This is a genomic window from Brassicibacter thermophilus, from assembly GCF_055378355.1.
The window spans coordinates 922,742-980,412 of sequence record NZ_AP042446.1 but is presented as its reverse complement, the minus strand read 5'-3'; the positions used below and the strand labels follow the sequence as shown (position 1 = coordinate 980,412).

The window sequence follows — 57,671 nt, the reverse complement described above, 5'->3', positions numbered from 1 at the left end:
ACTAAATGAAGTGATAGTATTTATGTCTAATGAGTTAAGAAAATCATATGGTTTCTCGATAAATCCTAAAAAATATACTTTTTCTGAAATGCCAAGATCATTTGCTAGCTCAATAAGATTATCCTTCTCTATGCCATCTCCTCCTATGAGAAATATAACATCGTCGCGTTGTTCGAGTACTTTCTTTGCGCCTCTTAAAAAAACATCCACTCCTTTTACTGGGTGTAGTCTTGCCAATATTCCAACTACAACTGTATTTTCATCAGTTTCTATACCATATTTTTTCAAAAAATCTTCTTTCTTTATAGTTTTAGGAACATTTTTTACATCTATACCATTATAAATAGTAAATACCTTATCTGATTGAAATCCTCTTTCTACCATCATATCATGAAACTTTTTAGATACTCCGATATAGTAATCAATAGATTTAAGAGAAAGTAAATTTATATTTTTATAAACAATATTTTTGTAAAAATTTCCTTTAAAGTCTAACAAATAGTCACTATGTATTGTTGTAACCGTTGGTATATTATAAAACCTTGTTAACATAAAAGTTATAAAATTAGCCCTTGCACCGTGACTATGAATTAAATCATATTGCCCCTCTTTTAACTCATTTATAAGTCTCCTTATAACAGAAAAATCATACCTCTTTTTCTGTTCAAAAACTTCTATGTTCACACCCTTTTCCTTTAATTCATAATAAAAATCCTCTTTTAGAAAACATATAAGCTTAACATCTATTTTATTTTGAAGCTCTGTCAGCAGGTTTATCACATGAGTCTTTGCTCCTCCTGTGTCGCCTCCACTTATTAAATGTAATATTTTCATATAATAGACCTATCTAATAAATAGATAGGTTCAGCCCTCCTTCAAATAATATGCTAGCTATAAATCTTATATTTTTATATAATTTTTTTATTTATTAATCACATTAGTATAGAGTTCATAAGTCATATTAACCATATTATCTGATGAAAAATGATTAATTATTATATCTCTAACATTTTGTTGAATTTCATAATACTTCACTTTATTATTATACAAATCATAAATAGACTCAGCAAATCTTTTTGCTTCACCATAAGGTACCAAAATTCCGCATTTACCCTTATTAAATATTTCTGGAACTCCACCAACTTCAGTAGCTACAACAGGTACCTTGCAAGATAATGCTTCCAAAATAGAAAAAGATATTGCTTCACTCTTAGAAGGTGACAAATATATATCCGATGCAGTCAATATTAGAGGTATATCTTCTCTATATCCAGTAAATATAATATTATCATCAAGGCCAAGTCGCTTAGATTTTTCCTTTATCCTTATTAAGTCACTTCCATCTCCTACAAGTATAGCCTTAAAATTAAAATTAAATTTCTTCAATTCTTTTAAAGCTTCTAATAAAAAATCGTATCCCTTAACTTCATAAAACCTTGCAACTGTAGTAAGAACTATTTCATTTTTATTAATTCCTAATTCAGCTTTAATATCCTTAGTATAGGTAGGTTTAAATAGATCAGTATCTACACCATTATATATTACTACAGTTTTTTCAGGTGAAATTCCTTCATCTATGGTAGCCTTTTTAACAGCCTCAGATACACATATTATTTTGCTCACATATTTTGAAAACTTTCTATTTATCCATTTTAATAATCTGCTTTTTTCGTAAATCAAATGGTTTGTCCAAATTACTTTTACATTAGGATTAAATAATTTTGATATTACTGCTATTATGTTTTCTCTCAAAAAATGGGTATGTATAATTTTAATATTGTTTTTTCTACAAAACCTAGCTATTTTATATGCAGCTATTATATCAAAAATATTTCTCATTTTAATTAATTGGACATCGTTACATATTTTTTCAGCTTTTTCATGATTATTACCTTTATGATCACAAATTATATGAAAGTTAACATTCCTCTTTTTTAACTTTTCAACAATATTAATTATATATTTTTCAGCACCGCCTTTTTCAAATCCAATAAATAGTTGCAATACATCCATTGTTACTCTCCTTTCAGATTTACTTTATACTATCTTACTTCATACTCACCCCTCACCAAAAATATTCCGTATTCTTCTACATAAACACCTCTTCCATCATCTCTCGGAATAATAAGTAAGTGGTTAGCTGGAATATCTTGCCCCATGCCTATATCTTGTCCACTTGTTACGTCACATATACCTCCTAATTCACTTGCAATTGCTTTAGCTTTTCCACCTCTTAAAATTATTTCTGTCCCATTCTTACATATTAAGCTTTGTCCACTCGTTAATTCTACAACCTCCAAATTTGATGTTGTTGAAACACTATTAATATTTTCTTTTCCAGTAATTTTTGAAATCTGCTCTATATCTTCTTTATTCTGCTCTACTGAATCAGTTAAAGATTTAATTTTTTCATCTATATAATATATAATTTGGTTAACTCTATTCTCAACATAGCTTAAAGTAACCAACGGATCATCTTGTGAACCTGGATCACTAAAAACCGGTTTTGCCATTATAAGAGAAACTGTAATAATACCTACTAAAGCTGTTGAAATAATATACTTTTTATTCTCCTTTATCATTTTCAATATCAGTATCCTCCTTCTATACATAATTAAGCATAAAAAGCACGGATTTCTCCATGCCTTATTATAAATCTGCCAACCCAACACTTATCTTTAAACAGTCATTAACTTTGTGCATCATTTCTTCACTAAAATGACCAATTTTTTCTCTCAATCTTTTTTTATCTATAGTACGAATTTGTTCTAACAGTACAACAGAATCTTTTGTAAATCCATAATCTGGAGCACTTATTTCGACATGAGTAGGTAACTTGGCTTTATTAATTTGAGATGTAACTGCTGCAATAATAATTGTTGGGCTATATTTATTGCCTATATCATTTTGAATAACCAATACTGGCCTAACACCTCCCTGTTCTGAGCCTATAACAGGGCTTAAATCAGCATAAAAAATATCTCCTCTTTTTACTACCACAGTTATTCACACCTCGTCAATTTAACTTCATATTTATCTAATTCTTTCATATCTTCCTCTAGTCCCATCTCTGCTAAAGTTAAATTGATTTGGCTCATTTCTTCATAACCTTTCTTCATCCTCTCGCCCATTTGTATCTTTTTTCTCTCCCTTATATAGAGTTTCATAGCTTCTCTAATAAATTCGCTCCTATTTTTATTTTCAACAGATAATAGTCCATCAACTTCTTCAAGTAAACTATTAGGCAGGCTTATCATTATCCTTTTTGTTTCAGCCATTGCCCCACCTCCAGGCTTAATAATTATTTATTAAATATATATTAGTACAGTCTAAAATATATAACCTTTAAATATATAGTATATTCCATGCAGCTGAATTTACAGCATTTCTTAATAATAATTGTGTCAATATAATTATAAAAATATGCAGTATTATATAATATTACCTAAAATATAATCCTCAGCTGCAATTACTTTTCCATCCATTATATAAACCCTAGGAACCCTTCTACCTACCATACACACTATTTCATAATTGATGGTTCCCAATGCTTGTGCTACCTCGTCTATATGAGGGATATTGTTTTCTCCATTCCCAAATATACCAACTTCGTCATTAATTTTAACATTATCTACGCCTGTTAAGTTTATCATAGATTGATCCATGCATATCTTTCCTATGACTGGTACCCGCTTTCCATTTATTGATACTGTAGCTTTATTTGTAAGCAATCTTGTAAATCCATCAGCATATCCTATTGGTATTGTTCCAATTTTCTCTTCTCCCTTTGTAGTATAAATTTGTCCATAGCTTACACCTGTACCTTTTGGTACAGTCTTAACATTCGAAATTCTACATTTCAAAGTCATTGCAGGTTTTAAATCAATTTTATCTTTGTTTACTTCATTTGATGGATATAATCCGTATATCATAATTCCTGCCCTTACCATATCCAAATTATATTCTGGTAAATCAATAATAGCAGCACTATTAGATACATGTTTTACAGGTATATTTATTCCTCTTTTACTAAGCTGATTATTAACCCACAAAAATCTATTAAATTGAGTTCTTGTAAATGATTTATCCTTTTTATCAGCAACAGCAAAATGAGTAAAAATACCTTCAATTTTTAAGTTAGGCAATTCATTAATTTTAGTAATTTCTTCAATAGAATTTTCATTTGGCAAAAACCCTATCCTGCTCATTCCAGTATCAATCTTTAGATGAATTATCGCTTTTTTATTTTGTTTTTTTGCTTCATTAGATATTTTAAATCCTTGTTCATAATTGTATATAGTTTGAATTATATCATATCTTACAACTTCATCCATTTGATAATTAGGAGTATACCCCAAAATAATAATTGGAGCTTTTATACCTGATCTTCTCAATTCAATGGCTTCAGACAATGTTGCTACAGCTAACACATCAGCACCATTTTTCAAAAAAACTTTAGACGCCATAACTGCTCCATGACCATAAGCATTAGCTTTAACTACTGCAGCAATTAACGTATTGTCTTTTACTATTTTTTTTACCTCTTTCATGTTATGGGCTAAAGCGTTTAAATTGATTTCAACCCATACAGGTCTAACGCTTTTTATGCCCTTCATGTATTTTTTCCCCTTCTTTCTTAAAATTATCTAACATATTTATAACTTGTTAAAGAAAACAAAAATCATCGTCACTTAAATTAATATCATATTTAAAATCATAATACAATACTTCACAGCTTTTTTCTTTGTCATTGTCGTAAATTACCAATTTTTTAGGTTGAAAATTCTCTTTACTAACCCATAGTTTCTTATATCTCCTGTATATATTGTTTCCTGGTATCTCTACTTCAATAGTTAAATATTCTTCTTCATTAATAATATCTTCTCCGAGTATAGCATGTTCAGAGGTATTAAGAGTTTGTAAAAAAAATCCTATGAATAAATCTTCATTTTCATATTTACCATCATCTAATAAAAAAAATTGATCTATATTGGGATGATAAATACATGTTTTTTTTCCATTAAAGATAGTTTTAAATCCTCTACTTTCTTCTGGCTCGATAACTTCTATTATATATTTATCTGGCACTTTGAACATTTGCTTCATCTCATATTTCTGCGTACTAATATTTCCTACAATTTCTACTTTAACCTTACAGCTATATGAGTCAATATTATTTAACTTCTTCTGTGCTTCATGGAAGAATTCTTCATTAGTTGGTTTACTACAATGAGTCATTAATAACAAAACAGCCAATAACAAACCAACTAATACTTTTTTCATAAAATAATATCATCCTCCATTAATATAAGATAAAAACACACATATTTTCAATACTCTATATAACTAAAAAATATAACTTAAAAAAGTTTATCTTTTGTACACCTATAATTATGCAAATTTTTTACTTAAATAATTCTTGTATTGCATAAGGTATATGTTCCAATATATCAGAAGCTATTATTCCATATTGTCCTTTCTTAGAAGCAGCTAAATCACCTGCTAATCCATGAATATAAACTCCTGCAGCAGCTGCTTCTAAAGGTTTAATGCCTTGACCCATAAAGCTTGTTATAATGCCAGTTAACAAATCACCACTGCCTGCAGTAGCCATACCCGGATTCCCAGTAGTATTAACAAAAACCTCTCCTTTTGGACTACAAACTACAGTATTTGCTCCTTTTAGAACAGTTATAACTCCAAATTTTTGAGAAGTAATTTTAGCATATTTTATCCTATTATTTTGTATTTCATCTACACTTTTTCCTATAAGTCTAGAAAGTTCTCCAGGGTGAGGTGTTATAATTGTTACAATTCCTCTATTTGATAATATCTCTGTATTTTCAACACAACAATTTAATCCATCTCCATCAAGCACTATAGGTTTATGAATATTATTTAGCATCTCTTTAATAAATCTAACTCTCTCTAAATCTACTCCCAAGCCAGGCCCTATAGCAAAGTACTGGATATTTTCTATTTCTTTCAAAACATCGGTTACAGACTCTTCGGTAAAATGCCCTTTTCCTAAATCTTCAACTGGCTTTGTAATAACTTCAGTTAACTTAATCTCAAAAATATTATTCAAAGATCTAGGTACAAAGCTATAAACCAATCCACTACCACTTCTTAATGCTGCAGAAGCAGTCAAGCAAGCAGCCCCTGTCATCCCTATACTACCTGCAATTATTCCTACTCTCCCATAGGTTCCTTTGTGGCTTTCTTTTTTCCTAACTGGAATAATATCCTTTACTAATTGTCTATCAATTATTTGATAATCTGCAGAACTACGTTTTATCTTTATGTTATTATCAACTATTTTATTGCTCATTCCACCTTCTCCAATCGCAAAAGCTATAGTTATACCAGAATCATGGCTTATAGAAATATGAATATTGTCTATTCTTTTTCTTATAGCAATATCTCTTGCCACACCTGTTAAATTAACATATGGTTTGTTAAGCTCATCATGCAAAATCTCTATATTTTTCCATTTAAAATTGCTAATTCCAGTTCCCAATACCTTACTTACAGCTTCTTTTGCTGCAAACATGCCTGCTACAGTATTTTTATTTTCGTTTTTACTATATATATATTTTAATTCATTCTTTGAAAAAAGTCTCTCTAAAAATCTACTATTTTCTTCTATAGCTTTTTTTATTCTGTCTACCTTTACTATATCTATTCCATTACCCTGAATCATTATTACACCTCTTCTTATCTAAAAATATCAAATATATTTTTGTCTAAAGGTATACCAAACCAAGCAGATATAACTTTAACAACTATAATCAAAAAATAAATTACACCTACAAAAAATAATATTACAAATATCAATTTTATAGCAGTTTTTATGTTTTCACTTATTGTATAATTTTTTTTGAAAAGTGAAATAATTTTTGCGAATATAATTGTAAATACATTAAAAAATATTTCTGCTCCACTAAATAATAATAACAAAACCATCCATATCTTAAGCGGCATTAATATCATCCCTTCAAGAAAAATAAACTTTAAATATATAATACATATTTTTACATCATATTTTCATCAAGTTTCTCCATTTCTTTACTTCCTAAAATTTTGTGCAAGAAACTATAACTTTTACTTATCTTTTCCTCGTAATCATATTTTTCATTTAAAAGATTTTTTAACCGTTCTTTTAATGTTTCAATTTCATCATTTATCTCATTTAATCTAGTTTCACTAGGTTTTAACTCTTTATAAAAATACTTTATGGTAGCTTTTAGTAACTTAAAATTTATTTCTCTTATTGTGTTAGGCATAGTTTCAAGCTCAAATGTAAGTTTATCTATTTCATTATTTATATCATACATTTGTTTTTCATAATCGTCCATTAACTTAATGTTTTCATCACAATCTCCATTATTAATCTTATCAGAGAGGCTCCATATTTTACTTATGACATGTTTTTTTTCAGATTTTAATCTTATCAACATTCTCTCTTTTTCATTTTTTTCTTTTATAGTATTTTTAAGTTCTTTAGAAAAATTTTGTATGTTTTTATCATCAACATCGCCAAAAATTTCAATCCAATTTTTATCGTTTACCAATAATGGAATTTTATTCCTTAAAATGATATTATAATCAATATCTATATCTTTAGAAAACATCCGATTCACCTCTAATTTAATTATACTATAATAGAAAATTTAAATAAATAGTTTAATCATACTATAAATGAACAATTTTAAGCTTATTAATTATTATGCTTTAAAAACATAACCTTAATTTTTATATTTACTCTCATATAAAAACACTTAAGCAACCATTATATTATAATGGTTGCTTAAGTGTTTTCTAATACGCCCTCAAATATTTATTTAATTCATACTGATGTACTTGCATTCTATATTCTTCCCACTCTTTAATCTTAGCTGATATATACTTTTTAGTTACATGTTCTCCCAGTGCCTCTTTTACTAATTCGTCCTTTTCTAATTGTTTTATAGCTAAAAATAAGTCCTTTGGAAGACAATCTATTTCTCCATTTAGCCTTTCTTCTAAATTCATTGAATAAATATTCTTATTGACAGGTGCAGGGGGCATTATCTTTTTTTCCAATCCTTCTAATCCAGCGGTAAGTGTAACAGCTAAAGCAAGATAAGGATTACAAGATGGGTCAGGATTTCTCAGTTCTAGTCTAGTAGATAAACCTCTCTTTGCAGGTATTCTAATTAAAGGGCTTCGATTTTTTTCCGACCAAGCAATATATACAGGTGCTTCAAATCCTGGAACTAATCTTTTATATGAGTTTATTAGTGGGTTGGTAATAGACGTAAAACCTTTAGCATGATTTATTAAGCCTCCAATGAAAAATAACGCTTCATCACTAAGTCCATTAGTCTTATTAGAATCAAAGAAAATATTTTTATCTCCTTTAAACAGTGACATATTTAAATGCATCCCAGATCCTGCAATACCAGCTACAGGTTTTGGCATAAAGGTAGCAAATAATCCTAAATCGTCGGCAATTTTTCTCACTACATATCTAAATGTTATGATATTATCTGCTGTAGTTAACGCATCAGCATACTTGAAATCAATCTCATGTTGTCCCGGCCCAACTTCGTGGTGTGATGCTTCAACCTCAAAGCCTAATCCTTCTAAAGCCATGACAATTGTTTCTCTAACTTCTTCTCCCTTATCCATAGGAGACATATCAAAGTATCCTGCTTTATCATTGCTCTCTAAAACTGGTTCACCATTTTCATCAACATTAAAAATGTAAAACTCTGGTTCTGGACCAACATTAAAAGTATATCCCTTTTCCTCCGCCTTAGCTATAGCTCTCTTAAGAACATATCTTGGACAACCTTCAAAAGGCTTCCCATCGGGGGTATATACATCACAGATAATTCTTGCTGCATTAAAACCATTATGAGTTTTCCACGGAAGTACGATAAAAGTTGATAAATCTGGATAAAGATACATATCTGATTCTTCTATACGAGCAAAACCGTCTATAGATGAACCATCAAACATAACTTCATTTTGAAATATCTTATCCAACTGACTAATAGGAAGTGTAACTTTTTTAACCGCTCCAAAGATATCAGTTATTTGTAAAATTATAAACTTAATATCATTCTTTCGTACTACTTCCATAATAAAATCCATCTGACTCTTTCTATCCATATCTCGCAATTTCATCAGCATCCCTCCTTAAATATCTTTTATTTTACTACTATTTTTTAACAAAATCAAGTGAATATTTTTGCATTTTTTTGTATAAACGTTTTCATCTTGTTATATTCAAATTTATTTTTCTACTAATGAAACGTAAAATTCTTTATCCATAAATATTTAATTTATATAGGTCTAATTTCAATGTTATAATTTTATTTTTTATATGCATATTATTTCAAAATCTTATACATTATTATTGTTCAATCTCTCACTTATTAGTCATATAATGTTATTAGATTAGATAATTGCATAATTACTTTAAAGTTAAAATTTTTCAAATTATAAATTTTTATACGTTGGGGGAATTTTTGTGAAAAACATGGCTTCAGAAATAATCCAAATTTTATCTACTAGTACTTTTAAAAAAATTATGGATAATGACATATTAACAATAAAACAAATAAATGCTGCTACAACCTTACTAATGAAATCATGTATACCATTTGACCTTTCATTTTCCCCTGGAACAAGAAGAGAAGCAACAGCTGCTGAATTAACCATATATATAACCCCAACTACAACCTTGTGCTTTACTATTTCTTTTGAAAGCGGAGGAAGTATTTTTAGCGGAAGCGGATAACAAATAAAAGGCTAGAGAATTTATTTTGATAATCTCTAGCTTTTTTATTTAAAACTATAATATAAATGATAAATAATTAATTTTTATCTTTCTTTCAATTTTAAGATATTTTCTTTAAAAGGTGCTCTAACAATCCCTTTCTCTGTAATTATTCCTGCAATATTTTCATGAGGTGTTACATCAAATGCTGGATTATAAACGTCAATTCCTTCAGGTGCAATTCTTATACCGCCTATATGAGTAACCTCATCAATACTTCTCTCTTCTATTTTTATTTCTTTGCCAGTTTCTATATCAAAATCAATAGTTGAAACTGGAGCTGCAATATATAATGGTACTCCGTAAGCTTTAGCAACAACTGAAAGCATAAATGTACCTATTTTATTAGCTGTATCTCCATTTAAAGCAATCCTATCAGCTCCAACAATAATCAAATCTATTTTTCTATCTCTAATAAGTGTAGCTGCTACACTGTCAGATATTAATTTTGCAGGTATCTTTTCTTGAACAAGTTCCCATGCTGTAAGCCTTGCTCCTTGTAATCTTGGCCGTGTTTCGTCAGCATATACAAAAATATTTTTACCACTATAATGTGCTTCTCTTATAACTCCAAGAGCTGTCCCATATCCTGCAGTAGCCAATGCTCCTGCATTGCAATGAGTCAGTATAGTAGCATTATGAGGAACTATCTCATTACCATACTTAGCCATTTTTTTATTGGTTTCAATATCCTCATAATATACTTTATCCGCTTCTTCTTTTAACTTTTCATATATTTCTTTAACACTTAAACTTTTATTCTCTTCTAAAACCTTTCTCATTCTCTTAACAGCCCACATCAAGTTTACAGCAGTTGGCCTGGCTTTATTTAATATACTACATGCCTCGTCCATTTTTTTCATAAACTCATTCTTATCTAAATTTACAAATTCCTTAGCAGCAATGACTACACCATAGGCTGCAGTTGCCCCAATAGCAGGTGCACCTCTTACAACCATATCTTTTATTGCAAATTCCACATCCTTATATGTATTACAAACAAAATCTTCACAAGTATTTGGAAGCTTCCTTTGATCAATTAAGTGAAGTACTTCATCTTTATATTCCAATGTTTTTATGGAATCCATTTAGCATACCTCCTTTACATCTAGGCTATTGTATTAATTTTCTTACTCGTTTTTTAACATTAAACATAACCTTATGGATATCAACCGTTTTCATCTCATAATTTTCCATAATTATTTTACCATTTATAATCACAGTTTCAACATCTGACGCTTGAGCTGAGTAAGCCAAGGAAGAAATAATATTATGTTTTGGACAAAGATGAGGTTTATTCATATCTATGATGATAATGTCAGCTTTTTTACCTGTTTCTATAGTTCCAACTTTATCATATAAGTTTAATGCTTTCGCTCCATTAACAGTAGCCATTTTAATTGCAGTATATGCAGGTATAGAAGTAGCACTTTGATTTACACTTTTATTTATAATAGAAGCTAAATGAATCTCTTCAAACATATTAAGATTGTTATTACTTGAAGAGCCATCTGTCCCAAGAGCCACATTTATTCCTTTATTAATCATATCTTCTATTGGTGCAAATCCATTTGCTAGTTTAAGATTACTAGTAGGATTGTTTACTACGCTTACATTATTTTCAGCTAATATATCAATATCCTTATCCGATACATGAACGCAATGTGCCGCTAGAGTAGGAAGTTTAAATAGCCCTATATCCTTCACATGTTCTATTGGCGACTTCCCATACTTATCAAAACTTTCCTCTACTTCTTTTTTGCTCTCAGATAAATGTATATGTATCCCTATATTCAATTCTTCTGCAAGTTTAACCACTTTCGATAAATACTTTGGACTACAAGTGTATATTGCATGTGGTCCAGCCATTATGGTTATCCTTCCATCATCATAATTATTCCATTTATAGTATAATTCCTTAACCTCATTAAGCCTAGTATCATCTTCATTATCTCCACCCGCTAATCCTCGTGCTAAGCTAGCCCTTATTCCTGTTTCTTTTACAGCTTTTGCAGTTTCATCCGTAAAGAAATACATGTCTGCAAAAGAAGTAACTCCTGATCTTATCATCTCTACTATACTAAGCATAGTCCCCCAATAAATATCTTCTTCACTTAATTTTTCCTCTAATGGCCATATTTTATCGTTGAGCCACTCCCATAAAGGCAAATCATCTGCATAATTTCTAAATAATGACATTGCTACATGTGTATGTCCATTTATAATTCCTGGCATCACAAGCTTTCCTGAAGCATCTATAATATGATTAGGTATAAAATCATTTGGAATATCCCCTATATATCTTATTGTATCTCCTTCAATTGCTATGTCTACACCATTTTGAATATTCTCTCCATCTTTCATAGATAGTAAATCAGCATTTTTAATCAATATGTTCAAAACGATCCCTCCCAAACTAGCAAGTAGGGACGGTTCCTCACTTGCTACAATTAAATTAACATTATACTAAAAATAAAATTGCTCTTAATACATCATAATAATCAGTAGTTTGCATTAAAGTTTGTTTAGGTGATACTAATTTCATTCCAGGATAAAAGGAAGCTCTATACGCCTTAGTATGTTGATTAAAGGTTAATTCAAGCTCAAATTTTTCTGGAAGCTTTATTTTACATTTTTCTAAATCTCCCATTAAAGCATTTTTTACTTCTTGTTTTATTAATTTAATAGATAAATTAGGGCTAATGCTTATAGTTGATCCTCCGACTCCCTTATTCACTGCCACAACTTTAATATTACTATTGAGAGCTTTTGCTTCATCACAAAGACCTTTATCACCACTTAAAAAAACAACAGGTACTCCTAACATGGCTGCAATATATGAATGAAGTCTAAACTCGCTTAGAAGTTCTCCATTTAGCTTTATATAATTAACTGTTGAAGTACTCATAGTATGCGATAGTGGATTGCTATTTGAACCTCCTGGTGAATGGTATCCAGTAAACAAAAGAGCATCAAAAGTTTCATCTAATTCCTGAACCATAGAAAATGGATGTCCACTCCATCCTCTTATCAAATTAATTTCTTCTGGAAGTTTTGAAGCATCAATATTTCTCCCAGAATCATGGGCATCCTTTATCCATATTTCTTTAGCTCCTGCTTCTAACGCTCCTTCACATGCAGCATTTACTTCTCTAGTCATCTGCTCTGCAAATTTTTGATAATCCCCTTTTGTTTTCTCAGTTTCATCCCAATTTGCTATACCTGTAGTACCTTCTATATCAGCACTAATATAAATTTTCATACTAATCCCTCCCCAAAATTTAATCATTTAATCTAATTATATTATTTATTTGAAAAAATTTCATTATAAACTTTTTTTAAAGGGAGGCTGTTTAATAACTTATAAATATACTATATTATTTTCTTCTAGAACCTTTTTTATATTTTTCTCAGGTTCTTTGTCGACTATTATAGCATCTACATCAAATATATCCGCAAATTTATAAACTCCATCAAAGTAGAATTTATTAGTTTCCATTACTAAATAAACTTTTTTGCCAGAGTTAATAATAGCTTTTTTGGTATAACCGTCTTCAACATCAACAGTTGTTACACTTTTTTCAAATAAGTTAACTCCACAACTTCCAATAAATGCTTTGTTAAATTTGTATTTATTTATACTCTCAATAGAACTAGAACCCACAAAACCGTTTAAATCAGCGTTATAAAATCCTCCTATGCAAATAACTTCTTGCCTTAACGAATTTGAAAAAGCTCTAATTACATCAATCATATTAGTTACTACTTTTATCCTCTTATTACTTTTTGCTATCATCTCAGCCAATAAAATATTCGTTGTAGAAATATCTAAAAATATTGTATCTCCATCTTCAATAATATCAAATGCTTTTTTAGCAATCTTACGTTTAGCTTCAATATTAACATTCTTCCTATTCACAACAGATTTATTACTAGCAACTTGTCTTGCTAAAACTGCCCCTCCATATGTCCTTTTTATAATTCCCTGTTTTTCTAAAGTCTTTAAATCTTTTCTTATACAATCCTCTGTAACTTTAAATTTAGTGCTCAATTCTTTTACGACTACTTTACCTTTATGATTTAAAATTTTAACTATTTCTTCTATTCTTTCTTCTGCAAACACCTTATCACCTCTCTATAGGCATCCAGTTTCAAAATTTTAATTATCTCGTTTGTATTACAAAATGAACTTCTCAATTACATGAGCAACTCCATGTTCTTCATTTGTAAGTGTTACATAATCTGCAATTTCTTTAATCTCTGGGAAAGCATTCCCCATTGCTACACCTAATCCTGCATACTCAATCATATGTCTGTCATTGCCTGAATCTCCTATACATATTGTCTCTTCACGTTTTATTCCAAGTTTCTCTGCTACAATTTCAACTCCCGTTCCCTTATTACAACCTCTGCTTAATATTTCAAGGGTAAAAGGTGTAGTTTTTACTACCGTATATTTTTTTAATAATTCCTTAGGGATTCTAGAATCATCCTTAAATAAATTTACATCATAGTCTTTTCTGCTTTCCAAATCTATATCTCCTATTTTAATACTAGGAACGATATTCCTAATTTCTTCTTCCACACTTCCGTCCTCATTTATAAGGGTCATTTTAATTGCACTAAATTCGTCACTAATTTCATTAAAACTTATCAACTTTAAATTAAGATTATTTGCTAAAGCGTCTATTTTACTAAACAACCCTATTTTACGAGTATATATATTTTCATAATCTATAAAATTCACATTGACATTTAATTTTTCTGCTACATTATATACAAATCTTATGTCCTCAGTACTTAAATAAGTATTTCTAACTATTTCTTTTTTAGTATTATTAATAATATATGACCCTGTACAAGTTACAGAATAACAGTCATCATTATCTATTTCTAACTCTTCTATATATTTCTGTATACCTTGAATTGTTCTTCCGGTACATAATACTACATGCACTCCTTTTTCCATAGCTTTTTTTATTGCAACTTTATTTATTTGTGAAATTTCTTTATTATCATTAAGTAATGTTCCATCCATATCTAAAGCTAACAATTTGTACATATCTATCACTCCTACCTAGTCTAAGTCTAAATATTTCATTCAAAATTAATTTTTTCCAAAAGCTTGATAATTACCTAATTTAATTATACAATAATATTAAACAATAAACAATAATACAAAACAATAATATAATGAGAAATTTTCATAATTACTACAAGGTATAAAGGCTATGAAAATTTTAAAATCAAAGGGGATAAAAAGTAACTGCTACAGCTATTTTTACTGCTCAGCAAGCCCTTATGGCTGCAGCAGCTGGAGCCCAATTTGTAGCCCCATAATAAATAGAATTGACAATATAAGTGGAAATGGTGTAAATACTGTATCTGAAATAGTACAATTATTTAAAATTAAACTTTATTTTTCACATACTTATTTTAATTATTATACTTGACACCCTTATAAGAATCCAACTATAATCACTTTACTTCACTTAAAATTTCATCTCGTACTCTTTCAACATCTGGAACATAACTTTTAAGCAATTTCATTTCACCTTTCAAAGTATACTTCCCTAATGAAGCTGGTATTAGAATACTATCTCCTTTATTGATTTTTTCTTCTGCTTCATCGCTAACTATTGTTCCTTCTCCATCAACACAAGTAAAAATAAAAAATCTTTCTTTATCGCTGCATTCTACTGCTTTTTCTTTTATATCATATAATTCTAAAGAAAATTCTTCACAAAGGCATAGGTAAATCTTATCATATCCTTTTCTGCTAACCTTTAATCCTTTTCTTTTTTTTGAACTTAGTTCTAGGTTTATTACATCTAAAGCTTTTTTTACATGAATTTCTCGTCCTCTATCATAATCATAAACTCTGTAAGTTGTATCACTATTTTGCTGAATCTCAGCTATAACAACTCCGCCACCAATTGCATGTATAAGTCCGCTTTTTACAAAATATACATCACCTTTTTTTACTTCTACTTTATTTAAATATTTTTCTATATCTCCATTTTTGAGACCTTTTTTTATATCTTCTTTTGTGACTCCTTCTTTGGCTCCTATAATTAGATTTGCTCCTTCAAATGCTTCTACAACATACCACGCTTCAGTTTTCCCTAAATCTCCTTCTACTCTTTTTGCGTAATCATTTTCTGGATGAACCTGAATAGATAAAGGCTCTCTAGCATTAATAAGCTTAACTAAAAGAGGAAACCTATCTTTATTTATTTTTGTTCCTAATAAATCATCCTTATATTCTTTTATTAAATTCTTTAAAGATTTACCCTTTAATTCTCCATTAGAAACTATACTCATACCATTCTTATGGCATGCTACATCCCATGTTTCACCAATATTTCCTTCTGGTAAATTATCTCTAAACAATTCTAAATCTCTTCCACCCCAAATTTTTTCGTAATATAAATTTATAAACTTTAGCGGATACATATTAGTCCTCCTAATTTTTTATTTGTTGTGTAAATATTAATACCTGTAAGACAAAATTTAATCACTATTACATAAAAAACCCTATCTTTATTATTTTTAAGATAGGGTCTTTTTACACAATTTACCGACAATTAATTTACTTCTCAATTATTACTTCTGTAGAAAGTACCGCTGAGTTTTTAATAGTATCTGCAACTGGACAAGTATTTTCAACAAATTCAACAAATTCTTTTATTTCTTCTTCAGTATTATCAGCTTTGACATGTGCTTTGCACCTTATTGCTTGAATACCAGGTCTTACATCTTTTTGTCCTTTAAATCCTCGAGTGTCTAAATCCCCCTCTACTTCTACCCAGTATTCTTTAAGATTGATTCCCTTTGCCTTTGCAAAACAGCCAGCTACAATTGATTGACAAGCACCTAAAGCACATAAGGTTGCTTCAACTGGATTCATGCCCTTATCTGCTCCTCCTAAAGAAGCTGGCTCGTCCAAAATAAACTTATGTCCTCTTGCTTCACATTCAATAGTAATACCATTAATAAGCTTTGCCGTACCTTTAAATACTGTTAATGCCATTGCCCATACCTCCTTAAAATTTGTTAAATTTATAACATTTTTAGTTAAATTATTATTTTGTTTTGATATTATTATATCATAAATTAGTGAAAAATTTAATAATATTTTGTTAATAATGTTAAAATTTTAATGTACTTCCACTTTTGGCACTAATTATCATGTTGTAATTTTAATTTCATTTTATTAAAATATAATTTAAAAAGTCGGTAACAATTATTATTTGAAGAAATTGTATAGTTACCCTGAACCCAAAATTTTGCAAATTATAAATTAAAGGAGATATAGAATGTTTGAGAATTTTAATGCAATAAAAAACTGTATTTTATTTAAGAATTTTGAGACTAAAGAAATTAGAAATAAATTAACAGAAGTAGGTTTTGATATAAAATATTTTGATAAAAACGAAATAATAGCAATTGAAGATGATGATTGTAAAAGTATTGGTATTGTATTAAAAGGTAATGTAGAAATTCAAAAAATATATGCCTCTGGAAAAGTTATGACAATAGAAAAACTTCATGCAGGAGATATATTTGGTGAAGTTATTATTTTTTCTAATCACCATAAATACCCAGCTACTATTTTATCATCAAATAAAAGTCAAATTATGTTTATCTCAAAAGAAAGTATATTAAATCTGTGCAGTTCTAGCAACATTTTTTTAAATAACTTTATGGAACTTTTATCAAGCAAAATATTAAAATTAAATAAGAAGTTAAAAATCATGTCATACAAAACCATAAAACAAAAAATAGTCCATTATTTATTGGATGAATATAAAAAGCAAAAAAAGGCGAAAATACGCCTTAATTGTACTAAAAAAGAGCTTGCAGAACGTTTAGGAATACCTAGACCTTCATTGTCACGTGAATTAATTCAAATGAAAAACGATAAAATTATAGATTTCGATAAAGAATATATAACTATATTGAATTTTGAAAAACTTGAAGATGTATTGCTTGATTAATCTTTTTTTAGTTTATATTTATTCCTAGGTCTTCCGACTTTCCCATACTCTAATTCGAGTTCAACAATATTATTTATTTCTAAATGTTCTAAATATCTTCTAGCAGTAATCCTTGAAACTCCTATGTATTTTGCTACCTCTTTAGCAGTAAAGCTTTTCCCTTCCATAGATTTAATAAAATCTAAAATTCTGTCATAAGTATATTGATTGAGCCCTTTAGTACCAGGTATATTATTTTTTTCGTTAATAGCAGCCCCGTCTTGTAGTACATACTTGTCTATAGTTTCTTGTCTAGCACAATCATTTTGTTCCATATGCTCCTTTCTTTTCTTAAATTGTAGCAAAGATTCTTTAAACCGTTCAAAATCAAAAGGTTTTATCAAATAATCTACTGCACCATATCTAAAAGTCTCTTTTACTGTTTCCATACTTCTATCAGCAGTTATTAATATAGCATCACATTTAATATTCTCATTTCTTATCCACTTTAACAAGTCTACACCTTTACCTTTTGGGAAAAAAACATCTAATAATATTAAGTCTGGAGTTTCATTTATTAAAAATGACTTGGCTTCATCTATAGAACCAACACTTCCAACAAGTTGATATCCTTCTACTTTTGCTAGAAATTTTTCATTAATCTCCCTCACCATTGGGTCATCTTCTACAATTAATACTTTAATCATTATATTTTCCTCCTCAAGCAGGTATAAATATATTCCATATCGTTCCGCTATCATTTAAAATCTCTATGCTTCCATTTGCATTGTCTATTATTTTTTTTACAATACTAAGTCCAATGCCTCTACTACCATTTTTAGTAGTAATCCCTTTTTGGAAAATTTTATCTTTTATTTTCTCATCAATACCATAACCATTATCTTTAACTTCTATCCTTAATCCCTCTCTACTAGAATTTATTCTTATAAAAATTTTTCCATCACTTCTTCCCTGCAATTCTTCAATAGCATTTTCTATTAAGTTTCCAAGAATTGAACAGATATCATCAGCAGTAATAGTGCTTGGGATTTCCCCTAAATATGAATTTGGGTCTATAATCAATTCAACTTTTGATTCTACAGCTTTATTATATTTACCTAAAAGTATACCAGCAACATGAGCATCTTTTATCCTATAACTAAGTATACTTAAAATATTATTTCTCTTATGTGAAATCTCAGAAATATATCTCAATGCTTCATCATACTCTTTAAGCTGTATCATACCAGAAATGGTATGAAGCTTATTCAAAAATTCATGATTTTGAGCTCTCAAATCATCTGTCAGTTTTTTTATACCAGTTAACTCCTCTGCCATTCTTTTAACATCAGACATATCTTGAAAACTTGATACAACACCTATTATATCATCATTGTAATTTTTAAGTAATGTATGACTACATAAAAGTGTTTTAGTAGCACTAATCTTAACTTCTTGATCATAAATAGATTTCTTTGTCTTTAACACCTTAAAAACATGATCTCCATATTCTTTATTAATCTCTTGAATATTCTTGCCTAAATCATCTTCCTTAAACTTAAGAACATGCCGTGCAGTTTTATTAAAAAGTATTATTTCTCCATGATTATTTATAGCTATAACACCATATTTTAAACTTTGTATTATATTATCTCTTTCTCCTAATAACAATGCAATTTCTTTAGGTTCTAACCCAAAAGTTGACTTCTTAATATTATGAGAAAGAATATACGCACCTATTACACCAATTATAAGTCCAAATAGTAAAGAAAACCAAAACATTAAAATATGAGGCTTAATTTCACTATATACTTTGCTATTCAAAAGACCTACCACTACAGCACCTACTTGTTTATCATTATAATATATAGGTACAAAAGCCCTAATAGCTGATATTAAAACATTTTTATCTTCTGAAACATAGGCCTCACCTTTTTTTAATACCCTTTCTTCTCCACCGCTAATATATTTTTTACCTAAATCATACTCAATTGGATAAGAATATTTTATTCCATCCATATCCATCACTATTATATATTGAAATCTAGTTTTTTTTCTTATATTTTCTATTACTTTTTGAATAACTTGATAATCCTTAGTTGTGGCAAGGTTTTCCCTAATAACATCCATAGATGCTATAGTTACTGCTAAATCCATAGCATTATTGCCCATCTGCGTTTCAATGGTATTTTTTATCTGATTATATGATAAAAACCCTATGCTACCTATAACTATTAAAAGTATTATTGTTATAAATAAGGTTATTTTATATTGTAATTTCAAACTAATTCACCTTCTGACTATTCTCAATCTTTGCCTTATTTAATGCATTAGTTATTGCTTCTAAAAGTCCTTTGCTCGTATATGAAGCTCCAGAAACTACATCTACATCAACACTATTACGTGATATCACTTTTTTGGGAAGTTTTTCATATACTATCTCAGCTAACTCAGGCATCTCATATTCTTCAATAATTTCAATATCTTTTATATTGTACTCATCAGTAGTAACTACGACTCTTATAGGTCCATGATGTCCTTTTCCAGTACCTTCAAACTTTCCTTCTTTGTACAAAATTTCCTTAGAACCACATCCACAAAAAAGTAAAATAATAACTAACCCAAGTAAAAGAGTTTTTCTCATATTATACACTCCCTTTTAGTACATATACAATAATTAGCATAACAAGAGTTTATATAATTTCTATTCTAAGTATACCATTTGAATGAGCAAATTGCACATTAAGATATCCTATAAAATTTTGACTCTGAAATAATTATGTAATATTGTTATAAAAAATATGTAAAAAACATGCTCTTTTAAATTATAACTTAAAAGAGCATGTTTTAATTAGTCTACATATAGATACCATTTCTTTACAAATCCTAAGTTCTTCCACTTTTCCTTAAGAAATGGTAAAACATAGTAATCTAACCCAAATGTACTACCTGAGCCACCTATTAGTGCTATCCCTCCAGCAAGATACCAAAGCATTTCAAGAGGTGCCATACCAGATGACCAAATCATTAATCCCATTGCAATAGATACTAATGATGAAAGACAAGTAAATAATCCAACTATCAATAATATTCCTATAACTATTTCTGCAATAACCATCCCTGTTTGAAAAACTGTTGCTAGCCAAGTAAATCCACCATCAGCTGTATAGAAAAATGTATCCATAGAAGATTTAACAATCTTGTCGATAAAATCAGGTACTGGTAAAGCTTCTCCCCACTGCGATACTGTATCCGCAGCTGATTGCACAGCTCCAGATGCTGCACTAGTTGCATCTGCTACTGTTTCAGCAACACTGGAAGCTGCGCTAGTTGCATCTGCTGAAACAGGTGGAGCTGGTATTAGAAATATATTTGAAGGATTTTCTAATATCTTAGGTAGCTTATTAAGACCTTCTTCAAGCCACTTATAACCGATAAAAATCCTTAAAGGTAACAGCCAGAAATTAGGAGACGCCTTAGAAAAATATCCTCCTACAAAACTTCTGTTATCTTTTACCTGGAAAAATTCATGCATAATATAAGACCAAAATTTATTAAATCCTGCTACTTCAAAGAAATATATAAAATTAATAAAGTGCTTTACAAACATCGCAAAAAATCCACTAAGACTTATGAATTTCCCAGGAGTACCAATATGAGCAACACCATATCTTCCTCCTATACATACCATTGCTCCGTGGAATACTGGTTTATACGTTTTTTGTTCTTGACCTGTAATAGCAGCATACACATTATGTGAAACCAAATCAGCAGAGTGCTCTGCATTTTCAACCATCTGAGGTACTGGTCTTTTTTCACCTTCTGGAATATAAAATATATTATCTCCAACTACATAAACATTTTCGTAGTCAATTGATTGAAGTTTATCATTTGTTACAATTCTTTTTCTACCTTCTTGCTTAATGTCCATATCCCCTATTAAGTCTGAACCTTCAATACCTGCTGCCCAAATTACTGTATCTGTTAGTATGCTTCCCTTTTCTCCCATCGTAACAGAATCCTTTGATACTTCAGTAATACCAGCACCAGTTATAATTTCAACTCCTAATTTTTCTAATCTCTTTTCTGCTTTCTTTATAAGCTTATCTGGAAAAATTGTAAGAATTTTAGGAAGAGCGTCTACAACATATATTTTCACTTCTCTTTTATCTATATTAAAATCTTTACATAATCTATTTTTCCACTCAGCCAATTCCCCAACCATTTCAACACCAGTAAAACCGCCACCAACTACAACAAAGGTTAACATCTTTTTTCTTTTAGCTTCATCTTTTTCGTTCATAGCATTTCTAAACATTTTTAATATATGCTCTCTTAAATTTACTGCATCATCGTATGACCAAAGTTTATGGGCATATTTTTCTACACCTGGTATTCCAAAATAAGTTGGTTTTGAACCCGTTCCAATTACTAGGTAATCATATTCATATTCATTTTCTTTAGATTTTAAAACCTTATTCTCAAAGTCAATTTTTTTTATTTCATCTAGAACAACTTTTACTTTTCTTCTAGCAAATACCTTCTTAAAATCAATTCTAATCGAATCCTCTGGTACCCTTCCTGCTGCTACCTCATGTAATTCAGTCAGCATAGTATGATAAGAATTTTTATCTATTAGTGTTATTTCTATATCATCATTTTTCTTAAATTTTTTGGCAAGCTTTTTCGCTGTTAAAATACCACCATATCCGCCGCCAAGGATAATGATTTTCTTCTTATTCATTTTATTACCCCCTTTATTTTAAAATGCGGAAAATAATTAGTCTACGTCTTAATTATCTATAATTGATTAGCTATAATTAAAAATTCTCTATTTCTCTTCATATATCTCTTACCTATAATTTATTAATTTGATAGATTTTTGTCAATACAACAAGGTGTTTTGTTCATTTTGTTAATATTTTGTTTATTTTTATTGAAGAAAATACTTTATTTATTGATAAAAACCAATTTAGCTTTTGTTATTTTTTTATCATTCTGTTTTGAATTTTTCCTTCATTAGTAAAAAATTAACTCTTGATGTTCCAATATTTAAATCATTCGTAGTAAAGTATTAAATCAAAAATGGCATAGCTATGTAGCTATGCCATTTTTGATAAAATTATTTTCTTAAGTATTTATTAAACCAATCTGTAATTTCTTTTAATCTCCTTATTCTATGCTTTGGTTTACCACTTCTACTTAATTCATGATTTTCTCCTTTAAATATGCACATTCTTGATTCTACCCCATGATATTTCAAAGCTGTAAACATCTGAATACCTTCAGCAAGCCAGCACCTATAATCTTCTTCAGAATGTATAAAAAGAGTAGGTGTTTTTACTTTATCCGCATATTTTAGAGGAGAATGATACCACAGCTTATCGTGATTTTTCCAAGGTGTTCCACTATTTTGATCGTCTACAAAGAAATATCCTATATCTGTTGTGCAGAACTTAGAAATCCAATTTGATATACTTCTTTGAGAAACAGCAGCTTTAAATCTATCTGTATGCCCTATAATCCAGTTAGTCATGAAACCACCATAAGAACCGCCAGTAACCCCTATTCTATTTGCATCTATAAAAGGATACTTTTCTAATACTACATCAGTAAATTTCATAATGTCTTCATAATCAATAGTACCATACTTTCCTCTTATGTCTGAAAAATCATTTCCTTTACCATCACTACCTCTAGGATTGCAGAAAAATACTGCATACCCTTCATTAGCCCAATACTGCATTTCATGGAAAAATACCTCTCCATATACAGTCTTAGGGCCTCCATGTATATCTAAAATAGCAGGATATTTCTTACCTTTCTTATAATCTACAGGTTTCATTACCCAACCATCAACAAATACTCCTTGTTCAACTTCAACCTCTAAATGTTCAGGCTTTGATATTTTTCTTTCATTTTGCACCCATTCATTGAAATTTGTAACCTGTATTTCATTATTATTTTCTAATTTATATAACTCCTGAAGTTTCATATTTTTTAGACCTATAAATAATATTTTTCCTTCTACTACATCAAATCCATCAATAGCTCCGCCTTTTTTAGTTACCTTTTCTATATTACCATTTATGTCTATTCTATTAATATATGAGCTAAATCCTTCAGTAGTAATAAAATATAGGTAATTTTCATCAATTTTTTGATTTTGGGACCCTCCATATCTGCAGTCAGAACCTACTGAATTCCATGTGCTAGTGGTAAAATCAGGAGTTATACATTTTCTTTCTTTAGTATTCAAATCTATTATATAAAATTTACTATTTTCATTGACTCCATAGTTTTTCATATCTGATCCCATTACTATAAGAGTATCACTGTTTATATAATTAACATATCCGTAATTAAATTTTTCATCTGGAGTTATTTTTTCTATCTTGTCATTATTGATATTATAAATATATACACTATTTTTAATCTCCATCTTATCCATATATTCAGTAGCAGTAAATACAACCTTTTTCTTATCTGGACTTATATTAAACCCTTCCACATCCATATATTTATCAGTTATAACTTGTAATTTTCCATTATAAATATTATATAAATAGAGTCTTTCTCTTTTTTTGTTAGTAAATCCCTGTCCATTTCTCCAAAATGGAATTTCATCTAAAACCACATAATCTTTTTCTTCTTTTCTTCTTTTTAGTTCATCTTTTTTTTCATCTTCACTAAGTTCATTTAAATCTTTATTATATATGTTATACGAAGACTTAAATACAAGTAACTTATCATCAATAAGTTTTGCAGAATTTACATTTACTGGTACACTAAAATACTCAAGTGCCTCTCCGCCATTAATACTTATTTTATAATATTGAGTAAATTCTTCTCCTTCTTCTTTTCTCTTTTTATCCTTTGGATTTCTTATTGTAGAGAAAATGATATGTTTACTATCATCCATCCACAAAAAATTACTTTCATGATTTAAAGATGTTAGTTGAAAATATTTGTCTTTAACTATGTCATAAACCCATAGATTCGATAAATATTCATTTTCTTCAACATCCATTTGACTAACAACAAAGCAAGCATAGTTGCCATCAGGTGAAAACTTTATAGATGATAAAAACTTAAATCTAGTAAAGTCATCTAATTTTATGTTTTCCACTTTATCACACTCCTATCGAAATTATTCAATTATATTTTGTGCCACGAAATACTTATTTTATTATTTATATATTAATGCATTAAATTCCTCTATTTATTTTAGAATATTTTATTATAAATTATATTAGGTAATCATGTCTATAAACTTGAAATTAACCTATGGAAAATAACTCATTAAAAATATGAAATCTTTGCATTATTTATTGGACATAATTCACATTTTCTGTTATTATTGCAGTATACTTAAATAAAGGAGAGTTAATCTTATGAATCAAAAAAAAGTTTTGGCAATAGTAAATGGTAAAGAAATAACAAATGAAGATGTAAACATGATTTTACAAAACATTGACCCTCAAAGGGCCATGCAGTTTAGCTCAGAAGAAAGAAACATTTATCAAACAATATTCCATTAGAAATCTTTTAAGCAGCATAAAAGTTAGTGATGAAGAATTATCCCAGTATTATAATAACAATAAAAATGCTTTTATAGATCCTGAAAAAGTAAGAGCAAGTCATATTCTAGTTTCTGATGAAGAAAAAGCAAATGAGATAATAAGTGAAATTAAAGAAGGTCTTTCATTTGAAGATGCAGCTAAAAAATACTCAAGCTGTCCATCTAATGCTGTAGGTGGAGATTTAGGCTTTTTTGAAAGAGGAAAAATGGTACCTGAATTTGAAGATGCTGCATTTGCATTAGAAATAAATGAATTAAGTAAGCCTGTAAAAACACAATTTGGATATCATATAATAATAGTCAAAGAAAAAATAGAAGAAAAAAATAAAAGCTTTGAAGAAGTTAAAGATATTATATATCAACAATTAATTATGCAAAAACAAAATGAAATATATATCAATAAGAGTAATGAATTAAGGAAAAAGTATACAATAAAAATAATGGAATAAGGCAGTATAGTCGAAGTATAAAAGTCCCCATCTCTATAGGGACTTTTTTTTATTTAATTCAAATTTACTATTCAATACAAACATTCCTAATACAACTAATGCAAGCCCTAATAAAAGCTTTAATGTAAATACTTCACCTGGTATAAATGTGGCTGAAAGCATAGAACCAAATATAGGAATAAATAGTCTATATATACTTATTTCCCCTGCCTTATTATATTTCAACAGAGTATACCACAACACAAAAGCTGTAGCGGAAAGAAATGAAGAATATATTAAAAGGACAATCGTAAAGTAATCAAAATTAAGAACATTATTTCCCATACCAATTTTTCCTATTATTAGAAGCAATGTTGAACCAATAAACATTTGTCCTCCAGTCAATATTGCTGGGTTAGTTTTCTTAGATATCCTTTTTACAAACAATGTAGAAAAAGTACTGGTTAATGCTGCTAAAAGTAAAAATCCTTCTCCGATCAACTTAAAATTAAAATCAAAGCCTTTGGAAATATTGATAATTAAGATTCCACTAAATCCTAAAACAAGGCTTAATACCTTTTTCCTAGTTATTTTATCATCTTTATAAACAAAATGTGCTGCTAGTACAACAAAAAATGAACTGCTGGCTTGTAATATAGCACTTTTAATTCCTGAAGTGTTAGCTAAACCTATATAAAAAAAGAAGTACTGAAACGTAGTCTGAAATAAACCTAAGATAGCTATATTTTTAATATTATTTTTATTAATATCTATCTTAAGTTTTAAAATAAATTTAGCTATCAAAAATACTAAAATTGAAGCTCCAAAAAATCTAATACCTGCAAAATATAATTTAGAATATATATCATTAGAATCTATCATAAGTTTTGCATAGCTTATTTTCAAAACTGGAAAGGCACTTCCCCATAACAACATACAAAATATAGATATTAAAAAAACATTTAATTTTTTTGTAAAAATCTTTTCCATTGTTACCCACCCTATATAATATTTTTCATTTTTATTTACATTAGTAATAAATAAATAGAATTTTCTTACCTATTCAAGAAATTATATATAATATTAATATCATTCTCATTTAAACCAATTTTATCAGCAATAATAAAATCAATTTCCTTTTCTAATTGTAAAATTTTTTCTTTAGTTTCTAAATATCTAGTATCATCACTATTTCTAAATTTTTTTATTTTATTAATATTACTCAATATATTATTAACCTTTTCTTCTATTTGTTTTACTATATCTACTGTTACTATCTTTAAGTCCATAACAGAATTTGGGTAATAATCATATACACCTTTGCCCATTTTTTTTGCAAACAACTTAAAATAAAACTCATATATACTGGAATTAAGTATTCCTAACAAATATTTTAATGAAATATGTTCTTTAAATTCATCCTTTAGGATAATAGAGTATACGTCTGCACTACAATAATACCCACTATAATCTATTGCAAATCTATTAATTGTGGATTTGTAAGGAAATATTATTTTAGGCTGTTCAAATAGCTTTTTATCTCGCCCCCACTGAAGTTGATACCATTTTCGAATTCCTTTTCTACACTCTCTCCTGTTTTCCAACCTATCTTTATACTTATATATATAATCAATACTATTAGTATATTTCAATTCATCATCTATTAAATCAGAATATATCAATACATATTCACTATCAATTATTTCATATCTTTTTATATTGCTATTTTTAATCCACTTTCTTAATAACTCTTTCTCAATCCCAAATCTTTCTGCCTCTTTTTCTGTCATAACAAATGCTTTATCGCATCCAGTAATAATACCTTGAAAACTATCCGCTAAATCTCCTAACTTTACATTTGCATTATTAATAATCTTCCTATAAATATTTAAATGCTCACTTGGTATGAGAATCCAACGCTCGTCTCCTAGTAATTCTTTGCTGATATAAAATCTGTTAAACAATCTAGTATCTAAGAGTGTACTTAAATTCATATCATCTCTAAAAGAAAAATTATCATCTGATATTTTATAAACTAAAACTTTAGAATTTTTTACTTCGCCCTTTGAAAAGATATAAATTGCCGTTGCTACTCCTACACCTCTAAATATATCTATACCATAGAAATCTATTATTTCTTTAAAATCACTATTTGTCCTTAGATATTTTCTTAACTCTCTTCCCGTCGGACTTTCCATAAAATACCTAGAAGTTATTATGCCGCACATACCATTATCTTTCAATAAATCTAACATTCTTTTAAAAAAGCAAAAAGATATATCTGATTTATCTTTAAAAACTTCACCATAATTTTTTAACAGCCAACTCTTATATTCCATACTTAACTGCTTATGCCCAATATAAGGGGGATTGCCAACTATATAGTCAAATTTTTTATTCCAAAATTTAGCTATATAGTTGGAGCCTTCCTCATGATTTACTAGGCTATCACACTGTATTATATTTAATTCATCAATAAAATTATCAGCTTCTTTTAAAACGAGGTTAATAGTCGTCAACTGAACTCCAAAACTATCAATATCAGCACCATAAATACAATGAGTTAATATGTGATAATGAATATTCTCCTTTCTCCAATAATCTCTTCCTGATACTTTTTTTTCTGATCCTTTTCTTTTTATAATATAAATTTCATCATCATATATTTTCTGTAGTTTAGATAAATTACTAATAAATTTATCTTTTAAAATATCATATGCCTTTATTAAAAAATGTCCTGACCCACATGAAATATCTGCAACTGAAAGAAATGGATTTTTAACTACATCAGCATTTTCTAATGTTCTTTTTAAAATATAGTCTATTATATATTGTGGAGTATAAAATTGACCTATAGATTTACGTAATTTTCTATCCATAAATCTTTCATATACGTCCCCTAGAATATTTCCATCAGCATATTTAAAATTAAAATCATTTCTTTCAAGTAATTCAAAAGCATCTATTATAAGATTTTTATCATTTTCAGTTAAACCATAGTTAGCAAAACCAATCCATTTTTCAATATCTAAATTTTCTTTAATAACACCTTTATCTTTACAAATTTTAATAAATAGAATTCTATTTATAATCATAGAAGACATTTTTTTACAATAATTATCATTCCATTCCTCTTTGCCTTTTCCTTTAACGCCATTACGTTTATATTGTGATTCTATATATTTTCTAAAATTAGCATCATTTTCATATCTATAGTCAAAAACCCGTTTATATGATAAAATTGTTCGTCTATATATTTCATTTAATAAAATTAAAAGTTTTTTCTTATCAAAACAAGTATTTGGCATCTTTTTCACTCCAACAATTGCTATTTATATACCTAATATCCATGAAGCAGTTGCGAAATAAACTAGCAATGCTGCTGCATCTACAACAGTAGTAATCAAAGGCCCTGCCATGATTGCTGGGTCCAGTTTAAGTTTCTTTGCAATAATAGGAAGAGTACTACCAACAACTTTAGCTAAAATGACTGTAAAAAGCAAACTAATACATACAACTAAAGAAATATACAGATCCGTTTTTTCTAAATAGTATATTCGCACAAAATTTAGTCCTGAAAGTACTATACCAACAATTAAACTAACTCTGAATTCTTTCCATATAACCTTTAGTATATCATTTAATTTAATTTCTCCTAATGCAAGACCACGTATAACTAATGTTGAAGATTGAGAACCAGCATTGCCCCCTGTATCCATAAGCATAGGTATAAAAGCAGTCAAAACCACTGCTGTGTTAAGTATTAGCTCATATTTCTTTATTATATTTCCAGTAAAAGTTGCAGATATCATCAGTACTAAAAGCCATAAAATTCTATGCTTTGCTAAAGAAAAAACATTTGTCTTTAAATATTCCTCATCTGAAGGCTCCATAGCAGCCATTCTCTGAAAGTCCTCTGTGTTTTCCTGCTCTATTACATCAAGTACATCATCTATAGTAATTATTCCTACAAGCCTATCTTCTTTATCAACAACAGGCATAGTATATAAATCGTATTTTTTAAACATAAAAGCAACCTTTTCTTGATCATCTAATGTGTGAACTGAAATAACATTTTGGTCCATGATGTCCTCTATAGTTCTATCATGTCTACTTAAAATAATTTTTCTAAGAGAAATTATGCCTTCTAGCTTGCGATTGTTGTTAATTACATAACAGGTATCTATAGTCTCTTTATCAACACCTGTTTTTTTTATATGATCTATGGCATCTTCCACTGTCATTTCTTTTTTTAAATCTACATATTCTATAGTCATTATACTTCCTGCTGAATCTTGAGGATACTTTAAAAACTGATTAATTAATTTTCTCCTATTTTCATCAGTATTTTTAAGAATCTTTTTCACAACATTTGCAGGTAGCTCTTCTAAAAAGTCAACTGTATCGTCTATAAATAAGGAATTTAAAATACTGCTTATTTCTCTATCAGTTATCATAGATATAAGATTTATACGCTGATCATATGACATATACGAAAATACCTCTGCAGCAGTATCTTTTGGAAGAACTCTAAATAATATCAACATTTTTTGTCGATCTAATTCATTCAGTATTTGTGCAATATCTGCAGTTTGGTATTCTTTCAATGACTTTTTTACATCAACTAATCTGTTCTCCTGTACCATTTTAATAATTTTTTCCATAATGCAGCACCTCTTTTCTCTACGGGCTGCATACCAATGTGGTAGCTATAAACCCGTATATTCTATTATTTTTTATAATAAAGATGCAATATTCAGGTAAAGGTCCAGAATCCATAACTACCACCACCTTTCAATAGCAAGTCGGGACGGTTCTTGCTTGCTACCATTTTCTTATCTAATCTTTATATATTTCCATTGTCCAGTTCTAAATCTCATGTAAACAAACATCCATCTTACAAATTGGTCAATGAACATAGCCATCCATGCACCTACTAATCCATATGCCAGTACATTTACAAAATAATTTGCTAATACAACTCTAACTACTACAACGCCAAAAAATGTAGCTATTAATGGCCAAAAAGTATCTCCAGCCCCTCTTAACCCACCAGCTAATATAAGTTGCGAAGATTGAAAAGGTTGAACTAATGCAATTATCTTTAATACCATAGAAGCATTTTCTATTATTCTTGGGTCATTTGAGTACAATTTTGCAATTTGTGCACCGAAAAAGAAAAGCATTATAGCCATAAAAGAAGATATCATTGACCCAATCCTTCTTGTTTCTTTAGCATATTCTTCGGCCTGTGGGAGTTTCCCTGCCCCTAAGCTTTTGCCTACTAATGATGACGCAGCTATACCAAATGCTTGCCCTGGTTGAAACGACAAACTTAATATATTCAATGAAATTTGATGAGATGCATAAATAACAGTTCCTAATCCTGCAACAATTTTTACAAAAAGAAGAACCCCTACTCTTAAAGCCATTTGTTCTAGTGACGCAGGCACCCCAATCTTTACTAAATTATATATAACATTTTTGTCAAATTTAAATGATTTTCTTATGTTAAATGGAATAATACTCTTTCCTTTTGTAAGATATCTAAATAATAGTATGCTAGCAACTGCATTAGACAATGCTGTAGAAAGCCCTGCACCAGTTACTCCTAATTTAGGAAATCCAAATAGACCGTATATAAGAAGTGCATTACCAATTACATTTAAAAAATTAACTTTTAGGTTTATCTTCATAGGAATTTTAGTTTCACCAACACCTCTTAAGGCTGCAGATATAGACATATTAAGTGACTGGAATATAAATCCAACCATAATTATTTTAAAATATATTCTTCCTGCCTCCAAAGTGTCATTTTTTGCTCCCATAAATTTCATAATCGAATCGGTATATATTATTCCTAATATAGATAATGGAATAGCCAACATAAGCATACTTAACATTAAAACATGTTTTAAAGTAATTTCAATTTTTTCATCTTCTTGAGCTCCTAAATATCTAGCAACCATTGCTGTACCACCTACATTTAAGGCTTGAACAAGAGATAAACCTATAAATAAAGGCTGATTTGTTATCCCTACAGCTGCTACAGAAGCTGCTGCTACAGAATTATCGCTTATTCTTCCAAGCATCATCATATCTATCATACCAAAAAGAGACCCTAAAAGAAGCTCTACTAAAACGGGCCACGCAATATTAATAACATCTTTTCTTGTTTCATTATTAGATTTAAATAACTTGGTCATAATAATTCTTCTTTCTATGAAATTTAGCAACACTAAATATTATAGCACAATTATAAATAAGTTGTAATTAAATAATATAAGCTTGACTAAATAGTCAAGCATTAATACTCTCTATCCTTATTATATTGCTTTTTACTTTTTTATTTAGAAAATTAACAACTAACTATTTGGTTTTTCCCATTTTTCTTTGCAGTATATAAAAGCTCATCAACCCTCTTAAATAGAGTATCCATGATATCATCTTCCTTCAACGAAGTTACTCCAAAACTACAAGTAACTTTATCAGCAGGTGAAAAATCATGTTTTTCAATTTCATTTTTTATTCTTGCACATATATCTATTGCTTGCTCTTTCTTTGTGTTTGGAAGAATAATTACGAATTCTTCTCCTCCCCATCTAATAAAAATATCAGTACCTCTAATAATACTTTTTATCAACACCGATGTATCAATCAATATCTTATCACCTATCAAATGCCCATATACATCATTAATTCGCTTAAAATCATCAAAATCAAACAAGATAATAGATAAATCAAAGTCTACTGTTTTTCTTTTTTTAATTAAATCACGCATTTCTTGTTCAAATTTCATTCTATTATATGCACCAGTCAAAGAATCAGTCATTGATACTATTAATAATTCCTTGTTATTTGCATATTGCTTTCTCCTATAAAAGCTTGTCCTAAGTGATGAAAAACTACTTAATATTATAGTAATGGTAAAATAAATTATAGATGCTATCAATTCCATTACATTTATATCTTCAATAATATAAATAGATATGATGATAAAAGATGTGCAGATAAATAACGAAACAAAAACTATATATATAAATCTATTAGGAACAAAAAATATTACTAATAAAATAGTCATAACTCCAAAGGATTGTATTAAAAAGTTTACTGGTTCATATAGATAGAGGATAATAAGAAATAAAAATGATACAATTAATTCACTCATTGTAATTAAAAAATAATATTCTTTAGAGCTATTAAAGTTCTTTAACCTATAATAGAGAATAAAAGTTATAAACAAAAATGAAATCCTATTTACCAATATGTATTTAAAAAAAATAGAATGTTTTGCAACAAAATAATCTGGTATTATAAATAAAAAATATAATATACCCATTACTAAAACTAAAAGTCTGATATATTTAATCGCACTATTTACTTCATACTCAAAATACTCTTCTTCAATCTTTTTACTATTAAATTCACCTGTTATTTTTGATACATTAAATTTGATTCTAGATTTGTCATCTTTCAATAATAATTCCTCATTTCATAAAGTTTATATTCAAATTATATCATATATTAATATACGATATAATTTCATAATTTTTCAAATAATATTTATGTATAAGAAAACAGCTTTAAATAAAAAATATAATTATAAAATAGCTACTAATATTAAATTTCTAGAATTAAGATTTTAGATTTCAATCAAATTAAAAATAAGAGGTGTTATTATGGTAAATTTAACTCAAAAAGAAAAATTACTACTAAAAGACCAAAAAAGCAATGAAGAACTTTGCATAAAAAAATATAACAATTACGCTAAACAAGCACAGGATCCTGAACTTAAACAAATTTTCACTAGCCATGCTCAGCAAGAACATCAACATTTAAATACTATAAATCAAATTTTAAACGGTCAAATTCCTGACACAAATCAACAGCAAAATACACAAAATCAGTACACTCAAAACATGTCTGCCACTCAAACCAATGCTTTTAGTCAGAATGACGCTGATCTCTGCACCGATATCTTATCTACAGAAAAATACGTTTCAGGTGTATATGATACAGCTATATTTGAATTTAGGGATAGTAATATAAGGCAAATCCTAAATCACATTCAAAAAGAAGAACAACAGCACGGTGAAAGTATTTATAAATACATGGAAAATAAAGGAATGTATAATCCACAATAATTAAGTAGGAGGTAATTATTACCTCCTACTAGATTAATAAAATTACATAATTTTTTTTAGTGATTGTGTTCTTTACATATTTCTCCAGTATATTCTAAACTTCCATCCATATATGCCTTTATTACTTCGTCACAATTACCTCGTGCACCTACTATTACATCAATTCCATTTTCTACAAAAAGTTGCTGAGCTGCAGAGCCCATTCCTCCAGCTATAATAACATTTACACCATTTTCCTTTAAGAAAACAGGAAGAAAACCTGGTCTATGACCTGGATTTTTAATAAAAGTAGTATTTAAAATTTTATTTCCTTCAACTTCATACATAGTAAAACCTTCACAATGACCAAAATGAGCACTCAAAGCTCCTTTGTCTGTTGCAATTGCTATTTTCATATCATTCACTCTCCTTAATTTGTAAAATTAAAATTATTTACTCATACCCATATGAGAAGGACCTGCTGTTTTAAGTTTTTCAAGTTTGCCTTCATTGAAATTTTTTAGCAATAAGCTGCATGGAATATTTTTTCCTTTGTAAACCTCGACACTTGATTCTTGTAATAAATTAAAAGCATTGGGGCCTACATTACTTGTAATAACAACATCTACATTTTCATCAACCACTTGCTGTGCAGCTGCAATTCCTGCCCCACCACTAGCGTTTTGACCTGCGTTTTCCAATACTTTAACTTCCTCATTTTCAGTATTATAAATCAAAAAATATGGGCATCTACCAAATCTTAAATCAAGATTACTATCTAAATCCTTCCCGCTTGATGAAAATAAAATTTTCACTTTATCGCCTCCTGTTTATTATTGGCATATGCTAATTATATGATATATCTATATTTAATTTTTGTCAAATAAAAGGAGAGTTTTTAAAATAAAATAATTTAAGAAATTTTGAATGTTTAAATTTTAAAAAAACTCATTTTTCTCCATGTATAATATTTAAAATTTTTAGGGGAAAATCTTATTTTCCCCTAAAAATTTTATTCGTCTTCTTGCTTATTTTGTGATTCTAACTCATTTATTCTACTCTGTATATTGTTTAGATCTCTTTTTAATAATTCTGCTTCTTCTCTTAATATGTCTATTTCTTCCTTTTCAGTTATTCTAGGAGTATATGAATATGGAGTTGCCCATAGTGGTCTACCAACATTCCAGTATCTATTTCTAAATCCTCTCCCTCCTCTGCCAAACCATCCATATCCTAATCCTCGTCTGATTACATATCTAGGTACAGAGTAACCTGTGCAATATCCTAGTCCACGTCCTGTCATTGCACCTTGCCCTAAAGGACCAGTACCGTCAAATCTTGGCATTTATTTCACCTCCTTTTATAGACTTAAATGAATTCTTCTCATACTCATTTTTGCTAGAAGAATCATGACATTCTTTACATAATCCATGAAATATAATATCAGTATCAAATATTTTAGCTTCATAAATCTCTTCAATTAATTTATTCATTTTCACATACTTTAAAACGATATCTCTGTCGTCAATGTCTTTTATACGACCACACTTTTCACATATCATATGTATATGCAAAGGTTTTTTAGCATACATTTTAAGCTCGTAGAAGCTTTTATCTTCAATCTTAATTTCTTTTAATATTCCCAAGTCAGTAAATAACTTTATATTACGATATACAGTTGATATACCAATACCCTTTCCTTTGATTCTAAAGTAAACATCTTCTGCAGATAAATGCTTCTCCCTATTTTCGATGAATTCTAATAAAATCTCTTCCCTCTGCTGTGTTAACTTATATTCATGCTTTTCTACCCACTCTTTTAACAAACATAATTGTTCCTTTTCATAAGAACTCAACTCATTCATAAAACCAGCCTCTTAATAATTATTATTTCTTCCACGCCCATGTCTATATCTTCCTCTAAAACATGGTGAACACACGTTTTTATCAATATCACACAGCACGTAGTCTCCACCTTCGATTTTTAGCATTTTTCCATTAACTAAACAATCTGCTACTTTTTCTTTAGCTTCATTATACATTCTCTGAACAGTAGAACGAGCTACTCCCATTCTATCCGCACATTGTTCCTGCCCCAAGCCTTCTAAGTCCATAAGTCTAATTACTTCGTATTCCTCTACTGTCATTATTATAAAGCTATCTTTATTAACTGCTCCGCTTAATGGACCAAATATACGAAAATCAGGTAGATTGCATACCCTTCTTAGTTTTCTAGGTCTCGGCATGTTATCATCCTTTCTTCCAGCCATATATACCCCCTTACATTTTGGGCATATGTTCTTTATATTTATATTATACATTATTTTGGGCATATGTCAATAACTTTTTAATATATTTTTTGTTTTCTCCCACATTTCTCTTATAGCCTTATTAGCTTCGCTTTCTTCATAATATACAATAGGCTTCAATTCATTAATAGATTTTATTATTGTTTCATCATATGGAATCTTTCCTACAATTTCTATTTCATTTTTATTACAGTAATCTTCTATTTCACAAACAACATCTTCATTAATATCATACTTATTTATACAAACAAATGCAGGAATATTGAAAAATTTACACAATTTACTAACCCTTATAAAATCGTTCATCCCTGATTTAGTTGGCTCTGTCACGATTATAGCTACATCATTTCCTGTAATAGAAGCTATTACTGCACAGCCTATTCCTGGAGAACCATCTATAATAATGTACTCTGAATTATTTTCAAATTCCTCAACATTTTTTCTTATCTGGGTTATTAATTTCCCTGACCCATCTGCTCCAGGCTTCATTTTTGCCCTAGAAATAAGACCATCAGGTATTTTAGTAATATACATATCTGCAGATTTTTCTTCTTTCAAAGATATAGCGTTTTCTGGGCATACCAACATACAAGCACCGCATCCTTCACACTTGAGTACATCTACTTTTCCTTTTTTTATAGCATCAAATTTACAAACACTATCACACTTACCACACTGTATACATTTTTTAGGATTTACTACTGCTATTTCACTGCCACAAAATTCACCTTTAAATGTATCTTCTCCATTATAGTAAAGGTACATATTTGGAGCATCTACATCGCAATCAACCCTTATAACTTGCTTTTCTAGCTCTGCAACTGATACAGCTATAGTAGTTTTACCAGTTCCTCCCTTACCACTAATAAAGGCTACTTTTTTCATAACAAAGCCTCCTTCATCTTTTCTACAATATTTAAAAATGCTTCTCTATATCCTTTAAGATCAATAAGCATATCTCCTTTTGAATACTTCTTTGCAGCTTCTTTATTATATGGAATATGCCCCAATACATTTATTTTTTCTTCATTTATATATTTATCTAAAATTCTATTATTTTCATTATATTTATTTACAACCAGCCCAAATGGTATATTAAATTCCTTCACCAACTCAACAGCCATTTTAAGGTCATGAAGTCCGAAAGCTGTAGGTTCTGTTACTAAAATAGCTGCATCAGCTCGATGTAAAGTATTTACTACATTGCATGATGTACCTGGAGGACTATCCAGGAAATTTGTTCCTTGTGGAAGATCTTTTAATAATTCTCTTAATATCGGCACTGCCATTGGTTCACCAATATTCAACAATCCCCTTTTGCAAATCGTATCTCCTTTTTTCCCTTCTTCAATAATCCCAATAGTTTTTTTCTGATATTGCAACGCACCTGTTGGACATACAATTTCACATGCTCCACAGCTATGGCACAATTTATCAAATACCATTATATTTTTTTTAGTTTTAGCTAAAGCATTAAATCTACACACTTTAACACATTCACCACATAATGTACATTTATCTTGCTCTATAATTGGTATGTCAACATTTACCTTTCTCTCATCTAGTTTTTCAGGCTTCAAAAAAAGAAATCCATTTGGTTCTTCTACATCACAATCAATGTAATTTGCTCCAAGCATTAAAGCGAGATTCGTAGAAACAGTAGTCTTTCCTGTTCCTCCCTTTCCACTTAATACTGCTATATTCATATATCTTCCTCCTTAAGTTATTGGCATATGCTATTTATATTGTATATCTCCAATATGTTTATGTCAAACTCTTTTATTATTAAAATTTAAGGAAATTTCGTAATTACTACAGATTCAAAATTTTGCAAATTATAATTTTTAACTCTAGTTTTTGGGCTTTTGATTAAATTTAAGCTTTTAAAACTTATAGGTAAACAATTTCAACACTTTAATTATTATGCCTTGGAAAATCTACTTTCATCGCGACTTATTCAAGCACTACCCTAATACTTTACCCTAAATAGTGCTTGAATACCGGAGCAGGGAAAGTTGATTTTCCACAGATATACTTTAAGCTTAAATTTTGTTTACCTATAAAAATATAATTTATTATACAATTTCCTTAAGTAACTAAATAGGAGAAAATATCACCAAATATTAGGAGGCTTTTGTATGAATATGAAATTTTTCCGTGTACCGAAAGATATAGTTTTTGGTGAAGGTTCACTAGAGTATCTCTCTACGTTAAAAGGGAATAAAGCTATCATTGTAACTGGTGGAAATTCAATGAAAAAATATGGTTTTTTAGACAAAACAAAAGAAATATTAGAAAAATCAAATATGGAGGTTAGCATATTTGACGGCGTAGAACCAAATCCATCAATAGAAACAGTAGAAAATGGTGCAATAGCAATGACCAATTTTCAACCTGATTGGATAGTTGCCTTAGGAGGAGGCTCATCAATAGATGCAGCAAAAATAATGTGGGCCTTTTATGAAAATCCTAATTTAAGCTTAGAAAATATCCTTCAACCTGGCTCTCTACCTAAGCTAAGAGATAAAGCAAGGTTTGCTGCTATACCTTCTACAAGCGGTACAGCATCAGAAATTACTGCCTTTTCTGTTATTACAGATACAAAAAATCATATTAAGTACCCTATAGTTTCATATGAACTAACACCAGATATAGCTATACTAGACCCACTTATACCATCAAAAATGCCACCTCACATAACTGCAAACACAGGTATGGATGTATTAGCTCATGCTGTAGAAGCATACGTATCAAAAGCTTCATCTAGCTATACTGACGCATTTGCTATCAAGGCAATAAAAATTGTATTTGAAAAATTGCCAATTGCCTATGATAATGGAAATGATATGGAAGCTAGGAAGGATATGCATAATGCATCTGCACTAGCTGGTATGGCATTTACAAACGCTTCACTAGGGTTAGTTCACAGCCTTGCTCACAAAATAGGCGGTGAATTTGGTGTTACACATGGATTAGCAAATGCAATACTACTGCCCTATATTATTCAATACAATCGTAAGTCAACTGATAAAATAAAGGAAATAGAAAAAGAGTTAGGAATTGAAGATTTGTCAGAAGAAATTAAAAAATTGAATACACGACTAAATATTCCATTAGCTTTCAAAGATGTAAAGGAATTAAAAATATCTGAAGAAAAATTCTCTGAAGTATTATATCGTATGTCAGAAAATGCATTCAAGGACGCTTGTACTCTTACTAATCCAAGAGATAGCAACCCTCAAGATGTAGAAATGCTATATAAAGCAGCTTATTACGGTAAAGATTTATAATCTTTCAATATTAAAGCCTCTATGCATTTATCCATAAGTGCATAGAGGTAAATATATAAGAATACAATTTCAACACTATAATTATCATATCTTGAAAATACACTATACTAAAAGTGAAAAATATTAAAACAGGAAAGAATATTACACAAGCTTACTTTAAGATTGAAAATTGCTTGTAAATATTTACTATCCACTTTAAATAAATAGCAACAAGCTAATTGCCATAACAATCATTCCACCAATTAAACCATATATGGATAGATGATGCTCTCCATATTTTTCTGATGTAGGTAATAATTCATCAAAAGATATGAATACCATAATCCCAGCCACCATACCGAATAATATGCCAAATGTTAAGTCATTAAATAATGTTGATAATAGTAAGTATCCAACTATTGCTCCCAAAGGTTCAGATAATCCTGATAAAAAAGAATATAAAAATGCTTTTTTTCTATCACCAGTAGCATAAAATATAGGAACAGATACAGCTATTCCTTCAGGAATATTATGAATTGCTATAGCAACAGCAATAGGTAATCCAATACTTACATCCTTTAATGCAGCTGTAAAAGTTGCTAACCCTTCAGGAAAATTATGTATAGCTATTGCTAATGCAGACATCATTCCCATCCTTAACAATCCTTTATCGCTTTTCTTTTCATCCAATGACATCTCCTCTACTGAATGAGCAGAATGAGGATTTTCAAAACTAGGAACTAACTTATCAATAATAGCAATTAAAACCATCCCACCAAAAAATGCTATCACTGTAACCCAAGTTCCTTGTTTAAACCCTAATTCCATTGTCAAAGATTCTTTGGCCTTGACAAGTATCTCAACAAAGGATACATATATCATTACTCCTGCTGAAAATCCTAAAGATACAGATAAAAATCTAGTATTGGTTCTTTTAGTAAAAAAAGCTAATGCACTCCCTATACCTGTCGAAAGTCCTGCAAATAATGTTAATGAAAATGCAAATAAAATAGTTTTTGTATCCATAAAATGCCTCCCTTCTAAATGTCAACGATTTATATATTAAGATATTAATATTTGTACCCATAATGTAATAATATTAATCTTAAGAAATTGCATAGATACAGTAAGACTAAAATTATGCAAGTTATTAACTTTTTAACTATAGAAAAAAGACCTACCCTTTTTCGGATAAGTCTTTTTCCAAAACAGTATAATTATGCCATAAACATTTTTATATCATCATCTGCATTTGTTATTCCACCAATTCCAAAGTTTTCAATCAAAACATTAGCAACGTTTGGTGATAAGAAAGCTGGAAGTGTTGGTCCTAAGTGTATATTTTTAACTCCAAGGTATAGTAATGCAAGCAATACTATAACAGCTTTTTGCTCGTACCAAGCTATATTATAAGCTATTGGCAATTCATTTATATCTTCTAATTCAAATATTTCTTTCAACTTAAGTGCAATTACTGCTAATGAATATGAATCATTACATTGTCCTGCATCTAATACTCTTGGTATTCCACCTATATCTCCTAAATCAAGTTTATTATATTTATACTTTGCACATCCAGCTGTTAAGATAACTGTATCTTTAGGTAATTTTTTTGCAAATTCTGTGTAATAATCTCTACTCTTCATTCTTCCATCACAGCCAGCCATTACGAAGAACTTTTTAATAGCTCCTGATTTTACTGCATCGACTACTTTATCTGCAAGACTAAATACTGTATTATGAGCAAATCCACCTACTATTTCACCTTTTTCAATTTCTATTGGTGGTGCACATTTTTTAGCATGTTCAATAATCTCTGAAAAGTCTTTTTCCTTTCCGTCTTCTCTATCTGCTATATGCTTTAATCCTGGGAATCCAACTACTCCAGTTGTATAAACTCTGTCTTTATATGAATCTTTTGGTGGTACTAAACAATTTGTAGTCATCAAAATTGGACCATTAAAGCTTTCAAATTCTTTATCTTGCTTCCACCAAGCATTCCCGTAATTTCCTACAAAATGGTCATACTTTTTAAAAGCAGGGTAATAATTTGCAGGTAGCATTTCACCGTGAGTATAAACATCTACCCCTGTTCCCTCTGTTTGCTTCAATAGTTCTTCCATATCCTTTAAATCATGACCGCTTATAAGTATAGCAGGATTATTTCTAACTCCTATATTTACTTTAGTGATCTCTGGATTTCCATAAGTAGAAGTATTAGCCTTATCTAGTAGTGCCATAACATCTACACCGTATTTACCTGTCTCCATTGTCAATGCAACTAAATCATCAGCAGTCAAACTATCATCTAATGTTGCCGCTAAAGCTTTGTGCATAAATGCAAACACTTCTTTATTTTCATATCCTAACGCACTAGCATGTTCTGCATAAGCCGCCATACCCTTTAATCCATAAGTAATTAATTCTCTTAATGATCTAACATCTTCATTTTCAGTAGCTAATACCCCTACCTTTTTGGATTTAACATCAAATTCTGTATCATCTTTAGGTACCCAAGTTGCAGCGTCATGTAGATCTTCAGATATTTCTCCTGAAGCTTTTACAATTTGTTCTTTTAATTCATTTCTTATCGATAATCCTTCTTTAACTTTATTTACAAAATATTCTTTGTCAAAGTTTACATTCGTAATAGTAGAAAATAAACTATCCATAACAAACTTATCTGCTATTTCTGTTTTAATACCTAATTCTCTTGCCTTTAATGCGTATATTGAAATACCTTTAAGGGTATAAATCAATAAATCCTGCATTCTAGCTACATCATCAGTTTTTCCACAAACACCTCTCATTGTACAGCCTTGTCCTTTTGCTGCTTCTTGACATTGATAACAAAACATCATTTAACACTTCTCCTTTCTATACTTAAAACATACTTTATTTTCTTGTTTTTTCTATGTCTATATATTATTAAAATAAAGAAATTAAATCGGTAACAATTGTTACTAATTTTAAAATAATATATAATAAACCCACAGATAAATCTGTGGGCTTGATGATAATGTTCTTATTATTCTTTTACACGAAATACTTCATAATGTATTAATTTTTCAAGCTTGATTTTAGGTGTACTAAAACAAACTTCTGATGAATATCCTACCGGCAATATTCCTATTGGTTCATAAGACTTTGGCAGTAATAATGCACTAGAAAGTTCTTTTTCTCTAAAGCCACTAACATAGCAACTTGCTAAACCTAAGTTAACAATTCCAAGTAGCATATTTTCAATGCACGCAGATACGTCAAGATAAATCAATGATTTTAAAGCTTTTTCTCCATATCTTTCAAAACTTTTCTGCTTATTAGCACAAACAACTATGAATACAGGAGCTGATAACATCCAATCTTGTGTTTTACCATTAGTTTCGTTATTCCCAATAAAAGTGGTATTTACAATATCCCTCTTCTTTTTTTCACTCCTTACAACAATAAATTCCCAAGGTTGAATATTCCCTGCTGAAGGTGCTGCATGTCCATATTCTAATATCTTATATATTGTTTCTTCAGAAACATCTTTATTTAAAAATGTCCGTATACTCCTTCTATTAACTACGACATTATCAAAATCCAAGCATAATCCTCCTCTAGCTAAAAAATTACTTCCATACTTCACTTAGTACTCTGATGATGTTCTCTCCTAATACCTTTTTTATATCATCATCAGTATAATTTTCTTTAACTAAATACCTCAGTATATTTTTTGATGCCTCAGTAGGATTTTCTAAACCTTTTACATATTCAACCTTTTTAAATTTTTGTTTAGATTGAGTTTTCTTGGTAGATAATTGTTTAGCATAAACATCATGAAGCCCAACATGGTCCCCATACAATGTATCTGGTCCAAAAGCTACATGATCTATTCCTACCAAGTCAACTATATATTTAAAATGCTCCATATATGAATCAATAGAATGACTAGGATTATTAGCAGTCAGTGTTGTATGAGGTGCTGCCTCTATACCAATAACTCCTCCTCTTTCTGCACATGCTTTTAATACCTCATCAGGAAAAAGTCTTTTACTATCCCATAAAGCTCTAGCACCTACGTGAGTAAGAAAAATTGGATGCTCACTTTCATTTATTACATCTAAAGTGGTTTTATATCCTGTATGTGAACAATCAATAGCCATTCCAACTTTATTCATTCTTCTTACAGCTTGTTTACCAAAGAAAGTAAGCCCTCCATCTTTATCCTCCTTTATGCCAGATCCTAAAGCATTTGATTCACTATATGTTATCCCCATAAGTCTTACACCAAATCCATATAATATTTCAATTCTATCTAACTCATTTTCAATAGGTGCTGATCCTTCTATACTTGCTATCCATGCAATTTTACCTTCTCTATGAGCTTTGTATATATCCTCTACTCTTTCACATTTTATAACCATGCTCTGATGTGCAATATCACATAATCTCATTCCTAAATCAAATAATATCTCATCCCACTTCCACCCATTTGCAGAGGTAATAGTACAAGTACCATCAAGCATATTATCAAAAACAGCATCATAATATGACTGTGAAAGGGCTTCATACGCACAGTGATCTCTTCCAACTCTAGTGTATTCAAATACTTCATCAAGGTTTTCTGGCAATAAAGTGGGATGGTCATGCAGTGATATAAATATACTGTTTTGAGCTAATTTAATTACTCGCTCCTCTTCATCTTGCGTTAATGGAATTAAATATTGACTAACTCTATTTAGTTCATTCGCCATCTTAAACCTTTTAAAATCATGTTCATCAAGATAGCTATAAGCCTTATAATTATCATATTTCTTATTTAAACCCATATTTTATACCTCGCTACTTTTTATATATAAATCGTCTAAATTTTCAACTCTTCCGCTGCTAATTTTTGATGGAGTAGCAAATGCTGTTTTTGAATGCATAAGACTACTTCCAACCATTGCTTCTGCAATTTTTAATCCTACTTTAGATGGATTTACTACAGGTACGCCAACAGCTTGTTCGATTTCTTCAGTCACATCTAAAAATCCCATAGACATACATCCAAGTACTAATGAATCTGCTCTGTCTTCTTTTACTGCTTTTTTCCCCACTTCAATGATCTTCTCTAAAGACTTATCTCTATTAACCTTTAAATCAAGCACTGGAATATTTACAGAAACAACAGAAGCTAATTTTTCTAAAACTCCAGCTTTATAAGCTAGCTCATAACTACTTGCTATCATGGTATCTTCTATAGTTATAACCGAAAACTTATGTCCTAGCATAGCACCTGTAATCATACTTGTCTGGCCAGGTCCAACTACTAGCATTTTTGTAGTAATCTCTCTCATCGCATCTAATCCTGGATCTCCTGCACATCCAAGAATAGCAGCATCATATCCCTTCTTTTCTAACTCAAATATTAATTTAGCTGTAGCAGGAATGCTCAAAAACTCTTCATACATACTCTCAATAGATGCTGGTCCTTCTTTTACTGCAACTATATCTACTTCCGTGTCTGAAAATGCCCACTCCCTTAAAAGTGCTCCACGCCTTTTTACTTCATTTTCATCCATAGGTCCAGGTACAACATAAACAATCCTCATGTTCATCCTCCTATTATTTATTAATACCATACCTCTTTAAGAACTCTAAGTACATTACCTCCCATAACTTTTTCAATATCTTCATCTGAATATCCAGCTTTTACTAAATATCTCAATACATTCTTAGAAGCTTCAGTAGGATTCTCAATTCCTTTTACATATTCTACCTCTTCAAATTCATTAGTATTGCCTTGAGTTCCCTTCGTTGATAAATGTGCTGCAAAAGCGTGATGTAACCCAACATGATCTCCATATAATGTATCAGGCCCAAAAGCTACGTGGTCTATTCCTACAAGGTCTTTAATATATTCAAAATGTTCCATATATGAATATATAGAATGATCAGGATTATTCTTAGTCAAAGTAGTATGAGGTGCTGCTTCAATGCCTATAACCCCACCTTTTTCTGCGCAAGCTTTTAAAACATCATCAGGTGCAAGTCTTTTGCTATTCCATAATGATTTTGCCCCAACATGTGTCATAAATATTGGCTTCTTACTGTATTTGATAACATCTTTAGTTGTTTCAATTCCAACGTGAGAACAATCTATAGCCATTCCAACTTTATTCATTCTTTCTACTGCTTTTTTACCAAATGCAGTTAATCCACCATCTCTTTCTTCTTTAAGACCTGACCCTAATGCGTTTGATTCACTATATGTTATTCCCATAACTCTAACTCCAAAACCATATAATATTTCTATTCTGTCCAATTCATTTTCTATTGGTGCTGCTCCCTCTATTACAGGCACTAATGCAATTTTCCCTTCTTTATGAGCTTTATAAATATCATCTACCTTTTCACATCTTATAATAAAATCTTGATGTGCCAAATCGCACAATCTCATTCCTAGATCATGAAGTATTTCACTCCACTTCCATCCACTTTTAGAGTGTATAGTACATGTACCATCCATAAGATTGTCAAAAACACAATCTAAATAACTTCTTGAAAGTTCTTCATAAGCACATGGTTGCCTGCCTTCTCTGTTAAATTCAAACACATCTCTTGATAAATTTTTTGGAAATAAAACAGGATGATCATGAAGAGATATACAAATTTTTTCTTCTGCTAGTTTCTTAACTCTAGCTTCCTGTTCTTCGTTTAATTCAATTAAATGTTCCGGAAACACTTTATCTCCATCACATAATTCAAAAGCTCTATAATCTACACCAGCTTCTAAATATTGATATGCTTTATATCCTTTATATTTTTTATTAAGTCCCATATGATTTCCTCCTTTATTAATATAAGATATTAACACTACTGCTCTAATTAGAGCAGTAGTATTATGCATTTATTTTACTTTATAAACTTGGCAAAGTGATTGCGGGTCCACTAAACCCTTTAAATTTGATGGGAATAATTTAAATCCTTTAAAATCATTACTATATGCAAAATTACATTGTTTAACTACTAATGGAATATCTGGGATATCTTTTGTAATTTCTTTTTGGAATGCATCCATATTGTTCATAATATCTTCTTCAGTTAATGCAGACTGCATATTCAACATTGCTTCATCTGCAGCATCATTTTTCCATCCCATCCAGTTTAAGCTAGATGTAGATAAGAATAATGTTGACATTGAAGATTCCACATCATCAATTATTCCCCAAGTATTTAAAGTAAGCTGCCAATCATGCGTATTGTATAATTTTTCAGTTTGCAAAGACTTGTCCATTGGATCTGGAATCAATTCAATTCCTACTTCTTTCATATTGTCAACAAGGATTCTTGCAATTTTTTCATGCTCACTATAAGTATTTGCAAACATAATTTTAAAACTTAAGTTTTCGCCATTTGGAGCATTTAATATACCATCGTTATCTGTATCTTTATAACCTGCATCAGATAATAATTTTTTTGCACCATCTACATCATGTGATGGAAAATCATTTCCAATTTGGTATTTACCGTATACAGGTGAAATTATACCATTCATCTCAACAGCGTCACCATCAAATGCAAAATCAATTATTTTACTTCTATCTATAGCCATAGCCATAGCCTTTCTAACATTTACATCTTGAAGTAATTTATCTCTAAAGTTGATTGCCATGTGCTCATATCCTAAATCCATATTTTGGACTACAGTAAATTTACTATTATCTCTAAATTCCTCTGCAGCTGCAGCTGGAATTTCTTTAGCTGTCAAATCTATATCTCCTGATTTAAGTGCTAAAATCATAGTATTTACATCTGGATAAGGCTTAAAAATAACTTTGTCTAAGTATGGCTTTCCTTCAGGTGATAAAAACCACTCATCAACACTTTCCAAAACGTAGTATTGTCCTCTTTCATAATCCGTAAGCTTAAAAGGTCCTAGTCCTACAGGATTATCATTTGTAAAGTTCTTAACATCTTCTATTTCTGACCAAATGTGTGCCGGTACTATTCTCTGCCAAAAACCAATAGTTGTTATGAAAGTAGGATATGGTTTAGACAATGTAAACACTATTGTTTTATCATCAGGACATTCCCACGTTACACCATCAAGTACTGACCATTGCCATTGAAGTTTTTGTTCATACAATGTTTTATAAGTATAGTCAATATCAGCAGATGTTACTGGTGTACCATCAGCCCATTTTAAACCATCCTTTAGTCTGACAGTAACAGTTAATCCATCATCTGAAATCTCAGGTTCTTCAATAATATACGGTATTTTATTTCCATCTTCGTCCATTACCATTAAAGTAGGATATATTAAGTTTAATATCCAAGATCCAGCAATATCATTTCCTGTTAGAGGATTTAATGTATCAGGATCAGCATATGTTCCAATAGTTAATGTCCCCCCAAATTTGTCAACTTCAGCTACCTCATTTCCTTCATTAGATCCATTAGCTTCATTTGCCTGGTTATTTCCACTATCTCCACAGCCTGTAAGTGCAGTTAATACTAAAGCTAAACACAATACTAAAACTAATAATCTTTTCATTTCCCTTCCTCCTTATTATTTTTGATTTAATAAAACTTGTCCAGACATTGTGCTTAATACAATTCCTTCATCCAAGGCTAACTTACCATTTACTAAAACATACTCAACTCCTTCAGCATTTACTAAAGGATTAGAATAATCAATTTCTGTTGGTAAAGGATAGCTATAATTATCTAAATCAATTACCGATATATCAGCTTTCATTCCTTCTTTTATTAAACCTCTGTCATTTAATCTAAACTGCTGTGCTGCTAAAGAAGTATTCCTTCTTACAATTTCTTCTACTCTTACACCTCCCTTTAAATACATATCCATAAATATTGGAAATCCTCCTCTTCTTTGTAATTCATACCATGAACCTGGATCCCAAGGCTCTCCAAATATTGTGTCAGTACCAACCATTACAAGTGGGTTTTCCTGAATATTTTTAGGATGTGGTCCAATAGGGAAATCATCTCTACTTGGCCCACCTAACCAAAATGTATAATTATCATTGTCATCAGCTAACAAATCTAACAAAAGTTCTTTTGGCTCATCAATACCTCTATCATCTGCAATTTGTTGAATACTTTTCCCTTCAATATCAGGATTGTTAGTGTTTATAAGAAAAACTTTATTCATATCATTACCAAATATATAAGCATCTTTAAGTACTATTTGTCTCCCTTCTGGGGTTTTTAATGCTGCTTTAACACCTTCTACTCCTTTATCAAATAGCTCAGAAGAGATTGCCATAATAAACTGTATTAATCTATCCTTACGAGTACAGTGTCCAGTACTTCTTGGTATTGTATCTACTGCTATTTCTACACCATTTTTCCTTGCTTCTAGTATCGCATCGAAAGACTCTGGTGAAGTAGCAGTTAAATGAGATACTTGTACCCTTGCACCTGACTTTTTCCCAATTTCTATTGCTTCTAAAGTAGATTCAAGTATTCCTATATAATACCTGGCATGAGTAGCATATACACCGTCGTATTCTGCAACAACTTTAGCACATTTGATTATTTCTTCAGTATCTGCATATCTGCTAGGAATATAAGATAAACCAGTTGATATTCCAAAAGCTCCTTGTTCCATTCCTTCTCTAATATATCGTAATATTTCTTTCTCCTCTTCTTCTGTCGGTGGTCTATCTTTAGAACCTCCCATAACAGTCCACCTAATAGTGCCATGACCTAATAAAAAGCCCATATTAATATTGGTTCCTTTTTTCCTTACTACGTCACAATATTCACTAAAATTACTCCACTTAGGTTGTTCTCTGTTATACCTTTCTTTTGCTTCCTCAGTAATCAATCCATTCAGATAATAATATTCATATATATTTGATGAATCTAAAGGAGTGATTGAGTGCCCGCAATTTCCATTTATTGTAGTAGTAACACCTTGCTTTAAAAATACTTCAAATAAGTTATCATTAAGAATAACTGTTTCTTCATGTACATGTGGATCTATAAATCCTGGTGAAACCATCATGCCCTTAGCATCTATAACTCTGTCTGCATTTCCATCAATCTTAGTAGCTATCTTAGCTATTTTATCTCCTTTTATAGCTACATCTCCATAAAATCCAGGGTTTCCTGTACCATCTACTATGAAACCATTTTTAATAATAATGTCATATTCTTTCACTATTTTTCCCTCCCTCTAAATACTAACTATCATGCTTTCTAAGTCTTTTGGATACTTTGTTAAAACTTCACCTCCATTGTCTGTTATCAGAACTATATCTGAATGCCTAAATCCTGATAACCCTTCTATATAAATGCCTGGTTCGCTTGAAAAAACCATACCAGCTTGCAAAACTGTTTTATCTCCAGCTGCAATATATGGTAACTCATGTTCTTCCAATCCTTTACCATGTCCAGCTCTATGTTTGATATATTTTCCATAACCAGAATCCGTTATAAATTTAATTACTTCTTTTTCTATGTCTTCACAAACAGCCCCAGGCTTCATAAGATCTATAGCTAGCAATTGAGCTTTTCTCATCACTTCAAATGCCTTGATTCTCTCTTTATCAGGTTCACCTACAAAGAAGGTTCTTTCACATTCTATCCTGTATCCCCAAACATTTGTACCACAAGATAGAATCATAGTATCTCCTTTTTCAACCTTTTTACCACTGGGCAAAGCATGTGGCATTGCAGTTCTAATACCACTAGGTACCAAAGCACCTGCTGGTCCACCTGGAACATAAACTACATCTCCCATGTCCAGTATCATCTTATCTACAGTTTCTGTAATCATTCTGTTAAGTAGTCCTAGCTCTGTTATCCCTGGCTTTAGCATTTCTCTTCCTTTAGACACTATATAATCAGAATAAAAAGCTGCTTTTTTTAACATTTTTATCTCTTCTTCTGATTTAATTTGTCTAATAATCATAATCTGATTGTCTATATCCACATGTTCAAATATCTCATTCATTCTTTTATATCCTAGTACGCTCAATTCATCTGCAGCTACCTTTTTGACATTAGAAAATGATGACCGTACATTTTTGTTGAGAAAATCAAACAAATCAGCTTTTTCACTAAAATTATCATCATATGCATAAACTTTATCCAGCTGTTTTAGCTTACAAGCTTCGTGAAATTCCATTTTAGGTGTAAAAGCATAAGTCTTGCCTGTTTTGTGAACAAAGATTACAACTGGTCTTTTTCCCGGGTAATAATAAAGCCCTAAGTAAAATACATTGTATGGATTAAATATGAAAAAACCATCTAAATCTTTTTCATTAATATAGTTAACTATCTTTTTAATTCGATTTTGATATTCACCTAAGGTAAATCCTTGCAAATTATCTCCTCCTATTCTCTGCTTATCTTAGGGTTAAGTGCATCTCTTACTCCCATGCTTAAAAAATTAAAAGAAATTACAAAGAACATAATCGCTATACTTGGAAATAAAGAATACCACCAAGCTGTAGAAAATGCACCACTTTGGTAAGCATTATGCAGTATTTTCCCCCAACTGTATGCCAGAGGGTCTCCCAAGCCTAAAAAACTAATAGCTGATTCAGTAATTATTGAAGTTGCCATAACAATAGTCAAGTTAACAAAAACAGGCGTACTTGCATTGATGAGTACATGTTTAAATATAATGCTTTTAGTTTTAATACCTAAACTCTTAGCTGCTTCTATATACTGCATACCACATACTTTTAACGTAGATGATCTGGTAATTCTAGCTATACTGGGCCAAGAAAATATTCCTATGATAAAAGCAACTGTGTTAATGCTTGTAGATTCTGTTACAGCAGCTACTATTATCATTAGTGGAAGCATGGGAATTGTAAGAAAAATATCTGTAAGACCCATACCTAGAGTATCAAAAACCCCTCCATAATAACCTGAAAGAAGCCCTATTGGTACTCCAATTACCATTGCTAAAAAAACTGCAATTATTCCTACCTTTATTGAAGACCTAGTTCCCCATATTACTTGAGAAAATAAGTCTAAGCCCATATCATCTGTTCCAAATAAATGTTCAGTTGAAGGAGGTAATAGCTTGTCCTCATATAAACCATATCCTTCAACTGGTTCAACAATAAGGGGGGCAAATATAGCAACAAGTATTAAAAATACCACTCCAAATAAACCAATCATTCCAAGCTTATGATTTAAAAACGCTTTTATTTCTTTTTCCCATCTATTTTTTATATTTGATTTACTAGCCATTATTTCACCTCTAATCCAATTTAATTCTAGGATCTAAATAAGCACATAAGACATCTGTTGCGATATTCATGATAATTACACTTAATGCTAAAATAATGAATGATCCTTGTAAAATAGGGAAGTCCTGTTGACTGACAGCTTGATATATCATTCTTCCTACTCCGGGATATGCAAATACTGTTTCCGTTAAAACTGCACCTCCAACCATTCTGCCAAGCATTAATCCTGCAGCTGTAACAGTAGGAATCATAGCATTCTTGGATGCATGTTTCCAAAGGACTCTCCTCTCCTTCATACCTTTAGACCTTGCAGTTCTAATGTAGTCCTCAGATAAAACATCAATTACACTGCCCCTCGTATATAAAACATAATTAGCTAGATAAATAATCATTAATGTTATTATAGGTAATATAAGGTGTTTTCCTACATCAATAAAATATTGAATTCCACCTTCAATACCTGGAGTATATGCTCCTCCAATAGGAAGCACAGCAAGCTTATAACCAAAGAAATAAAGCAATGTAAATCCTAGCCATGGAACAAATATAGAAATTCCAAAGATAGCAATAGCATTAACTATCTGATCAAATGAACTGCTTCTTTTATATCCTGAATATATTCCTAAAGGTATTCCTATTAGCATAGTAATACACTGTGTTGTAACCATTAATAATAGTGTCCATGGAAGTTTATCCATAATAATATCTATAACTGGTCTTTTCTGCATGAACGATATTCCTAAATCACCCTTAAACAAATTCTTAATATATGACAAATATTGTATATATATAGGTTTATCTAATCCAAAATCTACAAGCATTTGTTGACGTTGTGCTTCCGACATTCTCGGATCCATTAGCAATGTTGCTGGGTCAGATGGCATAAGTCTTACAATTAAAAACGTCAATGTTACAGTTATAAAAAATGTAACTAAACCTTTTAATAATCTTTTCTGAATATATCTTCCCATAACTTTTCCTCCTTATTCAGAGTACAAGTGACATCGTACTTTATGTCCATTTATTTCTTTTAATTCTGGACGAACTTCACTGCATATATCCATGCGTTTGAAACAACGGCTACTAAATTTACATCCTTTTGGAGGGTTAACCGGACTAGGTATATCTCCTTTTAAAATGATCCTTTTTTCTTTTCTTCTTGGGTTTGGAATAGGTATAGCAGAAATAAGTGCCAATGTATAAGGATGTAGAGGATTATTAAACAGTTCATTTTTGTTGCAAAATTCCACTATTTCACCTAAATACATTACAGCAATCCTATTGCTTAAATACTTAACAACACTTAAATCGTGAGCTATAAATAAATACGCAAATCCTAATTCATCCTGTAAATCTTTAAACAAATTTATTATCTGGGCTTGTACAGAAACATCTAAAGCAGATACAGGCTCATCTGCAACTATTATCTCTGGATTTAACGCCAAAGCTCTCGCAATACCAATTCTTTGCCTTTGTCCTCCACTAAACTGATGAGGATATCTATTGTAATAATCTTTATCTAACCCTACACGTTCAAACAATTCTAATACTTTGTCTCGTGCATCTTTTTTGCCTAACAAATTATGAGAAAGCATAGGCTCAGCTATAGCCTCTCCAATAGTCATCCTAGGATTTAATGATGCATAAGGATCTTGAAAAATCATCTGCATATTTCTCCTAATATTTCTTAAACTTTCTCCTTTAGCATTAGTAATATCTTCCCCACGATAAAAAATCTGCCCTTCAGTAGGTTCTAACAACCTTAAAATAGTCCTGCCAGTAGTCGATTTGCCAGAACCACTTTCACCTACTAGGCCTAATGTTTCACCCTTATATAATTCAAAATTAACATCATCTACTGCTCGTATATATTTTTTCTGTTTAGAAAACAATGAATTTTTTAAAGGAAAATATTTCTTTAAATTTTTAACTTCCATAATCTTATCCATTAAATTTCACCTTCTTCTTTAGAAACATTAAAACAGCTTACTTTATGTGTATCACTTATCCTTTTAAAAGGCGGAATTTCTTCAAAACATTTATTTGTCGCACTTTTACACCTTGGTGCAAATCTACACCCTTTTGGAAAATCCTTAGGTGAAGGTACAGTGCCTTTAATAGTATGAAGTCTACTTTTCATCTCATTTAAAGAAGGTAATGACTTAAGTAGCCCTATAGTATATGGATGTCTAGGATTTTCAAACAAACTATAGACATCAGCTTCCTCTACTATCCTTCCTGCATACATAACTATGACATAATCACACATTTCTGCTACTACTCCTAAATCATGAGTTATTAAAAGTATAGACGCATTAGTTTTATCCTTTAATTCTCTCATTAAATCAAGTATTTGTGCTTGAATAGTAACATCTAAAGCTGTTGTAGGTTCGTCTGCAATCAAAACCTTCGGATCACATGCCATTGCCATAGCAATCATCACTCTCTGTCTCATTCCTCCTGATAGTTCATGGGGATATTGATTAATCACTTTTTCCGGTGAAGAAATAGAAACAAGTTTCAATTTTTCAATAGCTACTTTCATAGCTTCTTTTTTACTAATATCTGAATGTAATAGAAGCATTTCTGAAATCTGCTCCCCAATTGTGAATACAGGATTTAATGACGTCATTGGTTCTTGAAATATCATAGCAATATCCTTTCCTCTTATTTCGGTCATTTCATCATTTTTTAATTTAAGTAAATCTTTATTTTTAAATAGTATTTCCCCTTTTGAGATAACTGAAGTTTTAGGCAATAATCTCATTATAGAAAGAGATGTTATGCTCTTTCCACACCCAGATTCTCCTACTAATCCGACAATCTCGCTTTCTTTTATTGATAAATTCACATTATCAATTACATTTATAACTTCATTTTCAACATTAAACCCAATTACGAGGTCTTTTATTTCTAATAAATTATCTCTCTCATTTCTCAATATTTTCACCTCTCTTTTATGTTTTTCAGTTTATTTACACAAAGGGAAAAATTAAATAATAATTTTAATTTTGCAATAATTATGTAATTTACTTAATCAAGGAAATTGCAGAATATAATTTTGACCTTGTAGTAATTATGCAATTTACTTAAATCTTAAATATGTTTTATATCAATAAAATATAAACTTACTTATATTGTTTTTTAATTTATGTTGTTACAAGTAAATAAGCAATATCTATGCCAAATAATAATAAAGTATTAAATAATTATTAAAATTTTGAAAAAACTTTATTATTTTAAAGTAGCAAAGGTTTTCATGTTTATGAAGACTAAATTATATTTATACATAAATGTTATATAGTTTAACATTACAAAAATATTAGGTGCTAATTTAGTTTTATTGCACCAAATTAGCACCTAATAATTCCCCTAATATTTATATTTTTTTAAAAAAATTTTGCCTTGCTCATTTATTGTAGTACCTTGTTTTGTTGTACCAATATCTACTAAACCAATCTTTTCTAGCTGTTTTAATTTTATTCTAATTTGTTCTGAAGTTAATTTTAACCCTTTAGTTCTTAAAATTTGCGCTATTCTATTTCTTCCTATCTTTATGCTTAAATAATTAGCTTTTTCTAGTACTTTTAATATTTCAATGTACTCATCAATTTTCTCTACACCTAATATTTCTAATACTGATTCAGGTAAAACAGGGCTTTTTTCTTTTTCAATTACTGCAGCTTGTACTCTTAAATCCTCAGGTAAATCTTCAACAGTAACTTCGTTAGAATCAACTATATTATCTAAATAATAAATCAAATTCTCTAACTCTCTAATATTTCCCGGCCATGAATAATTTTTAAATACTTCTATTACTTCTTCACTGAGGTATTTATCACTATTTAGCTTTCTAAAAAAATATTGAGCTAGTAAAGGAATATCTTCTTTTCTCTGTTTTAAAGTAGGGACTTTAAAATGCAATACCTTTAATCTGTAATATAAGTCTTTTCTAAATTTACCTTTCATTACTAAATCGAAAAGGTCTTTATTAGTAGCTGCTATTACTCTTACATCTATAGGTATTACCTTTGTACCACCAACTCTTATAATTTTCTTTTCCTGTAATACTCTCAATAAACTCATTTGGATTTTAGGAGAAGTATCTCCAATTTCATCAATAAATATGGTTCCTTTATGCGCCTGTTCAAAAAAACCAGGTTTACCCCCTTTTACTGCCCCAGTAAAAGAACCTTCTTCATAGCCAAAAAGCTCACTTTCAACAAGATTTTCAGACAATGCCCCCATATTCACAGCAACAAAAGGTTCATTTTTTCTCTTAGAAGCATTATGGATAGCATTTGCAAAAATTTCTTTCCCAGTACCATCTTCTCCTTGAATCAAAACTGTTAAATCAGTCTTTGCAATTTTTTTTGAAATATTTATTATTTTTAGCAACTCTGAACTTTTTCCAATTAAATCACTAAAGTTATATTTTGCAATAAATCCTTTGCTAACTAATTTTTTTCTCACTTCTTTTTCTAAGTTTTGAATATGAACGACTTCCTGTAATCCAATTACATGACCTTTTAAATAATTTCCTTGGTATAGCAAAGTTTTATTTAACATTAATTCTTTATTATTGATATCAACAATTTCATTATTTTTATAATTTGAATCTAAAATAATGTCTATTATATTTTTGTCTTTAATAATTTCAACAATATTTTTAGAAACTAACTGATTATCCTTGTAACCTAATAGGTTAGCAAATTTTTGGTTGCAAAAAAATATATTTCCACTTACATCTAAAGCTGCAATTCCATCATTAGTAACCTCGAACATTGCTTTTAACATCTTATTGCTCTCGCTATTAAATTTATTTAATCTAATCATTTCTTTAGTATACTTTGCCGATAAAATAGGTAAATTTTCAGTTGATAAATTCAATTTTAAGAATATCTCTATTATTGAAGATATATCAATAATTCTTACCCCAATGTCAATAACTCTTTTTACTCCTCTTGGTACAATGTGTTTTCCACCTGGCGTTACTGCTGTATCAAGTATCTTTTCATTACACCCAGGATAATATGGTATAAAATGTACATGATCAATCCCTAGCTCTTTTAATAGTTTTATTGTTTCATTTGCAGAAACAAGATGGTTACTTACTAATAATACTTTTTTCCCAGAATCAAGGCTTATAACCTCAGATAGGTTGTTTAAGTTTATAGTCCTTCTTACAGAAACTATTGGAATATCTCCATTAATTCTAGCTCGTACATCTTTCTCTATGACTTTACTTGAGCAAACAATAAGATCTAAATTTTTCACATCGATAAAATCACAATCATCCAAATATATAGGCACAACTTCAACCTCATCTCTAAACACATCCTTTAATTGTTCGCTTAAAGGTTTATTAACTAAGTGGTCCACTGTAACCATTGCAATTCTTTTTTTATCGCCCATATTCTCACCCTCTTTATAACTTAATTGTTATTCAGATAACCATACCTCTAGAATAATAATCATAAAAATTATGATTATTATTTAAGAAATTTGTTTATTTATATGTATTGTTGTATATTTTATCATATTTCGAAAGTTTATTACACTGTATTTTATTATGATATAATGAATATGAAGGTGATGTTATGAAAATTATAGTAGACGGCGACGGCTGCCCAGTTATCAACCTAACTATCTCAATAGCTAAATATTATGGAATAAACATTGTTGTAGTAAAAAATTATTGTCATGAAATATATGATGATTATGCTAGTGTTATTACTGTAGATAAATCTCCTAATAGTGCTGATTTTTATATAGCTAATCATGCTGTAAAAAATGATATAGTAGTTACACAAGATTATGGACTTGCCGCAATGGTTATAGCTAAAGGTGCCAAATGTATAAATCAAAATGGGTTTGTAATTTCTTCACAGAATATTGATGAATTATTAGAACGCAGGCATTTTAATCGTGAACTTCGGGTTAAGC

The 57,671-nt window shown here is 29.9% G+C and carries 55 protein-coding genes (2 of these 55 running past the window's edge); 6 read left to right on the top strand and 49 right to left on the bottom strand.

From position 1 onward, the window contains the following. The 11 genes from ACZ41D_RS04690 to glnA all read right to left on the bottom strand — a co-directional run. Positions 1-834, bottom strand: the 5' portion of a protein-coding gene (locus ACZ41D_RS04690) for a glycosyltransferase (RefSeq protein ID WP_464152770.1). The gene continues 297 nt to the left of window position 1, outside the view; the window shows 834 of its 1,131 coding nt (coding positions 1-834); its start codon is at positions 832-834; the stop codon falls past the left edge of the window. A gap of 87 nt (positions 835-921) precedes the next feature. Beyond that, a complete protein-coding gene (locus ACZ41D_RS04685; RefSeq protein ID WP_464152769.1) occupies positions 922-2,013 on the bottom strand; it encodes a glycosyltransferase in 1,092 nt (363 codons plus the stop codon). A 29-nt stretch (positions 2,014-2,042) separates the two neighbouring features. Further along, positions 2,043-2,588 carry a hypothetical protein gene (locus ACZ41D_RS04680; RefSeq protein ID WP_464152768.1) on the bottom strand — a complete coding sequence of 182 codons (546 nt, stop codon included), beginning with the start codon at positions 2,586-2,588 and terminating at the stop codon, positions 2,043-2,045. Positions 2,589-2,649: 61 nt separating this feature from the next. After that, positions 2,650-3,000, bottom strand: a complete 351-nt coding sequence (locus ACZ41D_RS04675; RefSeq protein WP_464152767.1) for a type II toxin-antitoxin system PemK/MazF family toxin — start codon at positions 2,998-3,000, stop codon at positions 2,650-2,652. Positions 3,001-3,002: 2 nt separating this feature from the next. Further along, complete coding sequence (locus ACZ41D_RS04670) at positions 3,003-3,278, bottom strand: CopG family ribbon-helix-helix protein (protein ID WP_464152766.1); 276 nt, start codon at positions 3,276-3,278, stop codon at positions 3,003-3,005. A 153-nt stretch (positions 3,279-3,431) separates the two neighbouring features. Next, positions 3,432-4,616, bottom strand: a complete 1,185-nt coding sequence (gene alr, locus ACZ41D_RS04665; protein WP_464152765.1) for an alanine racemase — start codon at positions 4,614-4,616, stop codon at positions 3,432-3,434. A 49-nt stretch (positions 4,617-4,665) separates the two neighbouring features. After that, positions 4,666-5,283, bottom strand: a complete 618-nt coding sequence (locus ACZ41D_RS04660; RefSeq protein ID WP_464152764.1) for a LolA family protein — start codon at positions 5,281-5,283, stop codon at positions 4,666-4,668. Between the two features lie 121 nt (positions 5,284-5,404). After that, on the bottom strand, positions 5,405-6,703 hold the full coding sequence (locus ACZ41D_RS04655; protein ID WP_464152763.1) for an NAD(P)H-hydrate dehydratase: 1,299 nt from the start codon (positions 6,701-6,703) through the stop codon (positions 5,405-5,407). 14 nt (positions 6,704-6,717) lie between these two features. After that, on the bottom strand, positions 6,718-6,984 hold the full coding sequence (locus ACZ41D_RS04650; RefSeq protein ID WP_464152762.1) for a hypothetical protein: 267 nt from the start codon (positions 6,982-6,984) through the stop codon (positions 6,718-6,720). Positions 6,985-7,034: 50 nt separating this feature from the next. Then, positions 7,035-7,634 carry a hypothetical protein gene (locus ACZ41D_RS04645; RefSeq protein ID WP_464152761.1) on the bottom strand — a complete coding sequence of 200 codons (600 nt, stop codon included), beginning with the start codon at positions 7,632-7,634 and terminating at the stop codon, positions 7,035-7,037. Positions 7,635-7,821: 187 nt separating this feature from the next. Further along, positions 7,822-9,174 carry a type I glutamate--ammonia ligase gene (glnA, locus tag ACZ41D_RS04640; RefSeq protein ID WP_464152760.1) on the bottom strand — a complete coding sequence of 451 codons (1,353 nt, stop codon included), beginning with the start codon at positions 9,172-9,174 and terminating at the stop codon, positions 7,822-7,824. Positions 9,175-9,520: 346 nt separating this feature from the next. On the opposite strand from glnA, the gene ACZ41D_RS04635 reads away from it, so the two are divergent. After that, on the top strand, positions 9,521-9,790 hold the full coding sequence (locus tag ACZ41D_RS04635; protein WP_464152759.1) for a hypothetical protein: 270 nt from the start codon (positions 9,521-9,523) through the stop codon (positions 9,788-9,790). Positions 9,791-9,873: 83 nt separating this feature from the next. Here the strand turns inward: ACZ41D_RS04635 and mtnA are convergent, their stop codons facing one another. The 7 genes from mtnA to ACZ41D_RS04600 form a co-directional block, all read right to left on the bottom strand. Continuing rightward, the gene (gene mtnA, locus ACZ41D_RS04630; RefSeq protein ID WP_464152758.1) at positions 9,874-10,917 is read right to left on the bottom strand and encodes an S-methyl-5-thioribose-1-phosphate isomerase; all 1,044 of its coding nucleotides are present in this window, start codon (positions 10,915-10,917) and stop codon (positions 9,874-9,876) included. A gap of 25 nt (positions 10,918-10,942) precedes the next feature. Beyond that, the gene (locus ACZ41D_RS04625) at positions 10,943-12,229 is read right to left on the bottom strand and encodes an amidohydrolase (RefSeq protein ID WP_464152757.1); all 1,287 of its coding nucleotides are present in this window, start codon (positions 12,227-12,229) and stop codon (positions 10,943-10,945) included. A gap of 61 nt (positions 12,230-12,290) precedes the next feature. Beyond that, on the bottom strand, positions 12,291-13,091 hold the full coding sequence (locus tag ACZ41D_RS04620; protein WP_464152756.1) for a M55 family metallopeptidase: 801 nt from the start codon (positions 13,089-13,091) through the stop codon (positions 12,291-12,293). Between the two features lie 99 nt (positions 13,092-13,190). Next, complete coding sequence (locus ACZ41D_RS04615) at positions 13,191-13,952, bottom strand: DeoR/GlpR family DNA-binding transcription regulator (RefSeq protein ID WP_464152755.1); 762 nt, start codon at positions 13,950-13,952, stop codon at positions 13,191-13,193. 54 nt (positions 13,953-14,006) lie between these two features. After that, a complete protein-coding gene (locus tag ACZ41D_RS04610) occupies positions 14,007-14,891 on the bottom strand; it encodes a Cof-type HAD-IIB family hydrolase (protein ID WP_464152754.1) in 885 nt (294 codons plus the stop codon). Positions 14,892-15,307: 416 nt separating this feature from the next. After that, positions 15,308-16,285 carry a mannose-6-phosphate isomerase, class I gene (manA, locus tag ACZ41D_RS04605; RefSeq protein ID WP_464152753.1) on the bottom strand — a complete coding sequence of 326 codons (978 nt, stop codon included), beginning with the start codon at positions 16,283-16,285 and terminating at the stop codon, positions 15,308-15,310. A 136-nt stretch (positions 16,286-16,421) separates the two neighbouring features. Then, positions 16,422-16,862 (bottom strand): OsmC family protein, encoded by a 441-nt coding sequence (locus ACZ41D_RS04600; protein ID WP_464152752.1) that lies wholly within the window; start codon positions 16,860-16,862, stop codon positions 16,422-16,424. 286 nt (positions 16,863-17,148) lie between these two features. On the opposite strand from ACZ41D_RS04600, the gene ACZ41D_RS04595 reads away from it, so the two are divergent. Continuing rightward, positions 17,149-17,829, top strand: a complete 681-nt coding sequence (locus ACZ41D_RS04595) for a Crp/Fnr family transcriptional regulator (protein ID WP_464152751.1) — start codon at positions 17,149-17,151, stop codon at positions 17,827-17,829. Here the strand turns inward: ACZ41D_RS04595 and ACZ41D_RS04590 are convergent. The 5 genes from ACZ41D_RS04590 to ACZ41D_RS04570 form a co-directional block, all read right to left on the bottom strand. Continuing rightward, positions 17,826-18,515, bottom strand: a complete 690-nt coding sequence (locus ACZ41D_RS04590) for a response regulator (protein ID WP_464152750.1) — start codon at positions 18,513-18,515, stop codon at positions 17,826-17,828. The genes ACZ41D_RS04595 and ACZ41D_RS04590 overlap by 4 nt on opposite strands. A 13-nt stretch (positions 18,516-18,528) precedes the next feature. Next, the gene (locus ACZ41D_RS04585) at positions 18,529-20,091 is read right to left on the bottom strand and encodes an ATP-binding protein (RefSeq protein ID WP_464152749.1); all 1,563 of its coding nucleotides are present in this window, start codon (positions 20,089-20,091) and stop codon (positions 18,529-18,531) included. A gap of 1 nt (position 20,092) precedes the next feature. Beyond that, on the bottom strand, positions 20,093-20,452 hold the full coding sequence (locus ACZ41D_RS04580) for an FMN-binding protein (protein ID WP_464152748.1): 360 nt from the start codon (positions 20,450-20,452) through the stop codon (positions 20,093-20,095). A gap of 207 nt (positions 20,453-20,659) precedes the next feature. Beyond that, positions 20,660-22,552, bottom strand: a complete 1,893-nt coding sequence (locus ACZ41D_RS04575; protein ID WP_464152747.1) for an FAD-dependent oxidoreductase — start codon at positions 22,550-22,552, stop codon at positions 20,660-20,662. Between the two features lie 378 nt (positions 22,553-22,930). Next, the gene (locus tag ACZ41D_RS04570; RefSeq protein WP_464152746.1) at positions 22,931-24,937 is read right to left on the bottom strand and encodes a S9 family peptidase; all 2,007 of its coding nucleotides are present in this window, start codon (positions 24,935-24,937) and stop codon (positions 22,931-22,933) included. 344 nt (positions 24,938-25,281) lie between these two features. Between ACZ41D_RS04570 and ACZ41D_RS04565 the strand changes: the two genes are divergently transcribed. Beyond that, positions 25,282-25,839, top strand: a complete 558-nt coding sequence (locus tag ACZ41D_RS04565) for a peptidylprolyl isomerase (RefSeq protein WP_464152745.1) — start codon at positions 25,282-25,284, stop codon at positions 25,837-25,839. Positions 25,840-25,872: 33 nt separating this feature from the next. Here ACZ41D_RS04565 and ACZ41D_RS04560 read toward each other — a convergent pair whose 3' ends face one another. From ACZ41D_RS04560 to ACZ41D_RS04540, 5 genes are all read right to left on the bottom strand, one after another. Further along, positions 25,873-26,808 carry a DMT family transporter gene (locus ACZ41D_RS04560; RefSeq protein WP_464152744.1) on the bottom strand — a complete coding sequence of 312 codons (936 nt, stop codon included), beginning with the start codon at positions 26,806-26,808 and terminating at the stop codon, positions 25,873-25,875. 65 nt (positions 26,809-26,873) lie between these two features. Beyond that, positions 26,874-29,126: an Eco57I restriction-modification methylase domain-containing protein gene (locus ACZ41D_RS04555; RefSeq protein ID WP_464152743.1), complete on the bottom strand. Its 2,253-nt coding sequence runs from the start codon at positions 29,124-29,126 to the stop codon at positions 26,874-26,876. Positions 29,127-29,150: 24 nt separating this feature from the next. Beyond that, positions 29,151-30,482 carry a magnesium transporter gene (gene mgtE, locus ACZ41D_RS04550; protein ID WP_464152742.1) on the bottom strand — a complete coding sequence of 444 codons (1,332 nt, stop codon included), beginning with the start codon at positions 30,480-30,482 and terminating at the stop codon, positions 29,151-29,153. Between the two features lie 171 nt (positions 30,483-30,653). Further along, entirely contained in the window at positions 30,654-32,024 is a 1,371-nt protein-coding gene (locus tag ACZ41D_RS04545; RefSeq protein WP_464152741.1) for an MATE family efflux transporter, read from the bottom strand. A 152-nt stretch (positions 32,025-32,176) separates the two neighbouring features. Then, entirely contained in the window at positions 32,177-33,295 is a 1,119-nt protein-coding gene (locus ACZ41D_RS04540; RefSeq protein ID WP_464152740.1) for a GGDEF domain-containing protein, read from the bottom strand. 202 nt (positions 33,296-33,497) lie between these two features. Between ACZ41D_RS04540 and ACZ41D_RS04535 the strand changes: the two genes are divergently transcribed. Beyond that, the gene (locus tag ACZ41D_RS04535; protein WP_464152739.1) at positions 33,498-33,962 is read left to right on the top strand and encodes a DUF892 family protein; all 465 of its coding nucleotides are present in this window, start codon (positions 33,498-33,500) and stop codon (positions 33,960-33,962) included. Between the two features lie 56 nt (positions 33,963-34,018). On the opposite strand, the gene ACZ41D_RS04530 is transcribed toward ACZ41D_RS04535, so the two are convergent. From ACZ41D_RS04530 to ACZ41D_RS04500, 7 genes are all read right to left on the bottom strand, one after another. Continuing rightward, on the bottom strand, positions 34,019-34,357 hold the full coding sequence (locus ACZ41D_RS04530) for a NifB/NifX family molybdenum-iron cluster-binding protein (protein ID WP_464152738.1): 339 nt from the start codon (positions 34,355-34,357) through the stop codon (positions 34,019-34,021). A gap of 33 nt (positions 34,358-34,390) precedes the next feature. After that, positions 34,391-34,756, bottom strand: coding sequence for a NifB/NifX family molybdenum-iron cluster-binding protein (locus tag ACZ41D_RS04525; RefSeq protein ID WP_464152737.1), 366 nt, complete (start codon positions 34,754-34,756; stop codon positions 34,391-34,393). A 197-nt stretch (positions 34,757-34,953) separates the two neighbouring features. Then, positions 34,954-35,286: a DUF5320 domain-containing protein gene (locus ACZ41D_RS04520; RefSeq protein ID WP_464152736.1), complete on the bottom strand. Its 333-nt coding sequence runs from the start codon at positions 35,284-35,286 to the stop codon at positions 34,954-34,956. Further along, the gene (locus ACZ41D_RS04515) at positions 35,273-35,806 is read right to left on the bottom strand and encodes a Fur family transcriptional regulator (protein ID WP_464152735.1); all 534 of its coding nucleotides are present in this window, start codon (positions 35,804-35,806) and stop codon (positions 35,273-35,275) included. The genes ACZ41D_RS04520 and ACZ41D_RS04515 overlap by 14 nt, the downstream gene beginning before the upstream one ends. Positions 35,807-35,818: 12 nt before the next feature. Then, positions 35,819-36,211, bottom strand: coding sequence for a DUF134 domain-containing protein (locus ACZ41D_RS04510; RefSeq protein WP_464152734.1), 393 nt, complete (start codon positions 36,209-36,211; stop codon positions 35,819-35,821). A gap of 66 nt (positions 36,212-36,277) precedes the next feature. After that, positions 36,278-37,135: an ATP-binding protein gene (locus tag ACZ41D_RS04505; protein ID WP_464152733.1), complete on the bottom strand. Its 858-nt coding sequence runs from the start codon at positions 37,133-37,135 to the stop codon at positions 36,278-36,280. Then, a complete protein-coding gene (locus ACZ41D_RS04500) occupies positions 37,132-37,956 on the bottom strand; it encodes an ATP-binding protein (RefSeq protein WP_464152732.1) in 825 nt (274 codons plus the stop codon). Before ACZ41D_RS04500 ends, ACZ41D_RS04505 begins: the two co-directional genes overlap by 4 nt. 432 nt (positions 37,957-38,388) lie before the next feature. On the opposite strand from ACZ41D_RS04500, the gene ACZ41D_RS04495 reads away from it, so the two are divergent. After that, positions 38,389-39,540 (top strand): iron-containing alcohol dehydrogenase, encoded by a 1,152-nt coding sequence (locus ACZ41D_RS04495; protein WP_464152731.1) that lies wholly within the window; start codon positions 38,389-38,391, stop codon positions 39,538-39,540. A 195-nt stretch (positions 39,541-39,735) separates the two neighbouring features. Here the strand turns inward: ACZ41D_RS04495 and zupT are convergent, their stop codons facing one another. The 14 genes from zupT to ACZ41D_RS04425 all read right to left on the bottom strand — a co-directional run bounded on the left by zupT (position 39,736) and on the right by ACZ41D_RS04425 (position 57,140). Continuing rightward, positions 39,736-40,545, bottom strand: a complete 810-nt coding sequence (zupT, locus tag ACZ41D_RS04490) for a zinc transporter ZupT (protein ID WP_464152730.1) — start codon at positions 40,543-40,545, stop codon at positions 39,736-39,738. A 191-nt stretch (positions 40,546-40,736) separates the two neighbouring features. After that, positions 40,737-42,377 (bottom strand): hydroxylamine reductase, encoded by a 1,641-nt coding sequence (gene hcp, locus ACZ41D_RS04485; RefSeq protein WP_464153114.1) that lies wholly within the window; start codon positions 42,375-42,377, stop codon positions 40,737-40,739. A 170-nt stretch (positions 42,378-42,547) separates the two neighbouring features. Continuing rightward, positions 42,548-43,108 (bottom strand): nitroreductase family protein, encoded by a 561-nt coding sequence (locus tag ACZ41D_RS04480; protein WP_464152729.1) that lies wholly within the window; start codon positions 43,106-43,108, stop codon positions 42,548-42,550. 25 nt (positions 43,109-43,133) lie between these two features. After that, a complete protein-coding gene (locus ACZ41D_RS04475; RefSeq protein WP_464152728.1) occupies positions 43,134-44,333 on the bottom strand; it encodes a dipeptidase in 1,200 nt (399 codons plus the stop codon). Positions 44,334-44,336: 3 nt separating this feature from the next. Then, positions 44,337-45,098 carry an aspartate/glutamate racemase family protein gene (locus ACZ41D_RS04470; protein WP_464152727.1) on the bottom strand — a complete coding sequence of 254 codons (762 nt, stop codon included), beginning with the start codon at positions 45,096-45,098 and terminating at the stop codon, positions 44,337-44,339. A 20-nt stretch (positions 45,099-45,118) separates the two neighbouring features. Continuing rightward, on the bottom strand, positions 45,119-46,327 hold the full coding sequence (locus ACZ41D_RS04465; RefSeq protein ID WP_464152726.1) for a dipeptidase: 1,209 nt from the start codon (positions 46,325-46,327) through the stop codon (positions 45,119-45,121). Positions 46,328-46,396: 69 nt separating this feature from the next. After that, positions 46,397-48,043, bottom strand: a complete 1,647-nt coding sequence (locus tag ACZ41D_RS04460) for an ABC transporter substrate-binding protein (protein ID WP_464152725.1) — start codon at positions 48,041-48,043, stop codon at positions 46,397-46,399. Positions 48,044-48,058: 15 nt separating this feature from the next. Continuing rightward, positions 48,059-49,678 carry an N-acyl-D-amino-acid deacylase family protein gene (locus ACZ41D_RS04455; protein ID WP_464152724.1) on the bottom strand — a complete coding sequence of 540 codons (1,620 nt, stop codon included), beginning with the start codon at positions 49,676-49,678 and terminating at the stop codon, positions 48,059-48,061. A 15-nt stretch (positions 49,679-49,693) separates the two neighbouring features. After that, positions 49,694-50,845 carry a M24 family metallopeptidase gene (locus ACZ41D_RS04450; protein ID WP_464152723.1) on the bottom strand — a complete coding sequence of 384 codons (1,152 nt, stop codon included), beginning with the start codon at positions 50,843-50,845 and terminating at the stop codon, positions 49,694-49,696. Between the two features lie 11 nt (positions 50,846-50,856). Continuing rightward, positions 50,857-51,726 carry an ABC transporter permease gene (locus tag ACZ41D_RS04445; protein ID WP_464152722.1) on the bottom strand — a complete coding sequence of 290 codons (870 nt, stop codon included), beginning with the start codon at positions 51,724-51,726 and terminating at the stop codon, positions 50,857-50,859. Between the two features lie 10 nt (positions 51,727-51,736). After that, complete coding sequence (locus tag ACZ41D_RS04440) at positions 51,737-52,696, bottom strand: ABC transporter permease (protein WP_464152721.1); 960 nt, start codon at positions 52,694-52,696, stop codon at positions 51,737-51,739. Positions 52,697-52,708: 12 nt separating this feature from the next. Next, positions 52,709-53,674 (bottom strand): ABC transporter ATP-binding protein, encoded by a 966-nt coding sequence (locus ACZ41D_RS04435; protein WP_464152720.1) that lies wholly within the window; start codon positions 53,672-53,674, stop codon positions 52,709-52,711. Continuing rightward, positions 53,674-54,666 (bottom strand): ABC transporter ATP-binding protein, encoded by a 993-nt coding sequence (locus ACZ41D_RS04430; RefSeq protein WP_464152719.1) that lies wholly within the window; start codon positions 54,664-54,666, stop codon positions 53,674-53,676. Before ACZ41D_RS04430 ends, ACZ41D_RS04435 begins: the two co-directional genes overlap by 1 nt. 431 nt (positions 54,667-55,097) lie before the next feature. After that, positions 55,098-57,140, bottom strand: coding sequence for a sigma 54-interacting transcriptional regulator (locus ACZ41D_RS04425; protein WP_464152718.1), 2,043 nt, complete (start codon positions 57,138-57,140; stop codon positions 55,098-55,100). 185 nt (positions 57,141-57,325) lie between these two features. Here ACZ41D_RS04425 and ACZ41D_RS04420 point away from each other — a divergent pair, with 185 nt between their 5' ends. Beyond that, on the top strand, positions 57,326-57,671 hold the 5' portion of the coding sequence (locus tag ACZ41D_RS04420; RefSeq protein WP_464152717.1) for a YaiI/YqxD family protein. The gene runs 98 nt beyond the window's last position; the window shows 346 of its 444 coding nt (coding positions 1-346); its start codon is at positions 57,326-57,328; its stop codon lies beyond the right edge, outside the window.

Bases quoted from the DNA above. Each gene is read 5' to 3' on its own strand.
- ACZ41D_RS04515 (WP_464152735.1), bottom strand. From the start codon at position 35,806: ATGAATGAGTTGAGTTCTTATGAAAAGGAACAATTATGTTTGTTAAAA.
- ACZ41D_RS04505 (WP_464152733.1), bottom strand. From the start codon at position 37,135: ATGAAAAAAGTAGCCTTTATTAGTGGTAAGGGAGGAACTGGTAAAACT.
- ACZ41D_RS04520 (WP_464152736.1), bottom strand. From the start codon at position 35,286: ATGCCAAGATTTGACGGTACTGGTCCTTTAGGGCAAGGTGCAATGACA.
- ACZ41D_RS04620 (WP_464152756.1), bottom strand. From the start codon at position 13,091: ATGAAAATTTATATTAGTGCTGATATAGAAGGTACTACAGGTATAGCA.
- ACZ41D_RS04535 (WP_464152739.1), top strand. From the start codon at position 33,498: ATGGTAAATTTAACTCAAAAAGAAAAATTACTACTAAAAGACCAAAAA.
- ACZ41D_RS04555 (WP_464152743.1), bottom strand. From the start codon at position 29,126: ATGCCAAATACTTGTTTTGATAAGAAAAAACTTTTAATTTTATTAAAT.
- ACZ41D_RS04600 (WP_464152752.1), bottom strand. From the start codon at position 16,862: ATGGCATTAACAGTATTTAAAGGTACGGCAAAGCTTATTAATGGTATT.
- hcp (WP_464153114.1), bottom strand. From the start codon at position 42,377: ATGTTTTGTTATCAATGTCAAGAAGCAGCAAAAGGACAAGGCTGTACA.
- ACZ41D_RS04495 (WP_464152731.1), top strand. From the start codon at position 38,389: ATGAATATGAAATTTTTCCGTGTACCGAAAGATATAGTTTTTGGTGAA.
- ACZ41D_RS04670 (WP_464152766.1), bottom strand. From the start codon at position 3,278: ATGGCTGAAACAAAAAGGATAATGATAAGCCTGCCTAATAGTTTACTT.
- ACZ41D_RS04575 (WP_464152747.1), bottom strand. From the start codon at position 22,552: ATGAATAAGAAGAAAATCATTATCCTTGGCGGCGGATATGGTGGTATT.
- ACZ41D_RS04645 (WP_464152761.1), bottom strand. From the start codon at position 7,634: ATGTTTTCTAAAGATATAGATATTGATTATAATATCATTTTAAGGAAT.
- ACZ41D_RS04530 (WP_464152738.1), bottom strand. From the start codon at position 34,357: ATGAAAATAGCAATTGCAACAGACAAAGGAGCTTTGAGTGCTCATTTT.
- ACZ41D_RS04440 (WP_464152721.1), bottom strand. From the start codon at position 52,696: ATGGGAAGATATATTCAGAAAAGATTATTAAAAGGTTTAGTTACATTT.
- zupT (WP_464152730.1), bottom strand. From the start codon at position 40,545: ATGGATACAAAAACTATTTTATTTGCATTTTCATTAACATTATTTGCA.
- ACZ41D_RS04660 (WP_464152764.1), bottom strand. From the start codon at position 5,283: ATGAAAAAAGTATTAGTTGGTTTGTTATTGGCTGTTTTGTTATTAATG.
- ACZ41D_RS04460 (WP_464152725.1), bottom strand. From the start codon at position 48,043: ATGAAAAGATTATTAGTTTTAGTATTGTGTTTAGCTTTAGTATTAACT.
- ACZ41D_RS04580 (WP_464152748.1), bottom strand. From the start codon at position 20,452: ATGAGAAAAACTCTTTTACTTGGGTTAGTTATTATTTTACTTTTTTGT.
- ACZ41D_RS04610 (WP_464152754.1), bottom strand. From the start codon at position 14,891: ATGTACAAATTGTTAGCTTTAGATATGGATGGAACATTACTTAATGAT.
- ACZ41D_RS04510 (WP_464152734.1), bottom strand. From the start codon at position 36,211: ATGGCTGGAAGAAAGGATGATAACATGCCGAGACCTAGAAAACTAAGA.
- ACZ41D_RS04435 (WP_464152720.1), bottom strand. From the start codon at position 53,674: ATGGATAAGATTATGGAAGTTAAAAATTTAAAGAAATATTTTCCTTTA.
- ACZ41D_RS04560 (WP_464152744.1), bottom strand. From the start codon at position 26,808: ATGGAAAAGATTTTTACAAAAAAATTAAATGTTTTTTTAATATCTATA.
- ACZ41D_RS04650 (WP_464152762.1), bottom strand. From the start codon at position 6,984: ATGCCGCTTAAGATATGGATGGTTTTGTTATTATTATTTAGTGGAGCA.
- ACZ41D_RS04470 (WP_464152727.1), bottom strand. From the start codon at position 45,098: ATGAGGATTGTTTATGTTGTACCTGGACCTATGGATGAAAATGAAGTA.
- ACZ41D_RS04500 (WP_464152732.1), bottom strand. From the start codon at position 37,956: ATGAATATAGCAGTATTAAGTGGAAAGGGAGGAACAGGAAAGACTACT.
- ACZ41D_RS04685 (WP_464152769.1), bottom strand. From the start codon at position 2,013: ATGGATGTATTGCAACTATTTATTGGATTTGAAAAAGGCGGTGCTGAA.
- alr (WP_464152765.1), bottom strand. From the start codon at position 4,616: ATGAAGGGCATAAAAAGCGTTAGACCTGTATGGGTTGAAATCAATTTA.
- mtnA (WP_464152758.1), bottom strand. From the start codon at position 10,917: ATGGATTCCATAAAAACATTGGAATATAAAGATGAAGTACTTCACTTA.
- ACZ41D_RS04475 (WP_464152728.1), bottom strand. From the start codon at position 44,333: ATGGGTTTAAATAAGAAATATGATAATTATAAGGCTTATAGCTATCTT.
- manA (WP_464152753.1), bottom strand. From the start codon at position 16,285: ATGTATCCGCTAAAGTTTATAAATTTATATTACGAAAAAATTTGGGGT.
- ACZ41D_RS04655 (WP_464152763.1), bottom strand. From the start codon at position 6,703: ATGATTCAGGGTAATGGAATAGATATAGTAAAGGTAGACAGAATAAAA.
- ACZ41D_RS04595 (WP_464152751.1), top strand. From the start codon at position 17,149: ATGTTTGAGAATTTTAATGCAATAAAAAACTGTATTTTATTTAAGAAT.
- ACZ41D_RS04445 (WP_464152722.1), bottom strand. From the start codon at position 51,726: ATGGCTAGTAAATCAAATATAAAAAATAGATGGGAAAAAGAAATAAAA.
- ACZ41D_RS04425 (WP_464152718.1), bottom strand. From the start codon at position 57,140: ATGGGCGATAAAAAAAGAATTGCAATGGTTACAGTGGACCACTTAGTT.
- ACZ41D_RS04590 (WP_464152750.1), bottom strand. From the start codon at position 18,515: ATGATTAAAGTATTAATTGTAGAAGATGACCCAATGGTGAGGGAGATT.
- glnA (WP_464152760.1), bottom strand. From the start codon at position 9,174: ATGAAATTGCGAGATATGGATAGAAAGAGTCAGATGGATTTTATTATG.
- mgtE (WP_464152742.1), bottom strand. From the start codon at position 30,482: ATGGAAAAAATTATTAAAATGGTACAGGAGAACAGATTAGTTGATGTA.
- ACZ41D_RS04545 (WP_464152741.1), bottom strand. From the start codon at position 32,024: ATGACCAAGTTATTTAAATCTAATAATGAAACAAGAAAAGATGTTATT.
- ACZ41D_RS04465 (WP_464152726.1), bottom strand. From the start codon at position 46,327: ATGGGACTTAATAAAAAATATAAAGGATATAAAGCATATCAATATTTA.